Genomic DNA, 56,085 nt, shown 5'->3' on the forward strand with positions numbered 1-56,085 from the left:
ATGCAACCGAGTCTTGTTATCCAGGACGATCAAGAGCATCTTCCTTCACTTCTGGCAACAGATGCGCAGGAGCTGTCCTATCAGCTCCAACAGCATCAAGCGAAGATCTTTCCGCCTCTTTCCCAAAAGACGATGCGGGTCTTCTCTCCTGCCGAAGCCGCAGGCTTCATAGGCATTGGCGAAGGTTATCTCCGGCAGGTCGCTGCCGAAGGCCATGGCCCAAGTCCCCTCGCCAATGGGCGTCGCCTTTATGGCGCGGATGATATGGACCGGATCCGCCGGGTTCTTGATGAAAGAAACGGCACCCCGAAATATGTCCCGGCCCGCAAGGGCGCCGACAAGCTTCAAATCGTATCGGTCATGAACTTCAAGGGCGGTTCGGGGAAAACGACCACGGCTGCGCATCTGGCGCAATATCTGGCCCTGAGAGGCTACCGGGTGCTGGCCGTCGATCTCGATCCGCAGGCTTCTCTTTCCGCCTTGTTCGGCCATCAGCCGGAACTGGATGTCGGAGAAGCTGAGACGCTCTACGGTGCGATCCGTTATGAAGATCCGCGGCCGATCGCCGACATAGTGCGCGCCACTTATACGCCCAATCTACATCTGATCCCCGGAAATCTGGAACTCATGGAGTTCGAACATGAGACGCCCAAGGCAATGGCATCCGGCACGGCGGAGACGATGTTCTTTGCCCGGATAGGCGAGGCCCTGACCGAGATCGAAAGCCTCTACGATGTGGTGGTCGTCGATTGCCCGCCGCAGCTCGGGTTTCTGACGATGTCGGCGCTCTGCGCGGCGACATCCGTGTTGATCACCGTGCACCCGCAAATGCTCGACGTCATGTCGATGTCCCAGTTCCTGACCATGACGAGCGAGCTCATGTCCGTGGTCGAAAGGGCCGGAGGCCGGACGAGTTACGATTGGATGCGCTATCTCGTCACGAGATTCGAACCCAATGACGGTCCGCAAAGCCAGATGACCGGCTTTATGCGTGCGATTTTCGGAAACCGCATGCTTCAAAACGCGATGCTGAAATCGACTGCCATCGCCGATGCCGGGGTGACCAAGCAAACGCTGTACGAAGTGGAACGATCGCTATTCGTGCGAGGCACATACGATCGGGCCTGGGAGTCGCTCAATCTCGTCAATTCGGAGATCGAGGCTCATATCCGAGCCACATGGGGAAGGAAGTAACTAGATGGCCAGAAAGAACCTCATCGAAATTTCCTCTTCCAGCGCGACGCGCCCCGAACCGGTGGCTCCGAGGGACAACCGGCCTATTGCCGGTTTTGTGCCACAAGCCCGCAATTCCGCGCCTGTGGGCGGGATTACCAGGACGCTCGGCAATATCACCGAAAAGGTCGAACGGGCGAACGATCTTGAACGGCAGCTGGCCAAGGGTCAGATCGTCGTCGAGATCGATCCCGTCCTGATTGACGCTTCCTTCGTCGAGGATCGACTGGAGATCGACCCCGTTCGGCTGAACGAACTTGTGGAGCAGATCCGCGAACATGGCCAGCAGGTGCCCATCCTTGTGCGGCCGCATCCGCAGGCAAAAGGCCGTTATCAGGTCGCCTACGGCCATCGCAGGCTGGCCGCCACAAAGACACTCGGCCTCGGTGTGCGGGCAGTGGTCCGCGATCTCACGGATGACCAGCTGGTGGTCAGCCAGGGGCAGGAAAACAGCGCCCGGACGGATTTATCCTATATCGAGCGGGCTCTTTTCGCCCTGCGGCTCGAACAACGAGGTTTTACCCGCGATATTATCATGGCGGCGCTGGGGGTGGACAAGGCGGCGCTCTCCAAGATGCTGATCGTGACGCGGCAGGTGCCTATCACCCTGATTACAGCCATCGGAGCTGCGCCGGAGATCGGTCGCAGGCGCTGGCTGGAGTTGGGCGAACGCCTTGAGACTGTGGAGTCTGATGTCGTTCTGGCGCAGTTGTCCGCGGACAACTCCGGACAGCTGTCAAGCGACGAGCGCTTCCATCGGGCTCTAGCCCTTGCCTCGAAAAGGCCGGCACAGACAACAGCCCCTGCAGCCAAGGTGCAGATTTCCGGAGTTCCGGTCCAGTTCAAGAAGACCGCATCGAGCGCAACCTTCGTCTTCGACAACAAGGCGGCGCCTGGGTTCGATCAGTTCGTGCAGGAGAGGCTCGAAAGCCTCTTTGCAGAATTCCAACAAAACAAAGGAGCGTAAACCGCAAAAGAAAAAGGCCCCCAAGCGACAAAGTCGTGGAAGCCCTTCTCAGATCTTAGCAAATCAAGAATCGCATTTCCTCGAATCACTGTCAAGAGTTTAGGCGCCGTTTGGGCGAGTGGATTTCTTTTGCCTTAGCGAAAGTGAAGGCAGATGGAGAACAGGTATGTAACGACGCCCTTTGGGCGGCGGGCGATGTCGCTTGGCATGCTGGCAAGTCAGCAGCTCGCCGAGAAAATTGAACCCGGAACTAGCCGTAACAAATGGAAACTGTTCAGGGCGGTCTGCGAAGCAAGACCGCCGCTGGGCGTAACGGATCGTGCGTTGACGGTGCTCGACGCGCTGTTGACCTTCTACCCGGATGACGAGATTTCCGAGGCACGAGGCCTGGTAGTCTTTCCTTCAAACGCACAGCTTTCCCTCCGAGCCCGCGGCATGACCGCCGCAACCCTCAGGCGGCACCTTGCCGTCCTCATCGAGGCCGGCCTGATCCTGCGAAAGGATAGCCCCAACGGCAAACGTTATGCGCGGCGCAGCAGGGCCGGAGAGATCAATGAAGCGTTCGGCTTCAGCTTGGCTCCGCTTCTGGCGCGTGCTGTCGAGATCGAGAGCCTTGCCGCCCAGGTGATTGCCGAGCGTGAGTTGCTGCGGATTACCCGGGACCGGCTCACTGTCTGCCGCCGCGATGTCGCAAAACTGATCACGGCGGCCTCCCAAGACGGTGTCCCGGGTGACTGGGGGGCGATCCTGGATATCTTCCGAACGCTGGTGGCGCGGATTCCACGTGTCGCCACAGTCAAAAACCTTTCCCCCATCCTGGAAGACATGGCGACCTTGCGCTCGAAGATCATCAACCTTCTGGAAATGTGGATAAAAACAGAAAAAATCGACGCCAGTGAGTCTCAAATTGAGCGCCACAAACAGAATTCCAAACTTAAATACAATAATGAATCTGAACCTCGCCTCGAGATGAAACGTGCCGCGCCGTCGTCGGATGATCCCGAACCGCTGAGTGAACCGGTCGAAAGCAGGCAAAACAGGCAAATACCGACCCATACGGAGGCCTCAGCAGTCAAATCCATGCAATCCTTCCCGCTTGGGCTCGTGCTACAGTCCTGCCCGCAGATCGCCGACTACGGGCCAGGCGGCAGGATCGACAACTGGCGCGACCTGATGGCTGCCGCTGTCGTTGTTCGAACGATGCTGGGGATTACGTCCTCTGCCTACGAAGAGGCGTGCACGGCGATGGGACGAGAAAATGCGGCGACTGTCCTTGCCTGCATTCTCGAGAGGGGAGAGCAGATCAGTTCGGCGGGTGGCTATCTGCGCGATCTAACCCGACGAACCGAAAAAGGCGAGTTTGCTGTCGGTCCAATGTTGATGGCGCTTGCACGAGCGGGTGTTCGCCGTGGAAAACTGGCTGCTTAAGCGTAACATTGGTATCTGGAAGTCCACAGCCCCGGAAAAATCCTTCCCGACCTCACCGACAGGGTGTGCGCTTATGTCCGAAAAGCGGCTCGAAACCGCGCATGGGAGTTATAGGTGACTGGACAACGGCCGGTAAGTTCATGCAGGAATCGTTAGCCGGTCGACTGCGCATTCGCGCGCGCTCGATCCGAGGCGCCGTATCATCTTTGCACGACACGGCGCGGAGGGGTGACCTCGACTGGCCAGTTGTTTTGCAAGGAACGAACGTGCGATTGGGCGACCGTACCCTTGTTGCTCTCCAGCTGAAACTGATTGACCAGGTTTCGCAGACGGCTCGCCTCGGACGACAAGGAAGCGACAGCGGCCGTTGATTGTTCGACCATCGCCGCGTTCTGCTGCGTCGCCTGGTCCATGTGATTAACCGCGGTATTGATCTCAGCAAGCCCGGTCGACTGCTCGCGCGCCGACGTGGCAATCGCGTCCATGACTTGATTGATCTGGACCACGTATTCGCCAATCGACTTCAGCGAAATTCCGGTTTCGAGAACCAGTTTCACGCCGTTTTCCACTTCGGTCGATGATTTTTGGATAAGTCCTTTGATTTCCTTGGCCGCTTGAGCGGCGCGCTGGGCAAGCTCGCGGACTTCCTGTGCGACGACCGCGAAACCTTTGCCCGCTTCACCCGCGCGGGCGGCCTCAACGCCGGCGTTGAGTGCCAAAAGGTTCGTCTGGAAGGCAATCTCATCGATTACGCCAATGATGTTCGAAATCTGCTGCGAACTGTCTTCGATGCGCCGCATGGCTTTCTCGGCTTCCGATACGACCGCCGCTGATCGCTGGGCACTGACATTGGCTTCCGAAGCCACGTTGCGTGCCTCGTCGGTGCGTTTCGTCGACATCGCGACATTGGACGTGATCTCGTCCAATGCAGCAGCCGTCTCCTCGAGCGAAGCTGCCTGTTGTTCAGTGCGCTTGGAAAGGTCGTGGGCCGCGGATGCGATCTCACCCGTCCCATTGTCTATGCTGTGCACCGTCTGCAGCACCGCGCCTATCGTCGTCCCCAATTGCCGAAGGGAAGCGTTGAAGTCTTCGCGCAATGTCTCGTATTCGGCCGCAAATTGTTCCGAAAGCTGGAATGAAATATCACCCGCCGCAAGGCGCTGGAGACCTCCACCCAATGTCGTGGTCGCGAAGCGCAACTGTTCGGCCTCCCGGTCGGCGCGCTGCTGGGCTGCAGCGCGTGATGCTTCCATCTCGCTGCGCGATGCCTCCGCTTCGTTCTCGAGCCTGACAACATTGAGGGCATTCTGCCGGAAGATTTCAACGGCACCGGCCATTTCGCCAACTTCGTCAGCGCGACCGGCATAGGGAATATCGCTTTCGAGGTCTCCATCCGACAGTTGTTTCATGGCAGATGTGATCCTCCGGATCGGATTGGCGACGCCGGAGATTGCAAATACGATACCAGCCAGCACGATCAGCACTGCGAGCACGGCGATTGCCGCGGTCAATGCGAAAGCGGACTTCGCGGAGGCATCGCTGGCCGCCACGAAGCCTTCAGCCTGGCTGAGAATGAAGGTGGCCAGGTTTGTTATTCCCTTGTTCACCAGCTCGGCTTGCGATTCCATATCCTTCTTGAATAAAATGACCGCTTCAGGTGTTTTTCCGGCGTCATCAAGCGCGACCATTTGCTCCGCCAAGCGGCGATATTTGCTAAGCTCCGGCTTGATCTGATTGATCAGTTCCCGTCCGCGCTCCGTGCGAACACCCTTTTCATATTCGGCAACCACCTTTTCGACGGCGGCAACGGCAGCATCGATTTTCCGCTTCCCGATGCTCTGCTCCTCTGCCGTATCGTCGAGGATGTACTGGGCATAAACAAGTTTGAGATCAAGAAAATTGCCTTTGATCTCTCGGGCCGTCATCAACCGCTGAATCCAGAAGGTCCCGATCTGCTCCGCATTGGCGCTGAGCGTCGAGATCGTGCTGAGCGAGATATAGGATAAACCTATCATGAAGATACTGATGATCGACAGCTTTAGGACGAGGGCTTGCTTGATGCTCGGGCGTTTCATGCTGCGGCTCTCCGATCAGAGGCTCTTGGGGGTGACCTGATTGCGGTCATAACAAAATGTCGCACTAGATCGATAATTTAATATTAACTAAAATACGTCGGGATTTCGGTCTGGATATCTGGACGTAGAAGATCGCTTTCACGACCTCGCAACAGATCCTCCGAGCGGGTGCCTGTTATTTATAAGCGTCTATATGCGCTACTTGAACTTTAGCGATTTATTTCATCCTTCCCGCTAACCTCTCATCTGAAATTGTTCCGGTCGAATAGGCAGTGCTTGAGGAAGCTATGCTTGGTGCGGAAATGATGCTCTTGTTGGAATCTTGTCCACTTGCCGCGCTCATGGTGAACGCAGCGGGTTTTGTCATGTTTGCGAATGCCGAGGCCTGCACACTCTTTGACGAAGCAGACACGCTGAATGGCACGAACGTTGCCGATCTCTTGGCCGGATGGCCACTCGATAAGCCAGATGGTTCACCGGTTCTCTTGCGCAGCAGGGCGGGAGAAACTCGAAGCTGCAACATCAGAGTTTCGCCATGTTCCGGTTCGGGTGAACCGATCACCGTGGTCTGGATAGAAGTTGGCGGACCGGAAAAATCCGCCGGGCTTGCCGTTCGGGAAGCCAATCTTCGTCTGCGATATGTCATCGAGATGTTGCCGCAGGCCGTCTGTGTCTTCGACGCCAAGGACCGATACGTCCTTTGGAATCAGAAATACGCCGAACTCTACGCAGATATCGCCGAATACCTGACGCCCGGGATTCCGTTCGAGGAGATTTTGAAGATCAGCCTTGCGGGCGGCAGCATCCAGGAAGTCGTGCTGGACCAGAATGCCTGGCTTAGCGAACGCATGGCCAAGTTTCGTCAGGTCGCATCCCAGGAAGAGCGGCAAATGAAGGATGGGCGATGGTTGCGCTACGACGATCGCCGCACGCCGGATGGCGGCGCCATCGGAATGCGCATAGACATCACCAGTCTCAAGCAGCGCGAGGAATGGCTTCGGCAATTGTTCGAAGCAAACCCGATGCCGATGCTGCTCTGCGACGGCGACAGCCTTGCGATCCTTGAAGCTAACCACGCGGCGCTTCAATTCTACGGCTACGAGAGATCGGTCCTTCTGGCCAAAGCCGTTTGCGACATGCACGCCGAAGGCCAGGGTGAGGAGTTCGCCGCCAGGCTTCGCAATCTCGACGGGGACTGCGAAGCCCGCACGGTCTGGCGGCAGCGAACGGCGAAGGGTCGGGAACACCACGTCCTCATCTATGTCCGGCTGCTCCACGAGGGTGGCGACCGGCGGCTGTTGCTGACGATCGCCGACGTCAGCGACCGGGTGCTGGCAGAGGCCGAGGCCAACCGGTTGGCGCATCATGATGTTCTGACCGGCCTTCCGAACCGGATGCAATTCTACAAAGCTCTCGATGAGGCCCTCAAACCCCAGGCGGACGAGGGCCTTGTCGTCGTCTACTGCCTCGACCTCGACGGATTCAAGCCGGTCAACGACACGTTCGGCCATGCCGCCGGCGACGAGGTTTTAAAGATGGCCGGTGAGCGGCTGCTTTCGGCTGCAGCCGGACATCTGGTGGCCCGCCTCGGCGGCGACGAATTTGCCATTCTCGTGAAGACCACGGGCCAAGCAGATACCGACCTTGCGGAACGGTGCATATCGGCCTTCAGCGCACCTTTCCAGATCAAGGGTTTTTCGATCGGTATTGGCGTCAGCATCGGCATCGCTGCCGCAAGTGTCACCGACGGCGATCGTGAAACGCTTGTTCAGACCGCAGACCGTGCGCTTTACCGGGCAAAGTCGAGCGGGCGCAACACCTGGCGGATCGCCGGAGACGAGCTGATGCCAGCGCTGATGACTGCGGGTTGACGCCAAGGGAATGTTTTCGCCCCGGCGACGGCTGTCGCCGCCTTCGATCTCGCGGATGATGGAACTCGCCAAAACTCCACCTGCTTTGGAAAGCTACACTCTCTCGCACCGGCATTTTGGAACAAACGGGGTCGGCCTCGGCTTTGGAAGAGGATAGTATCCGGTCAGCACGATCGGAAATGCTGGGAGCTTCGAATGATCGATCTTTATTATTGGCCGACGCCCAACGGCAAGAAAGTCTCGATTTTCCTGGAGGAAACCGGCACGCCCTATAAGGTGATCCCGGTGCAGATTTCTCGCGGCGATCAGTTCAAGCCGGAGTTCCTGAAGATCAATCCCAATCATCGCATGCCAGCAATCGTCGACCACCAGCCGGCCGACGGCGGAGCGCCGATCAGCGTGTTCGAATCCGGTGCAATCCTCTTCTATCTCGCCGAAAAGACCGGCAAGCTCTGGCCGCAGGATTTGCGTACTAAATACGAAGTGGCCCAATGGGTCATCTGGCAGGTGGCCAACCAGGGACCGAAGCTCGGCGAAGCCGGGCATTTCCGCCGTTTGGGTGATCGCGAGGGCAACCAGTCCTACGCGGTGCGCCGCTTCACCGACGAGGCCAACCGTCTCTACGGCGTGCTGAATATGCGGCTGCGCGACCGTCCCTATCTCGCCGGCGACCAGTTTACGATCGCCGACATCATCAGCTATCCGTGGACCGTCGGCTGGCAGGCGCAGGGCCAGGACATCAACGAGTTCAAGCATTTCAAGCGCTGGTTCGACGACCTGAGCACACGGCCCGGCGTCCAGCGGGGGCTTGCTGTCGGCGCGGACCTCGCCGTCGACAATACCAAACTGCCGCCGGAGGAGCAGGAGCGAATCCGCAAGATCCTCTATAATCAACGGGCAATACCGGTCGCCGATTAGTCGGCCGGCTGCTAGAGTCCCGGCCATCCAAAAATGCGCAATCGATAGAAACAATTCAAGGGAGCCAAGACATGAGCCTTCGTATCAACGACATCGCGCCGGATTTCACCGCCGAAACCACCCAGGGCACGATCCATTTCCACGACTGGATCGGCAGCGGCTGGGCCGTGCTGTTTTCCCATCCGAAGAACTTTACGCCGGTCTGCACGACCGAACTCGGCGCCATGGCCGGCCTTGAGGGGGAATTTAGAAAGCGTGGGGTTAAGATCATCGGCATCTCCGTCGATCCGGTCGAAAGCCACGGCAAGTGGAAGGACGACATCAAGACGGCGACCGGTTTCGACGTCGAATATCCGCTGATCGGCGACCGCGATCTCAAGATCGCCAAGCTCTATGACATGCTGCCGGCCGGCGCGGGCGAAAGCTCGGAAGGCCGCACGCCTGCCGACAATGCGACGGTGCGTTCGGTTTACGTCATCGGCCCGGACAAGAAGATCAAGCTGATCCTCACCTATCCGATGACCACCGGCCGTAACTTCAACGAAATCCTGCGGGCGATCGACTCGATCCAGCTCACCGCCAAACACCAGGTGGCGACGCCGGCCAATTGGCAGCAGGGTGAGGACGTGATCATCACCGCCGCCGTTTCCAACGAGGATGCGATCACCCGCTTCGGTTCGTTCGATACGGTCCTGCCCTACCTGCGCAAGACCAAGCAGCCCACGGCCTGATATCGTTCCATCCAGACAAAAAGGCCGGCGGAGCAGATCGCTTCGCCGGCCTTTTGATGCGTTCCAGGAAACTGCCTCGCGCGGGACGAACCGTCTCAATAGACGGGATACATGCCCCAGAAAAAGCTTTCCGAATGTTCGCGATCGGGATCGCGGTTTTTGTCACCATCCTCGCGCACCTTTTCAAGCGGCGTGCGCTCGGTGCTTTCTGTGTCTGCCTTGCCCGGCGCCCGCCGGCTCAGTCCGAACAGATCAAACCCAAACAGGGATAAGCCACCAGCGATCATCGTCAGCCTCCGGTCGGTTGAACATCATGCCCGCTAACTTTCGGGCCAAACTCTGCTCGGGTCAATGTAGTCTATCAAAACCCTATACTAATTCGTCAACGGGATGGAAACTATTATGTCCGAAATGTGGCAGTTGGCGAAATGCCGATCTTTGCAAGAGCACACGCGTGTCTTCAGGCGAAGAAACGGTTGGCCGGCCGTGGCAGGCCGAGATGGTCGCGAAGCGTCGATCCTTCGTAGTCGGTGCGGAAGATGCTGCGGCGCTGGAGTTCCGGAATAAGCCGCTGCGTCACGTCGTCCAGGCCCTGCGGCAGGTAGGGGAAAACAACCGTAAAGCCGTCGCTTGCCTCTTCCGAAAGCCAGGTCTGCATCTCGTCGGCAATGGTTTGCGGCGTGCCGACAAAGGCGAGGCCGGAATAACCGCCGTAACGCTGGGCGAGCTGGCGCACCGTCAGCTTTTCCTGTTCGGCGAGCTTCAGGACCTGGGCGCGGCCGGACTTGCTGGCGTTGGTCTCCGGAATGTCCGGCAACGGACCGTCCGGATCGAAACCGGAAGCGTCGTAGCCAAGCGCGATCGACAGCGAGGCGATGGCGCTGTCGTAATGCACCAGGCTGTCGAGTTTCGCGCGCTTCGCCTTCGCTTCCTCGATGGTATCGCCGACGACGATGAACGCGGCCGGCAGGATCTTCAGATGGTCTGGATTGCGCGAGGCGGCGACCATGCGGCCCTTGATATCCCCATAAAGCGCCTTGGCAGCGGAAAGATCGCGTGGCGAACAGAAGACCAGTTCGGCGGTCTCGGCCGCAAGCTGGCGTCCCGGTTCCGATTGTCCGGCCTGGACGATCACCGGCCAGCCTTGCACCGGCCGGGCGATATTGAGCGGCCCGCGCACGCTGAGTTCCTCACCCTTGTGGTCCAGCACATGCATCTTCTCCGGATCGAAGAAGATGCCGCTTTGCTGATCGCGGATGAAGGCGTCGTCCGCAAAACTGTCCCACAATCCGGTGACGACGTCGTAGAACTCGCGCGCCCGCTTGTAGCGCTCGCCGTGCTCCACATGTTCGTCGAGACCGAAATTACGGGCCGAATCCGGGTTGGACGTGGTGACGATGTTCCATGCGGCGCGGCCGTTGCTGATATGGTCGAGCGAGGCGAACCGGCGGGCGACGTGATAGGGTTCGTCGAAAGTGGTCGAGGCGGTCGCCGCAAGGCCGATCTTCTCGGTGACGGCAGCCAGCGCCGAGAGCAGCGTGAACGGCTCAAACGACGTCACGGTATGGCTGCGCTTCAGCGCTTCGACCGGCATGTTCAGCACCGCGAGATGATCGGCCATGAAGAAGGCGTCGAACTTGGCAGCCTCCAGCTTCTGGATGAAGGACTTGATATGCCCGAAATTGAAATTGGCATCCGGATAGGCGCCGGGATATCGCCAGGCGCCGGTATGCAGGCTGACGGGACGCATGAAGGCGGTAAGGTGGAGTGGTCTTGCCATGGGACGACGCTCTTGTAGGGTGAGAAACGGCTGATCGGCTTAAAGTAGGCATTCCCGTTTCACATGCTAAGCAACGTTGTTGCGCCGATTGCATCGTCCCGGAGAAATTCTCTCTCCTTCCGCTCAACTTAGCGTGACAATCCGCAAATCTCTCTCTTCGGCCACCAAAAGAGAAAATTCACTTCGTTCGACGCGTGCAATTAAAGCTTTATTCCTTCTCCCCGCCTCCGTGGCGTGGCTCAATGACGGACTTGATCCGGGAGGCGCGCATGAGCAGGGTTTTCCATTTGGCAGGAAAGATCAGAGCAGTGGCTCCGTACCTCGCGACAGAGGACCAGGCGATCGACGTAGCCAAGGGGCTTTCGGCGCGGATTGCCGAAGGATCGAGCCACCGCGACCGGCAGCGACTGCTTCCGCATGACGAGATGGAATTGGTCGCCCAGTCAGGGCTGCTGGGGATAACCGTGCCCGCCGAATATGGTGGCGCCGACATTTCCAACGCCTTCCTGGCGGAGGTCATCGCCATTCTGTCGGAGGCCGATGCATCTGTCGGACAGATCCCGCAGAACCATTTTTCCATTCTCGAAGCTTTGCGTCTTTCCGGCAACGAGGAGCAGAAAAAATATTTCTTCGCCCGGGCGCTTGCCGGAGAGCATTTCGGCAATGCCCTTGCCGAGTCCGGAACGAAGGCTGCGGGCGATATCGAAACCCGGCTTGTGTCGGAAGGTGTCGGCTATCGTATCACCGGCCGCAAATATTATTCGACGGGCGCGCTGTTTGCCGACTGGGTGGCCATCTTCGGTCTCGATCCCGAAGGCAAAGCGGTCATGGCGATCGTGCCGCGCGATGCGGAAGGGCTGACGATCGTCGACGATTGGGACGGGTTCGGCCAGCGCACCACGGCCAGCGGCACCGTGCTGATCGACAATGTATACGTCTCGCCGGACTCGGTCATCAGCTACTACCGGAGTTTCGAACGGCATGCGCCGCTCGGCTCGCTTGGCCAGTTGCTGCATGCCGCCGTCGATCTGGGGATTGCGCGCGCCGCCTTTGCCGACATGGTCGGCTTCGTGCGCAGCAAATCCCGCGGCATCCGCAATGTCGGCATCGAGACGGCAAGTGCCGATCCGCTGACCATCGCGCGGACCGGCTCGATCGCCGTCAAACTGGAAGCCGCGAGCGCCGTTCTGGAACGAGCCGGTCGCAAGGTCGATGTCGCCCAGATCAACCCGTCCTCGGAGACTGCGATCGAGGCCTCGCTTTCCGTCGCTGCCGCAAAGATCCTGACGACGGAGGCAGCACTCGACGCGACCAACGGTCTGTTCGAACTCGCCGGAACGTCTGCGACCAAGGAGGACCTGAACCTCGACCGCCATTGGCGCAACGCCCGCACCCATACGGTGCACGATCCGGTGCGCTGGAAACATCACGCGATCGGTGATTTTCACCTGAACGGCAACGTCCCGCGGCCGAACGGACAGTTCTGAAGGACTGCTGCGCAAAAAGGCGCAGCGGTTTGCGGCGGCGTCAGGCGAACCGGTTGAATTCTATTTGCTGCCGGCCTGCGCGTCGTCGAGAACGCCGCTCGAGCGTTTGGCGACCATCTGTTCCAGCGTCATGTTATCGAGGACCGCAGCGATCGCGTCGCGCACTTCCGTCATCGAATGGCGGATCTGACAGTCTTCCGGGTGGTCGCAATCGTCGCAGGGCTCGAACGCCGTCTTGCTGGCGCAGCGGATCGGCGCCAGCGGACCGTCCAAGATGCGGACCGCCTGGCCGACATAGATCTGCGAAGCGGGCTTGGACAGCGCATAACCGCCGCCAGGCCCTTTTTTCGAGCGCAGCATGCCGCCCTTGCGCAGTTCGAGCAGGATCGCATCAAGAAATTTTTTGGAAATATTGTTCTGTTGGGCGATGTCGCTGACGAAGGCGGTCTTGCCGGGTTCAAGCTGCGCAAGGTGGACAAGCGCCTTCAGTCCGTATTTTCCCTTTTTCGTCAGCATCGAAGATCGAAATTCCGCCTCGCCCGTGTCCTTTCCCCGGCGTCCCCGCCGCGGTTGTGACATCCGATACAGGACCGGCGCCAAAGGTTCAATGTCGGTTTGCGTGTCTTGCTCTAATCTGCCGAAAGATCGCGCAACGTCCGCGGCAGCCTATTCATGCATTCGGCCCCCGTTTCGGCGATCAGGAACTGATCCTCGATCATCAGCGCGCCGATACCCTGTCCGTAGAACGGCGTCTCCAGCGCCACCACCATGCTCGGCTGGATGATTTCCCGATTGCCGGCGGAGAAGAACGGCCATTCCTCGATGCCGATGCTGCCGCCGACCGAATGGCCGAAATGGCCGCGATCATATTCTGCAAAGCCGTCCTTGCGCATCGAGGCGAGCATGGCCGCATGCACAGCGCCGAACGTATTGCCGGGACGAAGTTCATCGAGCCCGGTTGCGAAAGCGTTTTCCAGCGCCTTGAAGATTTCGCGCGACAATGGCGATGCACGGCCATGGGTGAAGGTGCGTGCGCCGTCCGAGGAATAGCCGTCGACCAGCGTTCCGACATCGGCCTTGATCAGCGCGCCCGGGGTCACGACCGCCGACATGTCCGAAAGATCGGCGCCGACCGAGATGAAATCCCAGTGGCCGCTCAGCCCGAAGCCGCCTTCCGCCGCGGCTGCCTGGGCGCCCGCCTTCCAGGCGCAAGAGAGTTCAGTAAGCTGTGCACCGGGTTTCACCGCCCCCGCCATGCGGACGAGCCCGGCTTCCGCAGCCTTGGCGGCACGACGCAGCCGTTCGATCTCGCGCGGCGACTTGATGGCCCGTAGGCGGCGCAGCGCGTCCGAGCCATCGGTCCAGGTCACCGTCGGCAAAGCCAGTTTCAGGGCCTCGAAATCGGCGGCCGGCATGAATTCCAGGTCGGCACCGATCCGTGCCCGATCAAGGCCACGCTCGTTCAGCAGATCGCCGAGCAGGCCGAAACATACGGACCGATCGAACGTTTCCGGCCGAGGTCCGAAAGACCCGAGCCGGCGATAGGCCTCGTTGATCTGCTCAACGCTCTCGGCTCCCGTCAGATCGAGCATGTCGATCCAGCCGCGATGGGTGCGCAGGTCCACGTCTGCCGCAGCCTTGCGGATCGAGCCGGCGGCGTGGTCGCTGGCGATCGCAGCCAGACCGGTCGCGGCATCGGCCGGCACAAGCGCGATTGCGGCACCCGCCCTGCCCCACATGGTTGCCACACCGGCCGGCGCACCCACCGCATACCGAAAGGCTTCGGGCTGGAAGATTACCAGGGCGTCGAGGCCGGCTTGCTCCATCAGACGCTCTGCATAGCGGCGGTCGATATCACTCATCGCGTTCTCCAAATCCGTCTTTTCTCGAGGCCTTAGCCGGCCTCCGGTCAAATCGCCAGCGGTTGGAACAAAATTCCTGAATGCTGTCGTGGCGGCGAAGAGCATTTCCCGCCGGTGCCCAAAATCACCCTCCGCCACCCTTCCGGCTGAGAGCGACTGAGATGTTCTCCGCGCCGGTATACAATGGCTGAAAATGGCCGGCATGATCAGGGAGTTTAAGATGACCGGTTTGACGATCCAATCGTCGAACTGCTCAGGCAGTTGTCGAAGACGGTGACGCTGGTGCTCGTCTCCCACGATATCGGGCTCGTCGCCTCGCTCTGCGAGGAAACCATCATCCTCGAAAGCGGCAAGATCGTCGAAAGCGGCAGGACCCGAGATACCCTCGCCGCTCCTCGTCATGCCTACACGCAAAAGCTCTTGTCCAGCATTCCCCGCATGCCGGCCTGATCCCTTTCCTCTCCAAAGGAGTTTTCGATGTCCATTTCCCGCTTCGCCTTCGCCGCTGAAACTGCCTCCACCCCGGTCGATCTTCTGCGCCAGCGTTATGGATCGGATCAGCCGGCCTCGACGGCGGAGTGGAACACGGCGCTCGAGGCGATCCTTTCGCACCGTTCCGTTCGCACCTATCTGCCGAAACCAGTGCCTGAAAGCGTGCTGCATCTGATCGTCGCGGCGGCCCAATCGGCGCCGACCTCCTCCGGCCTGCAGGCCTGGAGCGTCGTGGCGGTCGAGGCCCCGAACGGCGGAAAAAGCTTGCCGAACTAGCCTCCCCCAATCCGCAGATCATCTCGGCACCCGCTCTTCCTCGTCTGGATCGCCGATCTCTCGCGGTTGAGGAAAATCACCACCGAACAGGGCAAGACCGGAGAAGGCTTCGACTATCTCGAAAGCTTCCTGCTGGCGACGCTTGCCGCTCAGAATGCGCTGGTCGCGCTCGAATCGCTTGGTCTCGGCACCTGCTATATCGGTGGCATTCGCAACCATCCCGCCGAAGTGGGCGAACTGCTCGGCTTGCCGCCGGAGGCCTTGGCAGTGTTCGGAATGACGGTCGGATACCCAGACCCGGCGGTCGGGACCGAGGTCAAGGCGCGCCTGCCGCAATCCCTCGTGCTTCATCGCGAGCAATATCAGGCAGCACCGCCGGAAGCGGATCTCGCCACCTACGATGACACGATGCGGCCCTTTCAGACCGGCCAGGGCATGGCGGTGCCCGGCTGGACCAGTGTCGTCGTGAGCCGCATTGCCGACGCACCGGCCTTGAAAGGCCGGCACGTGCTGCTCGATGTGGTGCGACGGATGGGTTTCAAGGTGAAATAGCGGGGCAGGCAGGCCCTCAATCCACGATCGGGACGATCTGCGCGGGATCAATCTGCAGCCAGGCCGGCGCGCCGACCTCGAAGACGTCCGCTGGCGGCGCGGCGACACGGAATTGCAATCCGCTGTCCGTCGACTGGAAGACGTAGTCCCAGGTCTCGCCAAGGAACGAGGATTGCCGCACCGAGCCTTGCAGGTTGATGGCCTTTTCCCGGGGAGCCTCGATTGCGGAAAGCTTCATCGCCTGCGGCCGGATGGAGACGGTGATCGGGCCGCCGCCAGAAACCTCTTCGCCGATCATTGCCCGCGGCACACTGAAGCCCGCAAAGTCGATCATGTGGTTGCCGCAATTGCCGGAGAGGAAATTGGTGCGGCCGATGAAGCTCGCCACAAACCGGGTCTTCGGCCGGCTGTAGAGCGCGTAAGGGCTGTCGATCTGTTCGAGGCGGCCGTTGTTCATCACAGCGATACGGTCCGAAGTCACCATCGCCTCTCCCTGGTCGTGGGTGACATAGACCGAGGTGATCTTGAACTCGTCATGCATGCGCTTAATTTCGAAACGCATTTCTTCGCGAAGGTTGGCGTCGAGGTTCGAGAGCGGCTCGTCGAGCAGCAGTACGGCCGGACGGATAACCACGGCGCGGGCGAGCGCGACACGCTGCTGTTGGCCCCCGGAAAGCTCGGCCGGGTAACGGTCGGCGAGATGGCTCATCCGCACGGTTTCCAGCACCGCGCCGACGCGCTTCTTGACTTCATCGCTCGGCAGCTTGCGCAGGTTGAGGCCGAAGGCGACGTTCTGCGACACCGTCATGTTCGGCCAGATCGCGTAGGACTGGAAGATCATCGACATGCCGCGCTTTTCCGGCGGCACGGAGCCTGATGGTGCCGACAATATTTTACCGTCGAGCTCGATCGAGCCGGAGGTGGGGTCGATGAAGCCTGCGATCATCCGGAGCGTCGTCGTCTTGCCGCAGCCGGAAGGGCCGAGCAGCGAGACGAATTCGCCGGGCTTGATATGCAGGTCGAAATCCAGAACCGCATCGACGGCACCGAAACGGCGACCGAGTTTCCTGAGGACAAGTCCGTCCATTAGCTTCTCCTCAACATGAAGTCGCGGCCGAGATAACGCATCCCGATGGCGACGACTGCGACAATGATGATCAATAACAGGGAGCCCAGCGCCGCGAGCTTTTCGAGCTCGCCTTCTTCGCTGAGATCGAGCAGCACGACGGAAACGACGCGCGTGGTGGGACCGACCAGGAAGATGGCGGTCGAGAGTTCCTGGGCGGCCGGCACGAAGATCAGCAGCCAGCCGCCGGCGAGCGTCCGCTTCAACAGCGGCCCGACCACATGCCTGAGCGCCGTCACCCGTCCGCCGCCGAGAATGCGCACCGCCTCCTCCATTTCCGGATGGATGCTGCGCACGCCGGCCGAGCTGGTGGTGAAGGCGATCGGCAGGAAGCGGGTAACGAAGGCAAGCGCCATGATCGTATAGGTGCCGTAGAGCGCGATCGGCGGCAGGGCGTAAGCCGCATAAAAACCGATGGCGAGCACGATGCCGGGCACCACATAGGGCGAGACCGCCAGGAAGGCGAGCAGGCCCGAGAACGGGATCAGCTTGCGCTGGACGATATAGGCGATGAACAGCGCCAGCGTGATTGCCACCGTCGCTGCCACGATGCCGAGGCCGATGCTGCCGACCAGCGCCTTTTGCGAGCTCGAATGCTCGAAGAGCACGTAGTGGAAATTGGAAAGCGTCAGGTTGCTGAACGAGAAGCCGGCCGTCCAGGAATCGGAGAAGGCAGCGAGAAGCAGCACGAACATCGGCATTAGCACCGACAGCGCCACGACGCAGAAACAATAGGCAAACAGCACCCAGCGCCACCTGCCGAGCTTGACGATGCGGCGCTCGCCGCCCTTGCCGCTGACCGAGACGTAACCCTTGCGACGCAGGATCAGCTTCTGCAGCCCGAGCATCGCGGCGGTGATCAGCAGCAGCGGGATCGAATAGGCGGCGGCCACCTGGATCCGCAGCGGGAACGAGAAGAACTCGGTGAGTTGGATCACCACGACCGGGTAGCGCGCCGGGATCGAGATCAGCGCTGGCACGCCGTAGAGCGCAATCGCACCGAGGAAGGACAGAAGAGCCGAGCCGATGATCGCCGGCATGACCAGCGGGAACGTCACCTTCATGGCCGTCTTGAACGGGCCGGCGCCGAGGATGTTGGCAGCGTCCTCCATCTCCGAATTGATCATCTCGAAGGCCGAACTCACCAGCACGAAGACGAGGAAAAAGCCGCCGATCGCGGTGACCAGCACCAGTCCGCCGAAGGAGAAGATGTTGACCAGCGGCTCGGTGGAACCGGAAAGGCTGTGCCAGACGCGGTTGATCCAGCCGGTATTGGGGCCAGCGAGCAGGATCCAGCCGACGCCGGCGAGATAGGGCGGCATGATGAAGGCGCCGAACACGCTGTAGCGCACGAAATTGCGGCCCGGCATATCGGTGCGGGTGCAGGCCCAGGCGAGCGGCACGCCGAAGGCCAGTTTCAGCACGACGACGACGGCCCCCATCTTCAGCGTATTGGTGAGCGCCGTGATGTGGCGTTCCTTGCCATAGGCCTCGACATAGTTGTGAAGCGTCCAGCCGCCCGTTTTGGCATCGGTGAAACTGGAGACGACGAGCGTCCACATCGGCGCGACGATCAACACGACCAGGATGCCGGCCAGGAACACCCAGAGCAGATTGGCCGGCTGTAGCCGCTGGCGCCAGGGCACGCGCACCTTCACCGGCTGGTCGTCTGACCAGGTGGTGGCTACGGGATGGGAAACACTCGTCATGATCGGCGCTCGCTTTGTCACTGGAGGCGTCGGAAACAGGTCACGCCGCCAGGCGTGATGGACGGAGGCCAGATGTTGCCGGCCTCCGATACGGTTCAGATCCCGAACGTGTCGCGGAACTTCTCCTGCACCTCAGGCAGCTTCTTGATGCCGTCGGCCGTCGCGATCGACTTCGTCTTATAGCTGTTGAGCGGACGCATGCCTTCGGCAAGCGGCACGCCGGCCCGAAGCGGGTAGCGGTAGTCCTTGGCGAAGTATTCTGCGATTTCCGGTCCGAGCAGGAAGTTCTCGAACAAACGTGCGGCATTCGGATGCGGCGCATCCTTCATGATCGCTGTTGCCGAGGGCGGCAGCAGTGCGCCGTCGGTCGGGTAGATGACGCCGATCGGCACCTTCTTGAGGATCGAGTCCGACAGGATCAGCGGCAGCGGCGCCAGTGCCACCTTGCGCTCGCCCGAGGCGACAAGGTTATGCCCATCGGCCACCGAGCGGCCGATCTGTGGCTTGTTCTTCTCGATCTTGGTGAAGAAATCCCAGCCGTAGAGGTCGTTCATCAGGATGGTCCATAGCCCAACACTGCCGGAGAAGCTCGGATGGCCGATGGCCACCTGGCCCTTCCATTTCGGATCGGCAAGATCGGTCCAGTTCTTCGGGGCTTCCGCCTCGGTCACCAGCTTGGTGTTGTAGGCGATGACGAGAGGCGAGACGCCGGATGTAATCCAGTAGTTCTCCTTGTCGGCGAGCGCCCGAAGCTCCGGCACCATGTCCTTGAGGTTTTCCGGGGCGAACTGGGCAAGCGCGCCTTGTTCTTTCAGCTGCAGCATCTGGCCGTCGTCATTGGTCGACATCAGGTCGCCCTGCACCGCTTTTGCCTGCAGTTCCTGCACGAGGCGCTGGAAGATGACCTGGCCGGAGGCACGCACGACGTTGCAGCCGACGCCGGCATATTTCGCCTTGAACAGGCCGCACATGCCGTCGGCGAACTCGGTGGTCGTCTGCGAGACGTACCAAGTGACCGAACCTTCCTTTTTGGCGGCGTCGTAAAGCTGCTTTTCGCCGGCCGTCATTTCAGCCGCGCCGGCAAGACCGGCTGCCAGCAAGAATGCCGGAACCAGGCCGGCCACATAGGTAATGGCATGCTTCATGATCTCTCCTCCCTTTGATCCGGCCCATTGCCGGCGACAAGCTCGACCCTCCCGAGCTTAGAAATTCACGTTTTCCTTCCGCCGCAATCGATCCCGGTGGCGATGTTCCTCATCATTCGCCGGGGATCAGCTGGCGTTCCACCGGGCGCATCAGCGCCAGGAAGTCGCTGAAATATTCGCCCTGGATGACGACATGGTTGCGCATTGCATCGCGGGCGCGGGCGTCGTCTCGGTCCCGGATCGCTGCAAGCACCTCGTCGTGCTCGGACAACGAACTGTTGACGCGTCCGGGCACCCGCAGCTGCAGGCGCCGATAGGGCTTCAGCCGTCGCTGCAGCGCATGGGCATTTTCCGCCAGAAAGCCGTTGCCGCTCGCCTCGTAGATCACCCGGTGGAATTCCGCGTTGGCGTAATAATAATCGTCCGAATTGCCGGCCTGTTGGGCGGTGGCGCAGGCGGCTTGCGCCTCCTCGAGCAATTTCAGCTGTTCCGGGCGGATGCGGCGAGCGGCAAGCCGGGCGCACATCGCCTCCAGTTCGCCCATCACCTCGAACATTTCGACAAGCTCGGTGATCGTCAGCTGGGTGACGAAGGCGCCGCGATTGGGCACCATTCTGATGAGGCCCATGGTGCTCAGCTGGATCAACGCCTCGCGCACCGGCGTGCGGGACACCTGATGGCGGGCCGCAAGCCCCGCTTCGTCGAGCCTGTCGCCGGGGGAATAGAAACCGGTGACGATATCCTGCTCGATCGCGTCGCGAACGCTCGGTTTGCCCTGTTTGCCTTTGAGCAGCACGTTCATGGGCCTATCCTGCCGATGCGGCCGCGATATCACGCGGTCCTGCCTGTTGGGTATTACCCTGACGCTGTGCCAGATGGCGCACCGCGGAAATTGCTGCCGTCACGCCGTCGCCTGCCGAGGCCGCCAGATGCGCGACCGAGCGGGCTCGGATGTCGCCGGCCGCGAAAATGCCCGGCACAGATGTCTGCATGTCGAGATCGACAACGATCCGGCCATCGGCCGCGAGCGTTACCGTGTCGTTGAGGAAAGACGTATTGGGCTCAAGTCCGACATAAACGAAGACGCCATGGCAGGGGAGATCGCTCTCTGCGCCCGTCGAAAGATCGCGGACGGTTATGGCGCTGACGCCGCCTTCGCCGCGGATCGCGGTCGCCACCGTGTTCAGTCTGACTTCGATGTTGGAGGCTTCCCGTGCTTTCGCCTGCAATGCGGCGCTGGCACGGAGGCGCAAACCGCGGTGGATGACCGTGATGCGGGCAGCATGAGGGACCAGCGCCAGCGCTTCGTCGAGTGCGGAATCCCCGCCGCCGAGGATGCACACGTCCTTGCCGCGCATCAATGGTCCGTCGCAGGAAGCGCAATGGGAAACGCCGCGCCCTTCGAATTCCGCCTCGCCCGGAATGCCGAGCGTGCGCTTGGCCGAGCCGGCCGCTATGATCACTGCGCCTGCCGTCAGATCGAGATCGCTACCCGCGATGCGGAAGCCGGTATCCGTCTTCGAGATGGTCTCGATCGTATCGAGCGCGAATTCGACGCCGGCCTCGTCCGCCTGCATCTGCAGCATCGGGCCGAGTTCGAAACCGGACATGCCCTCGGCTGGCCCCGGGAAATTGTCGATGCGGTCGACATTGATCACCTGGCCGCCGGCACCGAGCATGTCGATGATCATCGTGCGGGCACCGTGGCGGGCAGCAGCGATGGCTGCATTGAGCCCCGCCACGCCGGCGCCGATCACGGCGATATCGTGGTCGTTCGCGCTCATCGTCAGCGCCAATCGTCGACGGAAACGGTCGTGCGGTAATGCGCGCCGTAGATCTGCCAGTAGCCGTTGGACTCGCCGCCGACGACCACGACATTGATATCCTGCGGGCGGAAGATATGGATAAGTTCGTCCTTGCCGGGCTTCAGCTTGCCCGCCATCGGTTCCTCGCCGAAGGTTGCGCGCGGATAGATGTAGTTCTGGACGAGCTGCAGATCCCAGTAACGGCCGGCCGGCATCTGCGCCGTCTCATAGATGAAGTCGAGCAGATCCTGCTTGTTCACGAACCCGCCGCGATCGATGAACTGCCTGGCGCAGATCGGGTCGAGCACCAACGTCGGCGCGGTGATCGCATCGGTGCCGAGCAGCATGTCGCGCACGTGCTCGCGCCAATATTCCTTGCGCAGGCCAAGGCTGAAGGTCGTGGAACGGCAGCCGTGAAAAATGCTGACGGTGCTCGTCCCGGCGTCGAAACCCTTCTGCACATGCAGCGGCTCCCACGGACTGCGCTCCTCGTTTTCCGCGAAGGTGAGGTTGTTGTAGGTATAATTGTTGCCGAGCGAGCCCATGAAGGTTTCGCCGACAACCGAGCCGCCCTGCAGGTTCTGCGACAGGAGCCCGAAGGCGCGACCGATCGTGGCATTGGCATGGCTGTAGGGGCCGAGCGCGCCAACGCCGCAGTTCATGCCGATCTCGTTGCGAACAGGTCCGTTGACGACGGCCATAGCCGCTGCCGAAGAAGAGGTCGATCCACGCGCGGAGACCTGAGCCGCCGCCAATGCCAGGATGACCGGAAAATACTCGGGCGACGCGCCGGCCATGACGGCGTTCACGGCGACCTTCTCGACCGTGTATTCCCACAGGCCGCGATTGGTGGTCGGCTGCATATGGCCGACGACCTCGTCCGGCTTGCGGGAGGTCGCCGCCAGCATGTCGGCGACGCGGGCGTCGGTCGGCAGGATGATCGGCAGCTTGTCGGTCCAGCTGTTGCGCAGGAACGTGGCGTGGAGATTGTCTTCCGTGTCCGGTTCAATGAGGCGCGGCGTGCTGCGCTCGAACTGCGCATCCTCGGCGCTCGCCGAAAGGCCAACGGTCAAAGCCGCGATGATTTCCTTCATCACCGGTTTTCCGCTGAGCGGATCCGTGCCTTCCACATAGGCGCGCAGCTCTTCCGGCGTCTTGCCCATTACCGGCTGCGGCACGAAGACCAGCGGCTGCTGCGAAAGCCCGCCCATCTTGGCGACGGAGCGGACGACCTTGTCGAATTTTTCGGTATGAATGGCTGCGGTCGGTACGCCGTATTTGGTTTCCAGCGTGATCGCATGGGTGGTGACGGCCGGTGCGCAGGTGCTGCAATGGCCGACGCCGATAATCGCGGCATGGCCGTTCGCCTTGATCTCTTCCCAGAGCTGCGGGTCGTCCTTGGAATAGGTGTTCGCCATCTGGCGAATCCGCACGTCCACGGAGGGCATGTTGCGTGCAAACCAGGCCTCGACCTCCTTCAGGAGCTCGACGGAATCGTCAAAGCGGCTGTCGACCAGATAGACGACCTTGCCGTCGAGGCTTGTCGGGCGGTCGGCCGGCTGCTTGCGGCTGACCTTGGGCGGATAGCCCATCGGATTGTGGACGGTGACGAGCGGCTGAGCGCTGTCCGGTTTTCCCTGTTGCAACATCCCACTTCCTCCCGAAATGTTCCGTGCTCGTATGCAATCATAGTCCACGCGTATACATGAACCGTCAAGTCCCAAAATCGCGATCGCCTATTTTGCGGCCGCTGCTGTGGGCTCGAAAGTTCCGGAGAACTGATTGCGGAGTATATTCTTCTGCACCTTGCCCATCGTGTTGCGTGGCAATTCGGTCATAAATGCCACCTTTTTCGGGCGTTTATAGCCCGCCAGACGGCCGTCGAGCGCCTTGATGACCTCCTGTTCGGTCAGTTGGGCCTCCGATTTCAGGACGATCGCGGCAATGATGCCCTCGCCGAAATCCGGATGCTTGACACCGAACACGGCACTTTCGATGACGCCGGGCATGGCGTCGATCTCCATCTCCACCTCTTTCGGGTATACATTATAGCCGCCGGTGATGATGAGGTCCTTGCCGCGGCCGACGATATGGACATAACCGTCCTTGTCGATCTTTCCGAGGTCGCCGGTGATGAAGAAGCCGTCCTTGCGGAATTCCGCCGCGGTCTTTTCCGGCATGCGCCAGTAACCCGAAAACACGTTGGGGCCGCGCACCTCGATCATGCCGATTTCCTCGGTGCCGAGGGAGGCGCCTGTTTCGGCGTCAGTGACCCGAACCTGGACCCCCGGCAACGGGAACCCGACCGTGCCGGCGACACGCCGACCGTCATAGGGGTTCGAGGTGTTCATGTTGGTTTCGGTCATGCCGTAGCGCTCGAGGATGGCGTGACCGGTGCGTGCCTGCCATTCCTCGTGGGTTTCGGCCAGAAGCGGCGCCGAGCCGGAGACGAAGAGGCGCATATGGGCGGTGCTGTCCCTGTCGAGCCCCGAATGTTGTAGCAGCCGGGTGTAGAAGGTCGGCACCCCCATCAGCACGGTCGCCTTCGGCATCGCCTCCATGATCTTGTTCGGATCGAATTTCGCCTGGAAAATCATCGAGGCGCGCGAGGCGAGCACGACGTTGGTGGCGACGAAAAGCCCGTGGGTGTGGAAGATCGGCAGCGCGTGGATCAGCACGTCCTTGTCCGTGAAACGCCAGCTTTCCACCAGCGACACCGCGTTCGACAGGAGGTTGTCGTGGCTGAGCATGGCGCCCTTGGAACGCCCGGTCGTGCCGGACGTATAGAGGATCGCGGCGATATCCGCCCCGCCCCGCGCCGAGGTTTCGGTTATCGGCGTGGCTATGGCGGCGGCATCGGTCAACGTCCCCTTGCCTGCCAGGTCGAGCGTCAGGATCTTCGCGCCTGCCGCCTTGGCGATCGGCTGCAGCGCTTCGAATCTCGAGGGATCGCAGACGAAGATCGAGGGCTCGGCGTCGGTGAGGAAATATTCGATTTCCGCCGGCGTATAGGCGATGTTGAGCGGCAGGTAGATGCCGCCTGCCCTGACCGTCGCAAGATAAAGCGCCAATGCTGCGACCGACTTTTCCGCCTGGACGGCCACCCGGTCGCCCGGCTGCAGGCCGGCTTCGAGAAGCGCTCCGGCGAGCCGCGCGCATTGATCGGCGAAAGCGCGGTAGCTCATGGTACCGACCGTTTCGTCCGTCAGGAGCAGCCGGTCCTCCCGGTCGAGCCCGCCGAGCAGCGCGTCGTAGAGATTACCAGCCATCAAAACACCTCCTGGGAAACCGGTTGGGCCAGTTTGCGCAGCGCCGGCGTCGCCGCGATATGGCCGTTTTCGGCATAAGCCTCGTGATTTTTCTCGATCTCGCCGAGCCGGTAGCGATAGTTGATCATCAGGCCGTAGGACTGGCGCATGCCCTTCGGCGAACGATCGCCGAGGAAGTTGAGGCGCTCGGCCTGGGCGCCGTTGCCGAGGTGGAACCGCGCGACCGGATCGACCGGCCGACCGTTGCCGCGCCGGACGTTCAGCAGGTAATGCGCGCCGAGCGGCAGCATGGCGCGCTGAATCTGGTCGAGTTCGCGCTCGCCGGCCGATGCCCAATCCCCTTCGAGCTGGGCCAAAAGCCGCTGCTTTTCTCGGGCGATCTCCGCGCTGTCGGTGACACGGCTCTCGCCACGCAGCCAGGCGCCGAAGCCCGGTATGGGAGAGAGCGTCACGAAATTCTCCAGCCGCGGCAGGTCGCGCTTCAGGTCGTTCACCACCTGCTTGATCAGGAAGTTGCCGAGCGAAATGCCGGCAAGGCCGCGCTGGCAATTGGAAATCGAATAGAACACGGCGGTCGTCGCCTGCTGCACTTCCAGCGGCTGGCGATCACGGGCGAGGAGCGCGTCGACCGAAGCCGGCAGGTGGTCGGTCAGCGCCACCTCGACGAAGATCAGCGGTTCGTCCTCCAATTGCGGGTGGAAGAAGCCGAAGCAACGGCGGTCGGCCGGCGCCAGCCGTCGGCGCAGATCGTCCCAGCCGTCGATATCGTGCACGGCCTCATAGCGGATCAGCGCCTCCAGGATATTGGCGGGCGTGGTCCAGTCGATCGATCGCAACATCAGGAAACCCCGGTTGAACCATGAGGAGAAGAGATGGCAGAAATCGAGGTCGACCGGCTGCAGCGCCGGTTCCTTGGCCAACATGTCCATCAGGTGCTCGCGCATCTCGACCAGCGTTGCGGTGCCGCGCTTGGCGAAATTGATGCGGCGGAAAAGCTCCTGCCGGCGCGGCTCGGCCGCCTCGTGCAGCCTAGCAATATTCTCTGCGCTCGGCTCGGTGTTATAGGCGGCCGCCGCGGCATCCAGGACCGTGCGATCGGGGCCGAAACGGTCCAGCAGCGCGCGCATGAAGGCGTCACGCTCCGGGGCACTTGCCTGGCGGTAGGCTTCGAGGAAGGCTTCGGCAAGAATGGCGCCGGAGACCTCGCCGCGGCGCGACAGGATCATTTCGGCAAGGCCGGTGAGATCGCGGTTCTGCACCGGCGGCGATGAAAGGCCGAACAAGGCCCGACCTCGGCCGGACAAAGACTGGATCAGCTCGCCGATAAACGGAGGAGCATCCCACCAGCCGAAAACCGGATCCCTACTGCTCATCTTTTTTCTCCTACCCCTTCATTGCATACAACAGATGGGTGATCGTATGCAAGCGAAGGTGCAAGGCTGGCGCCTGTCGCGCTATTCCATGGCGAGGATCATGTTGCGGACGACGGGATAGATTTCCTTCTCCCAGCGGCGGCCGCTGAAGACGCCATAGTGTCCGACATTGGCCTGCAAATGATGGCGGCGCAGGTGCGGGCGTAGCGAATGACAGAGGTCATGGGCTGCAGACGTCTGGCCAAGCCCGCAGATATCGTCGCGCCCGCCTTCGACGGTCAGCAGCGCCGTGGCGCGGATATGGTTCGGGTCCACCTTGCGGCCATGGTGGGTGTAGTTGCCGCTCGCCAGCTCCGCCCTCTGGAACACCCGATCGATGGTCTCGATATAAAATTCTTCGGTCATGTCGAGCACGGCGAAATATTCGTCGTAGAAATGCTTGATCTTGTCCGCCTCGGCGGTCTCGCCATTGGCGAGGTGGCGGTAGAGCTTGCGATGCGCCTCGACATGCCGCTCCATGTTCATGCTCATGAAGGCGACGAGCTGCAGGAAACCGGGATAAACGCGCCGCCCGCTGCCGGGAAAGCCCATCGGAACACCGGTGATCAGCTCGCTCTTGAACCAGGACAGCGGCTTTGAGACCGCAAGTTCGTTGACCTTGGTCGGGCTCTCGCGGGTGTCGACCGGTCCGGCCATCAGCGTCATGGTGCGCGGAGTTGCCGGGTTCTTTGCCTCCGACATCACCGCAACGGCGACGAGCGCCTGTACGCAGGGCTGGCAGACGGCGAGGATATGTCCGCGCGGACCAATCTCTTCCAGGAAGCGGATAATGTAGTCGACATAATCGTCCATGCCGAAGCGGCCGGCGGACGTGGATACGTCCCGCGCATTGGCCCAGTCGGTGACGTAGACGTCATGATCCTTCAGCAGCGTCTGGACGGTGCCGCGCAGCAGCGTCGCGAAATGGCCGGAGAGCGGTGCGACCACCAGCACCCGCGGACGGGGCGTATCGACATCGGCCACAAAATGCAGGAGCCGGCCGAAGGGCAGGTCGAGCGCCGTCTCGACTGATATCGGCACGTCGCGATTGCCGATCGTCACCGAGGTGATCTCGAATTCCGGCCGCTCGTGAGAAATCTTGAAGCGGGACATCAATTCCAGTGCTGCGGCAGCATGCCGACCCATTTCGGAGCCGGCGCCGAAGAACAATGTCGAAGACATCAGTTGCAGGCGTCGGGCCATATCCCGTATCGGGGCGAGGAGGTCGTCCTGGAATTGATAGGCCTGATAGAGCATGAACATGTCCCCGCTCACCGCAAAAATGCGGCAGTGCAAAAATGCTAGTGCAATATGTCTCGCGATGCGAGAAGATTGTCTTCGGACTGCATGATTGTCCGGCAAGGATTGAAACTGATGACGCAGGCGGCACTGACGATCTCCTCGAAAAATTATTCCTCCTGGTCGCTGCGCGGTTGGCTTCTGTGCCGCATGGCGGGGCTGGATTTCGAGGAAGTGCTGGTGGAGATGAACGACGACGCGCGCCAGGAGCTGCTGCTCCTGTCGCCCTCCGTGCTGGTGCCGCGGTTGACCCATGATGGCGTCAACGTCTGGGATACGCTGGCGATTGCCGAATATCTGAACGAAATCACGCCGGATGCCGGTCTCTGGCCGGCCGACATTGCCGACCGCGCCCGTTGTCGTGCGGTCTCCGGGGAAATGCATTCGGGCTTCCACAACCTTCGCTCGGCCCTGCCGATGAACCTCAAGGCCCGGCACGAACGCTTCAAGATCTTTTCCGGCGCACGGCCGGATGTCGAGCGGGTCAAGGCGATCTGGACCGAATGCCTGGAGGCAAGCGGCGGACCTTGGCTGTTCGGCGCTAATCCGACGGTGGCGGATGCCATGTATGCGCCGGTCTGCAGCCGCTTCCGTACCTATGCGGTCGAGCTTGAACCGAAGCTTGCGGCTTACGCCGACGCTGTCCTCGCCTGGCCTCTGATGCTCGAATGGACCGAAGGGGCGCTTGCGGAACCGGACGAAATCGTCGAGTTGGAAGTGGAATTCTAGACCGCGAAAGACATATCGGACATTATGAGCTCGAAACCTTACGATCCCGGCGAAGACGGCGCGGAAATGTCTTTTCGCGAGAAGATGTCCTATTCCGACTACCTGCATCTCGAAAAGGTGCTCGACGCGCAGGAGCCGATCTCGGCGGCGCATGACGAACTGCTGTTCATCATCCAGCACCAGACGTCCGAATTGTGGATGAAGCTTGCGATCCACGAGATCACCTCGGCGATCGAAGCCATCCGCAACGATGATCCGCAACCGGCCTTCAAGATGCTCACCCGCGTCGCCCGGATTTTCGAGCAACTCAACAATGCCTGGGACGTGTTGCGCACCATGACGCCCAGCGAATATACGGAATTCCGCGCCTCGCTCGGCCAGTCTTCCGGCTTCCAGTCCTATCAGTATCGGGCGATCGAGTTCCTTGCCGGCAATCGCAACGTGGCGATGCTCGGGCCGCATGCGCATCGGCCCGATATCATCGAGAAGCTGGAGGGCATCCTTGCCCACCCGAGCCTTTACGACGAGGCGCTGATGCTGCTTTCTCGGCGCGGCTTCGATATCGGCGAGGACGCAGCAAGAACCGACTGGCGCACAAAACGACCTGAGAACGAGCAGGTGCTGGAGGCCTGGAAACAGGTCTACAGTGCGCCCGGCACCTATTGGGAGCTTTACGAACTCGCCGAAAAGCTGGTCGACTTCGAGGACTATTTCCGCCGCTGGCGATTCAACCATGTTACCACGGTGGAACGGGTGATCGGCTTCAAGCGTGGCACGGGCGGCACGTCGGGAACGTCGTATCTGAAGAAGATGCTGGAGGTCGAACTGTTTCCCGAACTCTGGCGGGTGCGTACCGTTCTGTAAGCCGAGTGAAGCTGGAAGCTGCCGGTTGGTGATCTTCTCGAGCCGGGCTATGTTGGCTCAAACGCGAGGAGCCGATGCGCGCGAAGGGACGAAACGGATTTCGGATGTTTCGATGCGGCATGGCCGGCGTGCAGGCGGTCGTGGCCCGCTCCGACCACCATTTTGCCCGTCACACCCATGACCAGTACGGCATCGGCGTGATCGAGAGCGGCGCCCAGAAGTCCGCAAGCGGACGCGGTCCGGTGGAAGCCGGACCGGGCGACGTCATCACCGTCAACCCCGGCGAAGTGCACGACGGCGCGCCGATCGGCGATGAAGGGCGTTTGTGGCAGATGCTCTATTTCGATCCGGATGTGATCGCCCGTGCCGTCGCCGATATCCGCCAGGGCAGGCCCGGCGATTTCGAATTTGCCGATCCGGTGCTGCGGCAGCCGCCGCAGGCCGCGACGATGCGGCAGCTGTTCACGGCGATGACCGTCGAGCAAGCCGGCGCCGAACTCCGCCGCCAGGAATTGCTGCTGACGCTGCTGGCCGAGGTGATGCGGGACGCACCGGAGCCGAAACCGGTACCGCAAGCGATCCGGGCAGCGCGCGAGCGGATTGATGACGATCCGGCCAAAGCGGTCACCCTTGCCGATCTGGCGGGCCTTGCCGGCCTTAGCCAGTTCCAGCTCCTGCGCGCTTTCGACAGGGCAATGAGGCTTACCCCGCATGCCTACCTGATCCAGCGACGTGTCCAGCTGGCGCGAAAACTGATCGCCGGCGGGGCGGGACTTGCGGAGGCGGCGCTGGCCAGCGGCTTTGCCGACCAGAGTCACATGACACGCGTCTTCACCCGCAGTTTCGGGATTTCCCCACGCCTCTACGCGGTTGCGGTGCGTTGATCGCAGACGTACAGCAGCTTTCGCGGAGGACAAGCGGATGACGCTTGCTCTCCATTGCGGGAATGTTAGGCTTTGCCTTCGGATATCCATCTGACACCGGGAGGGCTCAGACAATGGCCGCATGCTTCAGATACATCGTCAACGATGTAAAGTCGGCGATTGACTTCTACTCAGCACACCTTGGCTTCAAGCTCGAGATGCACCCCGCCCCGCCTTTCGCGGAAATCTCACGTGGCGACATGCATCTCTATCTCTCCCAGCCGAACCCGCGGGGTGGCGGCGGTGCGCCGATGCCGTCCGGAGAGCAGCAGGCACCCGGCGGGTGGAATCGCATCCATCTGACCGTCGACGACCTGGATGGGATGGTTGAGCGGCTGAAACTGGCCGGCTGCGGCTTCCGCAACGAGATCATCCAGGGGACGGGCGGCAAGCAGATTTTACTGGAGGATCCGTCCGGAAACCTGATCGAACTGTTCGAGCCGAACACGCCCGCTTATCGCGCCCCCGGCTCAGGCACGAAGACCGCCGGCGGTTGACCGGCGGTCGACGAACTCAGGACAGCGCCAGATCGAAGACGTGGTGATGGATGTGGCCGTCGAACATGTCCAGTAGCCCCTTGGTCATGTCCCGGCTCTCGTAGCGCACGGGCGATTCCAGCGCCGCGGCCAGCGCCTCGCGGCTTTCGTACATGGTCGACAGCACCATCGGATAGGACGGTGCACCTTCATCGCGCGCGATATTGTAGAGCACGCGCACTTCCTTGATGCCCGGAAAAGCCAACCACATAGGCATCAGCTTCTCGGCCACATAGGTCTTGAACGCCTCTTCCTGGCCGGCATGGATCCTGCCTTCGAAAAAGGCCTGACGGATGATCATCTTGTTTCTCCGGCTCACTTTTGCGCTGCGCAATTCCGAACGGAAAACCGCTTCACACTTTTCCTGGAATTGCTCAATTGACGGTGGTCGGCGGCTTTTCGCCGGCGAAATGCGCGGCGATATTGGCAAGCACCAGCTCCCCCATGGCGACGCGGGTCTCGACCGTGGCGCTGCCCTGGTGCGGCATCAGCACCGTGTTCGGCGCGGTGAAGAAATCTTCGCGAATGCGTGGTTCGTCGAGATAGACGTCGAGACCGGCTGCGCCGATCGTGCCGTCGTTGAGGGCGGCGAGCAGCGCGTTTTCGTCGACGACGCTGCCGCGGGCGATATTGATCAGGATACCCTTCGGTCCCAGCGCCTTGAGAACCTCACCATTGACGATGTCTTTCGTCTGCGCATTCGCGGCAACGATGACGCACAGCACGTCGCTGTCTTGCGCCAGTGCCACCGGCGAGGCGCAGGACTTCCAGGTCGTGTCCTTGACCGGCGAGCGGTTCCAGAAGTGCACGTCCATGCCGAAGGCTTCGGCGCGGCGGCCAAAGGCCTTGCCGATCTGGCCGAGGCCGAGAATACCGAGACGCTTGCCCTTGGGGCTATGCCCAAGCGGAAAGCCTTCCTTGCCCCATTTGCCGGCGCGTACGAAGGCGTCGCCCTTGGCGACATGGCGTAACACGCCGAGCATCAGCGCAATGCCCATGTCGGCGACGTCATCGGTCAGCACGCCGGGCGTGGTGGTGACGTCGATATTGCGGCTGCGGGTGAATTTGAGATCGACCTTGTCGGTGCCGACGCCGTTGATGGCGATGACGCCGAGCGACGGCAGCTTCTCGATCCATTCGTTGGAAAGGCCAGTGCCGCCGCCGGTCGCGACCGCGCGGATGTTCGGCAACGCCGCTTCCAGCGTTTCCTTCTGCGCCGGGTCATACAGTCTATGCACGGTATAGGCGGCATCGAGCTGGTCTTCGATGAACTGCATCATCGGTTCCACAAGCAGGATATCTGGTTTCATGTCCGGAACTCCTTAATTTCAATGAGTGGCAGCAGCGTTCAAGAGATCTGTCCGAGGAAGATCTTCAGGCGCTCGTTCTTGGGATTGCCGAAGAATTCTTCCGGCGCGGCGGTTTCGAGGATCTCGCCGCGGTCCATGAAGATCACCCGGTCGGCGACCTGGCGGGCAAAGCCCATTTCATGAGTGACGCAGAGCATGGTCATGCCCTCCTTGGCGAGATCGATCATGGTGTCGAGCACTTCCTTGACCATTTCCGGATCAAGCGCCGAGGTCGGCTCGTCGAACAGCATGATCTTCGGGTTCATGCACAGCGCCCGCGCGATCGCGACACGCTGCTGCTGGCCGCCGGAAAGCTGGGCGGGATATTTTTCCGCCTGTTCGGGAATGCGCACCCGTTCCAGGTATTTGCGAGCGGTCTTCTCCGCCTCGACCTTGGAAATGCCGCGCACCTTCATCGGCGCCAGCGTACAGTTTTCCAGGACCGTCATATGCGGGAAGAGGTTGAACTGCTGGAAGACCATGCCGGTCTCCTGGCGGACGATATCGACGTTCTTGCCGCCGGCGGTCAGGTCATGGCCGTCGACGACGATTTTGCCCTTCTGGATCGTCTCCAGCTGGTTGATGCAGCGGATCAGCGTCGACTTGCCGGAGCCGGAAGGGCCGCAGATGACGATCCGCTCCCCCCGGTTGACCGACAGTTCGACGTCCTTCAGCGCGTGAAAGCCGCCATACCACTTGTTGACGCCTTCCATCCTGACGGCGAGTTCGGAAGTTCCTCGCGTGGCCGCGGCCGATGCGTTTGCGTTCACCTCAGTCATTGCGAGGAACTCCCTTTCGATCTCAGTTCTGGGCGTGGTTCTGGTCTTACTTGGCGTTGGCGACGAAGTCCGGCAGCGGAGCGCCGAGCCACTTTTCATGGATCTTGCCGAGTTCGCCATTGGCCTTCACCTTGGCGATGAAGGCGTTGACAGCCGTCAACAGCTCGCTCGAGCCCTTGCGCACGGCGATCCCCTGAACCTGCTGGCTAAGTTGAAGCTTCTGGGTGAACCGGCCGGGAGCGGCCTTTTCGATCTGGGCGGCGACAACGTTCGAGACGCCGATCAGCTGTACCTGGCCGGACAACAGGGCCTGTACTGCGCTGGCATCGTCGTCGAAACGCTGGATCTTGGCATCCTTAGGGGCGATCTTGGTGACGCCGGTATCCTGCGTCGAGGCGCGGGCGACGCCGATCGTCTTGCCGGAGAGGTCTTCCGGCTTGGAGACCTCGGTCGCCTTGGCGCCGAACACGCCGATCGAGATGCCGGCATAGGGCTGCGAGAAGTCGACGCTCTTGGCGCGTTCTTCGGTGATGCCGAGCGAGGCGACAAGCAGGTCGACCTGGTTGCTCTGCAGGTAGGGAATGCGGTTCGGGCCGGTGACCGGAACGATCTGCACCTTCACGCCGAATTCCTTGGCGAGCAGCTTTGCCACGTCGGCGTCATAACCGTCCGGCTCGTTCGAGGTGTTCATGATCCCGAACGGCGGGAAGTCGACCAGCATGCCGATCTTGACGGTGCCTGCGGATTTGATGCTCTCGACGGTCTGCGCCGATGCGGTGGAGGCGCCTGCGCCGATCATCAGGCCTGCGCCGATGACGGCCATAACCATGCGTCTAGAAATGTTCATTTTCCTACCCTTTTCTGTTGCACCGGTTTCCTCCCTCCGGCTCGGGTCCCGTCAACGTGCCGTTGCGCGGGAAAATCTGAGTTCCATGCGTCGCGCCAGCACCGAAAGCGGCCAGCAGAGGACGAAATAGACCGCGGCTACCGTGCCAAACACCATGAACGGGCTGAACGTGGCGTTGTTGATGATCTGGCCCTGGCGGGTGAGTTCGGTAAAGCCGATGATCGCTGCCAGCGAGGTGCCCTTGATCAGCTGCACCAGGAAGCCGACCGTCGGCGCCACCGCGATCTTCGAGGCCTGCGGCAGGACGATGTAGCGCATCCGGTTATAGTAGCGCAGGCCAAGCGCGGTCGCGGCCTCCCGCTGACCCGGCGGCACCGCCTCGATGCAGCCGCGCCAGATTTCGCCCAGAAATGCGCTGGCATGCAGGGTAAGCGCGACGGTTGCGGCAAGCCATGGGTTGATGGCGAAACCGAGGATGTTCATGCCGAAAAACACCAGGAAGAGCTGCATCAAGAGCGGCGTTCCCTGGAAGACGCGGATGAAGCCGGTGGCGATCCGCCGCGGCCATTTCGCATCCGAGACGCGCATGAGCGCGATCAGCAGCCCGCCGATGCCGCCGCCGGCAAAGGCGATCGCCGACAGCGCAATGGTCCACTGCGCGGCAAGCACGATGATCCAGAATTCGTTGATGCCGAAAGGTCTGATCAATGGCATGGCCAGGCTCCTATCGGCTCAACGGATATTTGAAGGCGGCCTTCTCGATCATCGAGAAGATCGTCGAGAAACCGACCGACATGACGAGGTACATGATCGTGATGACGATATAGACCTCGAAGCTCGCGAAGGTCTGCGACTGCAGATTGTTGCCGGCGGCGGCGAGGTCGTCGGCCGAGATCGCCGAGACGACGCTGGAGGTCAGCATCAAATAGATGAACTGGCTAGTCAGCGACGGATAGACGGTGCGCAGCGCCGGTTTCATGATGATGTAGCGGAAGATCTGCAGCTTCGAGAGGCCGAGCGCGGTGCCGGCCTCGATCTGCCCCTTCTGGATCGACTCGATGCCGGCGCGGATGATTTCCGTGCCGTAGGCGCCGAAATTGACGACCAGCGCCACGAGCGCCGCGCTGTTCGGCGTTAAAAAGATCCCGAGCGACGGCAGGCCGAAGAAGATGAAGAAGATCTGCACCAGGAACGGCGTGTTGCGGATGATCTCGATATAGGCGTCGATGACCCAGCGAAGCGGCGCAATGCCCGAGGTCTTGCCGGCGGCGCACGCGATCGAGACGATCAGGCCGATGATCATCGCCGCCACCGAAAGCTGGATCGTCAGCCAGGCGCCGAGCAGAAGCTGGTCGAAACCCGCAAATACGGGCTCGAAATTGAAATTGTACAACTTGGGACCTCCCCAATGATGTCGAAAGAGCGCCACTCCTCTGCGGCGTCAGTTCATTTAGATCGATCTAAAAGCTTTCCGTCCGGACGTCAACCGAAAGCTATCGGGATTGTTGCAAGGCCGAGACGGCGACCGGCCCGCAGGATTGGCGGATATGCAAAACCGTTTCATTCACAACCCTGTGAGACGGGCGGATGGGATCGGCCAACCGGTCGAGGAGAAGCCGGGCCGCATTCCCGCCGATCGCCACCGGCCCGGTGGAAACGGACGTAAGCCTCGGCCGCATCGCCTCCGCGTCGGTCACGTCGTCAAAACCGATCAGCGAAAAATTCTCGCCGACCTTCAGGCCCCGGTCGTAGAGGCCGGCGGAAAGGCCAAGCGCGATCACGTCGTTGAAACAGATCACCGCCGTCGGCTGTTCCCCCTCACCGAAGAGGAGATGCGCCGCATCGGCAATTTCGCCGATCTGGATCGGCAGACCCACGATCAAGTTCGGATCGAGCCCGCGTGATTGCATGGCATCGCAAAATCCCTCGACGCGCTCGCGATAGGCGGAATGGATCGGCCCGTGGACGGCGAAAGCGATCGTCCGGTGGCCGAGCGAGGCCAGATAATCCACTGCCTGACGCATGCCAGCCGCATAATCGGAACCGGCATAATCGACTTCCTCGGAGATCTGGCGGAGCACCTGCACCAGGGGTAGATCCCAGTCGGCGAGCTGGTGAAGGAACGCGGGTTCGGTGCCGGCCGCCGGGCAGATGATGACGCCATCGACGCCGTGCTCGCGCATCCGCCGCATCACCATGTCCTGGCGTTCGACGAGATCGCCGCTGTTGGCAAGGATCACCACCATGCCGGCCGAATCGATCACCGCCTCGATGCCGGAGAGCAGTTCGGCGAAGAACGGGTTCGTCAGATTGGGTACGATGACGCCGACGGTGTGGCTGCGCTCGGCCCTGAGCCGGGCGGCCCCCATGTTGTAGACATAGCCGAGCTCGCGCATCGCCTGCTCGACGCGCGCCCGCGTATCGGCACCGACCAGCGGGCTCTTGCGGATGACGAGCGAGGCGGTTGCGCGGGACACATTGGCGCGCCGCGCTACGTCGAGAAGCGTCACACGGCTTTTCTTTTTGTCTTCGAATGGCATGGATGTCATTTAGCAGAGGTGAAATCCGAATGCCAGTGAGCCGCATAGACAAGAAAAACAGTAGGTTAGTCCTGGCGGATCACTCCGATAGCGACCAATTGGCAAGGATATGAAAACGAGGATATTATAATATCCGCTCAAGGATATGCTTAGATGCCTCTCTACATCAAGGACCCCGAAGTCGACAAGCTCACGGCGGAACTTGTGAGCCTCATCAAGACGTCCAAAGTAGACGCAGTGAAGACGGCGTTGAAGCACGAGATCGCCAGCCGCAAAGGCAGCTTGCCCATTCGCGACCGGTTGGCAAAATCTCTGGCGATGGCCCGCGCTGCGGGACCATTCGCACCCGGCGACCACAAGCGCGCGACCGATGAAATGTGGGACGAAGACTGATGCTGTTCATCGACGCATCCATGATCGTGGCTATCCTTGCGGAAGAGTAAGACCGTGATGAGTTGCTGGACCGTATCGGCCAAGATCCTGGTCCGTTCTATGTGTCATCTGTGGTGCGGATGGAGGCCTCGCTTTCGCTGACACGCCGCAAGGCTGGGGTAAGTGGCCGAGACAAGCCCGCCACCCCCGAAATGCTGGCGGAGTCTCGCCGTCTGGTGGACCAGTTCATTGCCGATCTGGAGGCCCGGGACATCATGATCAGCGGAGACGTGGGGACAAAGGCCTTGGACGCCGCCCAGGACTTCGGCAAGATCGTCAACCACCCCGCAAAGCTCAATATGGGAGATTGCTTCTCCTATGCCTGCGCAAAGGCTTATAGGACCAAGGTTGCCTATAAGGGCAACGACTTCGCCTTGACGGATATAGGCTGGTGAAGCCAAGCGGTTGAGCGCTCATCGGCGGGAGCGGCCCGGCCTAATGCTACGATCCAATGCCAAGCTTCAGCCGCCACACCGACAGTTCCGACAGAATGTAGAGTCCCGTTTGGATTGGCGAAGGGGAGCCGGTTGTCGCTGCGGATCTTCCATGTCGCGCGATGCGTCCGCTATCTGCCTGCTTCACTGCCCGGCAGCCAGGCCTTCCATTTCCATTAGGAAGGCGAATTCGCCGGCAAGCCCCGGCGAACAGGCGACCACCGGCCCACCCCGAGAAAGCAGATCCTCGAGCGGCGGCACGGCGATCGTCGCACCCGCTTCCGATGCGATCAGCACGCCGGCGAGCATGTCCCAGGAGGAAAGGTGCCGTTCGTAATAGAGGTCGGAAACACCTTCGGCGACGCGAACCAGGCCGATCGCTGCGGCTCCCATGCGGCGGTAGTCGATGCCGCGCTCGTAGAGTTTTCGGGAGATGGCGAGGTAGTCCTCGAAATCAGTGCGTCGGGAATGGCCAAGAATGGCGATCGCGTGGTTGGGATCGCTCGTCTTGGCCGCTGTGATCGGCTTGCCTTCCTTGAAGGCCCCCTCGCCGCGGATCGCATGGAAAACCCGGTCCTGCGCGGCGTCATAAATCACGCCCACCAGGATCTTGCCGCCGGAGATGAAGGCGATCGAGACGCCCCAATGGCGGAAGCCACGGATGAAATTGGTTGTGCCGTCGATCGGATCGACGACCCAGGTGCCGCGTTCTCCGGACTGCCCGCCGCCCTCTTCGCCCAGGAAGGAATCGTCGGGAAATTCGCCGAGCAGGGATGCGCGGATCGCTTTTTCAGCCCGTTTGTCGGCGACGGTGACGAAATCCTGCAGGCCCTTGTTCTCGACGCCGAGCGTTTCGGGAAGCGCCTCGGCGCGGAAGGCGGCTGCCTCCATGCCGACCCGGCGAGCGACCTCGATTGCGGTCCTGGCGCGGGATTGCAGGGAGGAGAGATCGAATGCAGATGCCATTATGCACTTCTTCTTTTGATCAGCGTCACCGGTGTGAACTCCACTCTTGCGACGGCGTCCGGTTCGGACATGCGGCTGGTCAGGAGATCGATCACCTGTTCCGCCTGTACGTCGCAGGGCTGTACGAAGGTGGTGAGGTCATAGGCCGACCAGCTTGCCTGAGGGATGTCGTCATGGCCGATCACCTTGACAGAACCGTAGCTCCGGCCGGCCTCGGCGAGCCCGTCGAGGACGCCGCAGGCCATGTAGTCATTGACCGAAAACACCCCGTCGATGCCAAGGTCGATCAGAGCCTGCGCCACCTCGTGCCCATGGGCGTAGTCGTTGATGGCGACCGGGATCAGCGGCGCATCGAGCCCGAGCATCTGGCAGCGGCTCTGAAAAGCCTCGGCGCGACGGCGCGAGGAATAGGAGACGGCGGTGCCGGCGATGACAGCAAGCTTTTTGGCACCCGCTTCGACGAGATGGTCGACGGCCGTGTAACCCGACATCCGGTCATCGGAGACAACCCGGTCGACGAAGGGAAAATCCTCGCCCTTGTTGACCAGCACGATCGGCACGCCCTCGACCGCGCATTCCTCGAAAATATGCGAGGGCGGTGCATCCGAGGTGATGATGACCCCGGAAACGGCGTAATGCAGCAATTGGCCGATGACCGTGGCGCTGTCCGCTTCCTTGGAGGTAGGCAAAAGGATCGGTCGGTAATTGCGGGCGATTAGCGCGCGGGCCAAATTTTCGAGCTGCTGGGTGCGAAACGGATTGTCGAGGCCGGCGGCGACCAGGCCGACGAAATCGGAACGCTTGTTGGTGAGGCTGCGGGCGAGATAATTGACCCGGTAGCCGAGTTCCTTGGCAGCCTGATACACTTTCTGCCGGGTTTTTTCCGAAACGCTGGCATCCGGCGTGAAGGCGCGCGACACGGCGGCGCGGGAGACGCCGGCTGCACGGGCGACGTCGAAGGAGGTCACGCGGCGTGGCTCGCGGGACATGCCGCTCATTTCCCTCGGCCGCATCAGGTCCGGCAGGTCGGTGCAGATGCCGAGCACCGGCAGGACCATGATGTCTTTCAGGACATCCGGCCGCTCCTCGTGCCAGAGCACGATTTCCTTGCCCTCGGCAAAAGCCCTGTCGATCAGTTCCTCGGTAACGAATTCCTGCGGCGTGTCGCTCGCTTTTTCCCAGCACAGATGCAGGATGTCGGCGCCGGCCATCTCGCCTGCCGCATGCGGATCATGACCGACGCGGATCAGCACCGAAAGCGGAAAATCGCAGCCCATCTCCCGCAGCTCGCGCACCTGCGCGACATCGAAGGAACCGAGACAGGCGAAACGCTGGCCCATGTCCTTCAGGTGCTGCCAGCAGAGCGGCCCGGTGCCCGGCCGTTTCAGTTCGACATAGAGGCCGCAACCGGTCTCCCGCCCGAGCGCGGCGACTTCCGCGAAACTCGGCACATCCGGCACCGCCTCGCGCAGCTCCGTAAAAGTCATCTGCGAGATAAACAGGTCCTGCTGGAAGACCCGTTGCAGATGATCGTCATGGGAAACGACGACCACGCCGTCAGAGGTCATCTGGGTGTCGAGTTCCCACATTTCGGCACCGAGTTCCGCTGCGCGGCGGAAAGCAGTGAGCGTGTTTTCCCGTTCATGGCCGCTCGCGCCGCGATGGCCGATGCAGAATGGCAGCCGGCCCTTCCCTTCCGGCCAGCCGAATTTTCCGAAGAAGGCGGAGAAGTCGTGCATCAGAGCCTCCATCACAATCTCTGTCCGTCTTCTGCAAAGACAAAGGTCGAGGCGCTGTCCAGGTTCCAGCGCACGCTATCACCCGGCTTCACATCGTCGCGCACCGGCTGGATCGAGCGCAGCACGGAACCGTCCGGCAGAATGACATCGTATAGATTTTCGCGGCCTTGAGTTTCCGCAAACACGACTTTGCCTTCTACGGGCACACCGCCCGCCGTGCCGAAATGTTCCGGGCGGACGCCAAGGCTGAGCGCGGTTCCATCCGGAATGCCCGAAACTGTGGCAAGCGGCAGGCGCAAACCGTTTTCACCGAGCACGAATGCTCCCTGCTGGGCCTTGCCCTTGAGGAAGGAGATCGGCGGATTGCCGAGGAAGCTGGCGACGAAGGACGTGCGCGGATCGCTATACATCTGCGACGGCGTGGCGATCTGGACGATCTCGCCCGATTTCATGATGGCGATGCGATCGCACATCGACATCGCCTCGACCTGATCATGGGTGACGAGGATGGCGGTGATGCCGGTTTCCTTCTGCAGCCTTCGGATTTCCGAGCGCATTTCGAGCCGCAGTTTCGCGTCGAGATTGGCGAGCGGTTCGTCGAGGAGCAGCACGTCCGGGCGGCGGATCAGGGCGCGGGCGAGCGCCACGCGCTGCTGCTGGCCGCCCGAAAGCTGCGCCGGGCGCCGGGCGAGGAGATCTTCGATATGGACAAGCCCCGCGATGTCCGCGACCTGCTTTTTGATATCGGCGGAGGCAACCCGCTTCACCATCAGCGGGAAGCCGATATTCTCCTCGACCGTCATATGCGGATAAAGCGCATAGGATTGGAAAACGACGCCGACATTGCGTTCCTGGCTCGGCAGGTTGGTGACGTCCCGATCGCCGAACAGGATGCGGCCTGCAGTCGGCCGGTGGATGCCGCAGACAGCAAACAGCGTCGTCGACTTGCCGCAGCCGGAAGGCCCGAGCAGCGCCAGCATCTCGCCGGAGCCTACTTCGAGATCCATATCCTCGATGACCTTGGTGGAGCCGAAACTCTTGGAAAACTTGTCGAGCAGTATACGCATCAGCCCTTGGTGCCTCCGCCATAGATGTTCATGAGATGCTTCTGGAAGAAGACATAGAGGATCAGCACCGGCACGACGTAGAAGACGCCGACGGCCTTGAAGGTGCCGAAATCGAAATTGTTGTCGTCGATGATCAGGCCCGCCAGATAGACCGACAGGACCTGCACCTTTGCGCCTGGCGCCAGCACCTGCGGCAGGATGAATTCGCTCCAGCCGGTGAGGAAGGAAAACAGCCCGAGCGCCATCACCGCCGGTTTGATCTGCGGCAGCACCAGCCGGCGCCAGACCGTGAAGCGCGAGGCGCCGTCGACGGTGCCGGCCATCTCGATCTCCCAGGGCACGGTGTCGTAGAAACCCTTCATCAGCCAGATGCCGAGCGGCAGGTCGATCGCCGCCTTCACCAGGATCACCCCGATCAGCGAATTGTAGAGGCCGATCCACTGCAGCACGATGAAGATGGCGATGATCAGCGTCACCGACGGAAAGGCGTGCAGCACCATCACGCCGGCGAGGAAAAAGCCGCGCGCCGGCACGTTGAGGCGCGACAGCACGTAACCCGCCATCGACGAGACCGTGAGGATGACGCCGGTGATGCAGCTTGCGAAGATGAAGGTGTTGAGCGTGACGAGCCAGATGTTCGGCTTGCCGGTCTTGGTCTCCCAGAGGAAGCTCCAGTGGCGCAGCGTGAACTCGTTCGGGATCAGCGAGCCGACTTCCGTGTCGCTGATCGTGTCGATGAAGAGATAGGCATACATCACCAGCAGCGGCAGGCTGAAAAGGCCGAGCAGCAGGATCACGGGCAGGCTCGAAAAATTCGCCGAGGTCGCGTTTGACGAAATTTGCGGTTTTTCGGCCATGCTCAATCCTCGATCAGCGGTTTGGAGATCAGCGTGTCGTAGCGGAAGATGCGCAGGTAGATGAGCGACAGCACGATCCCGACAACCACCAGCACCAGCGCCATGGCGGCGCCCAGCCCGTATTCCAGGTTGCCGGTATAGTTGTTGAGCGCGGTGTGGTAGGCGGCGAGCGACCAGACTTCGGTCGCGCGCCCCGGCCCACCGCGGGTCGAGAGGAGGATTTCGTTGAAGGAGGCGAGCAGCGACAGGGTCTGGTAGCAGGTGACGAACAGGATCGGCCAGCGAAGCTGCGGCAGGATGACGTGGCGGACCTGCTGCCAACGGCTGGCGCCATCGACCTCGCTTGCATGGAACTGCGTCTGCGGGATCGCCTTGATCGCGGAAGAGAAGACCAGCATGCCCATCGAGGCGCCGATGAAGCCGTTGATCAGGATCACGAAGAACCAGGCGTTATAGGCGCTGTCGAGCAGGTAGTTCTTTGGCGGATAACCGAACTGGCCCATGAACATCGAGATGAAGCCGCTGTCCCAGGTCAGCCATTTCCACATCAACACGTAGATGACCACCGGCGTGATGCGCGGCAGCAGCCAGATGGCGCGGAAGATGGATGCGGTCGAAGCCGGCATGTAGTGGGTGGTGATGGCGAGGAAGAGTGCATAGCTGACATTGAAGACGAGCAGCGTCGTGGCGACGTAGAAGGCGGTGTTGAGGAAGATCGACGCCATGTCCGGCGAATTGCCGATGATCCGGAAGTTTTCCGTCGTCCACACCCAGCCGGTATAGGTAGCCTTGGCGACCGTCTGCTGTTCGGCTGGCGTCAGCGTGAAGCCGAGCTTCTTGAGGTTCGCCATCAGCTCGTCGCGGGTCTCGAAACGGGTATTGAGAACCGAGCGGTTGAAGAGGTCGGAGATCTGCTTGACCTCGCGGGTCGAGGGCCGGTCCTTCAGCGCCTTGATCACCCGTTCCGCCTCACGCCGGGACGGGAAGACCTCGCCCATGTGGCTGGATCGCAGTTCCGCGGTGAATCCGGCCTTGAGCTTCAGGGCATCGAGGGCGACAAGGCCCTCCTCGTCGATCACAAAGCGCGGCTCGGCAATGCCACCCGCAAGGTCCGGCATCTCGGCCTTTAGACGGTTGACGGCACCTTGCGTGACCTGCCAGGCCCCGCCGGAAATGCCGGTCGCGGTCGTCATGTTGGTCATGGCGAAGATGGCGGTCAACACGACCGGCACCAGGAAAAACAGGAGGATCATGACCGCGGCGGGCGCGATCATCACCAGTCCGAGCGTTCGTGACGTTCGCATGGGTGAAGCCTTGGGAAACGGATGGGATGCGGGCGGCGGAGCGAGCGCCGCCCGCAGTTCGGGGCAAGGAGTTTCGCCCGGATCGGTCGGCGCCCTGCGTCAACCGGTGGAGACACAGGGCGCTTGCTTCAGCGGATGATGATCGCTGCGCCGAGCGTCGACTTCAGCTCGGTTTCGGCATCGTTGACCGCGGCATCGGCGGTCTTGGCGCCGGTCCAGGATGCTTCGAGGTTCTTCCACATGATCGTCCAGTACTTGCCGAAATCAGCATTGTTCGGCATGGCGTTGGCATGCGGCAGCAGGCGCTCGGTGGCTTCCGAAGCCCAACGGTTGGCGGTGTAGAGGTCGACCTTGGTTTCGGAAGGCGAGATGCCGAGATGGGCGGACTTGATCGCATGCAGCGCGTTGATGCGCGGCTCGGAGGCGATCTTGATCAGGTCGGCCGCGATCTGCGTCTCTTCTTCGGTATGGCCGGCCATCAGCAGGTAGGCGAGCGGGTGGGTCAGCGTGTTGGCCTTGCCACCGTCGCCGGCCGGCGTCAGGGTGAACTGAACGTTGCCGAAAAAGTCCTTCAGGCCTTCCTGGTTGACGAGGCGGGCATAATGCCAGGTGCCGCCGTGCCAGATGCCGGCCTTGCCGGTGGCGACTTCCTTCCACCACTGGTCGCCCGGCATGCCGATATGGTTCTTCTTGGTGACGCCGGCCTTCACGAGATCGGCGAAATACTGGTAGGTGCGCTTCATCGCGGCCTTGTCGAAGACGAGCTTGCCTTGCTCTTCCATCACGCCGCCGAAGGACGTGTAGAACTGCCAGTAGTCCGGGCCGTTATTGGTGCGTGGATAAAAGCCGTAGCCCGCCTGGACGAGGCCCTTGTCCTGCATCTTCTTGGCGTCTTCGAGGACGTTCTTGAGGGTATATTCGCCCTTTTCGACCTTGGCCGGCAGAGCCTCGATATCGGCATCCGAATAGCCGATCGCCTTCATGTAAGGCTTCCAGAAGAAGAACGGGCGGGATTCGGCGTCCTGCGGAATGCCGTAGACGGTGCCGTTGAAGGAGGTGATCTCCATCAGGTTCGGATAGATGTCGCTGATCGGCCAGCTATCGAGGTCGATGAACTTCTCGACCGGAACGATGAGGCCGGCCTGGGCCCAGGGGCCGATGTCTTCATGGCCGGTGGCGACGATGTTCGGAGCCTTTTTGGCTTCGGCAGCCAGCGTCAGGGCCTGCTTGAAGTCTTCCCAGCCGGAATAGGGCGTCTTCTGGACGATGATGTTGAGCTGTTCGCCGCGGATGGCAGCTTCGCGCTCGAGAATATCGGCGGCGATGTCGAACGCATCGGTGCGGTAGTTGTCGTTCGGCCCGGAACCGCCGGACCAGACGGAGATGGTGACATCCTTGGCGGACGCGAAGACCGCCGTCGAGGCGAAGAGAACGGCCGCGAGCGTGGCGGATTTGAGTATCGGAAGAACAGTCATGGTTTACTCCCCGAAGAGCGAAATGGCTTCTTCCGAACCCTGAAAGACCTGTCGGCCGGGGCTTGCGGAAGCGCTGAAGATCATCAACAGGAAGTGGTCTAGCGGCGCTCCTTAACACCCGGATGACAAAATGTACGCGTGTGCAAAATTTCTTCGGAGGGGTAATTTACAGGGTCGGCGCTGACACGAGCCAGAGCACCGCAAGACGAACACGCCACCAAGCGGCTGCTCGGCACCCCTCGGAATTCGGGTTCGATTATATTCCCGCAGCCTTCCGCAGATCGTCGTTCATGCGGGATTGCCAGCCCTTGCCCGTCGCCTTGTAATGCTCAACAAGGTCGGGATCGAGACGGATGGTTACTGGTTGCTTCGTCTTCTCCAGCGGCGGCCGGCCGCGCCTTGCGATCTCCCGGTCGATGCTGGCGGCGAGATCGGGAAAAACTTCGCGAAACGGTCTCGCGTTCTTGAAATCGTCTTCCGTCCATTCGGGATTTTCCGGATCGGAGGCAATCATTCGCTGGATCTCGGCCTCTTCCTCGTCTGTGAGTGGTCTTTTCGAAGAGAACTTGGTGCTCATGGGAGCTTCCTTTCCTTGCGGCTTGCCGGACGCATGGAGATCACCGACAGCGCTTGCGAACCGAGCGGTCGAAAGACGACCGCAATGATGATCAGGCCGTTCAGTTCTCCGATCGCCTTGAAGCGGTCTTGCTTGGCCGGTCCGATCTTAGAGGACTGAAAGAACTCGAGTGCGAGATCGGCAAAGTCCAATCCGTGCTTGGCCAATTGTTCTGGCGCTTGGACTCGTCCCAGGTGATCTTCATTAAATGTATGTACAATAATGCGGGCGACTAAGCAAGAATTATTCGTACGTACAATATTTGACAAGAACGAGTTTATCGCTCCAGCGCAACCGTCTTGATCACCGCAAATACCGGCTTTTCGAGCTTCAGGTCGAGGCGTTCGACGGAAAGCGCGGTGATACGGGCGAGCACCATGTCGTCGCCGCAGCGGATGCGGATGCGGACCATGCCGTCGCCGTCCGGCTCGATCGCGGCGATTATGCCCTCAAGGATATTGAGCGCGCTCAGGCCCTCCGGTCGCTGGGTGGCGACCATCACGTCGCGTTCGGGGATATGCACGCGCACGCTTCTCCCCTCTTCGACCCGCGCATTCGGCACGACGATCTGCGCCTGCGAAAGCCGGATCGTCGCCAGCCAGTGCGGGATATCGATCGTTTCGACCGTACCGGTCAGCACCGCGCCGGCATCGCGTCGATCGGTCGAGGGCAGCGACAGGACCTCGGATGGCGTGCCGACCGCCTCGACCCGGCCGTCCTTCATCATCACCACCCTGTCGGCAAGCCGCGCAACCTCAGATACCGAGTGGCTGACATAGACGATCGGCGTCGAGGTTTCGTCGCGCAGTCGCTCGAGATAAGGCAGGATTTCCGCCTTGCGCTGGTCGTCGAGCGCGGCAAGCGGCTCGTCCATCAGAAGGAGACGCGGGGCGCACAGCAGCGCCCGACCAATCGCGACACGCTGTTTTTCGCCGCCTGAGAGTTTTCCGGGCCGCCGGACGAGCAGCGCGCCGATGCCGAGAAGTTCAACGATGCGGTCGAAATTCTCGGTCTGCATTGTCTTCGGCGCGAACCAGCGGCCGTAATTCAGGTTCTGGCGGACGGAGAGGTGCGGGAAAAGCCGCCCCTCCTGGAATACGTAGCCGAAACGGCGCCGATGCTTTGGCACGAAGATCCGGTTTTCAGTGTCGAGCAGCACCTCGCCATCGACCATCAGCCGCCCGTGATCCGGCTTGGAGAGCCCGGCAATCAGCCGAACGAGCGACGTCTTGCCGGAGCCCGAAGGCCCGAACAGCGCGGTCACGCCGCCATCAGAGGTAAAACCCGCATCGAGGACGAACTCCCCCAGCGCCTGCCGCGCCTGAACGATCAGGGTCATTCGATATGGACCCTCTTGCCGACCAGATAGGCCATGAATTCCGAGGCGAGGAGTGCCGCAAACGAGATGGCGATCGCGACCAATGTCAGCCTCATCGCGCCCGCATCGCCGCCTGGTACCTGGGTAAATGTGTAGATCGCCGCCGAAAGCGTCTGGGTTTCGCCCGGTATGTTGGAGACGAAGGTGATCGTTGCGCCGAACTCGCCCATCGCCTTGGCGAAGGCGAGGATCATGCCGGCGATCACGCCCGGCAGGATGAGCGGCAGTGTCACGGTCATGAAAACCCAGGCGGGGCCGGCACCGAGCGTACCCGCTGCCTCTTCGAGCTTGCGGTCGACCGCCTCGATCGACAGCCGGATGGAGCGCACCATCAGCGGGAAGCCCATGACGCCGCAGGCGAGTGCGGCCCCCGTCCAGCGGAAGGAGAGAACGATGCCGAGATATTCGTTGAGAAAGGCGCCGATCACACCGCGCCGTCCGAACAGGATCAGCAGCAGGAAACCGATGACGACCGGCGGCAGGATAAGCGGCAGGTGGACGACGCCGTTCAGGATCGACTTGCCCCAGAATTTTCCGCGGGCAAGCAGGTAGGCGACGAGAAGGCCGAACGGCAGGCTGACGATCATCGCGACGGAGGAAACCTTCAGGCTGAGCCTGATTGCGGTCCATTCCTCGTCACTCAGCACCAGCCAGTCCAAACGCCTATCCCACCCGCAGCCGCAATGCAATATATCACCTTGGATATATCGAGACGGATCGGATGGCTAGGTCTTCGCGGGAAAGTTATCGGAAGCGTACTGAAAAGGCGGTGGGAGAGCGCCGGATTGACCGCTGCTCTCCCTGCACCATCGCATTCACAAGATGGATTGCCTCGGACGAAGGCCGTTAAGCCTTTGTCTCTTTGCGCGGCTGGTTAGCGGTTGTCGCGGCTCGTATCGCCGAAGATCGACGGGTTTTCCTGGCGATCGTTGTCGCGGATCTGAATGCTGCCGGTGCGCACGCCGTCTAAATTACCGCCGTTGATCTGGGCGGAAGCATGTGCCTTCGAGGTGCCTTCATAATAGTCGCCTTCGGCGAGAGCCGAGCCTGCGAAGGAAGCTGCGGCGATCATGGCGGCGATAGCGGAGATGGAAGTCTTCATTGTCCTAGTCCTTTTCAGAGTTCGTCCGGGGCTGAAGTTTGCGACCTGCCTGACGGACGATATTCGGTATCTTGAATGAGCTGCGGTTAGCGATTGTCGCGGCTTTCATGCTTGAAGATCGGCTGGTCGCCGCGATCGTCGTAGGTGCGGACCCGATCGATGCTGCCGGTCCTGACATTGTCGACCTTATCGTTGGTCTGGACGGCGGCCTGTCCCTTGGAGGCACCCTGATAATAGTCGCCTTCTGCGAGAGCGACGCCGGCGAAAGAAGCCGAAGCGATCATGGCTGCGGCAAGCGTGGAAAGTACTGTCTTCATTATCGTATTCCTTGACTGAAACGGAGCCGCTTGGGAGCCGGCTTCCGTCGAACGGTATAGGGAAGCGCGTTGTTTGCTTCCGGTCTAGAAATGGGGGAGCGGGTCCAAGGTCGCTAGGGCATGATTTCCAAACGGAATGTTCGGGATTCGAGAACAAACAACTGCGTGAAGTCTGTTGAAATCGGAATCCGAGCCTGGCTGAGCCGCATCGGCTCGCTCCTCAGAATGGCTTCGTCCGAAACGGAAAAGGGCCCTGAAATGGGCCGTTTCGATGAGTTCGCTGGAGTGCTTGCGGGTTACTTCAGAACGATGAAACCTTCCTTTTCGAAGAACGGCGCCGCCCTGGCCGATTTCAGATAGTCGAGATAGGCAGGCGCATCCTTGGACTTCGATTCCGACAGAATGGCGATTGGATAAACGATCGGCGGATGGGTGTCGGCCGGGAAGACGCCGACGATGGTAACGCCCGGATCGGCCGCCGCGTCCGTCCGATAAACGATGCCGTAAGGCGCTTCGCCGCGCGAGACGAGCGCGAGCGCCGCGCGAACGCTTTCGGCACTTGCGACGCTCTTTTCGACCGACGACCAGATGCCGAGCTTTTCGAGCGCGGCCTTGCCGTATTTGCCGGCTGGAACCGCATTCGGCTCACCAATCGCGAGCCGCCCGCCTTTAAGCAATCCCGCGAGATCGAATCCCGGCCGGATGTCCACCGGATTGGCGGTATCCTTAGCGGCGACCAACACGATGCGGTTGCCCAGCCAGTTGAACCTGGTGTCTTCCTTGACAAGTTTCTTGTCGGAGAGGTATTTCATCCAGTCGAGATCGGCCGAAATGAGGATATCGGCCGGTGCGCCGTTTTCGATCTGCTTGGCGAGCGCCGAGCTTGCCGCGTAGGAAACCGTGACTTGCCTGCCCTCTTGGGCGCTCCACGCCTTGTTGGCGTTGTCGAGCGCGTTCTTCATGCTGGCTGCCGCAAAGACGGTGACTTTTTCCTGCGCGGCGGCGGGAGCGGCAAAGGAAGCGAGTGTTACGAAGGCGGCTGCCACCGACGTCACCGCGAGCCTGATCCAGGGATGACGCTCAATGTTCATGATTTCCTCTCCAATCCTCAAACGAGATATTCCTTTGGATACCTCGAAGGAGAGGTTTTGACTATCGTTATATTCCGCAGGATATCTTGATCGGGTGGGTGGGCAGCTCAAATGCCGAGAGCCATGCCGTCCTTGCGGGGGTCGGAGCCACCCCTTAATACCCCGGTTTCCCAGTCGATCCAGATCGCCTGGGCGCCGCCCATCGGCGATTCCGGCTTTTTCACCTCGAAACCGCGCTTGATGAATTCCGGGCCAACCGCGTCGCGCAGCCGTGCCTCCATCTGGACCTGGTTGGTGCCAGGCAGCGGGAAGAGGCGCGGCAGGTCGATGGCGCTTTGAAGGTCCATGCCGTAATCGAAGACCTTCGAGAGGAAATGGGCGTGGCCCATGGCCTGGTACTGGCCGCCCATGACGCCGAACGGCATCACGGCACGGCCGTCCTTCGTCACCATGCCGGGAATGATCGTGTGCATCGGCCGCTTGCCCGGCGCGATTGCGTTCGGGTGGTCCGGATCGAGCGAGAAGCTGAAACCCCGGTTGTGGAACATCACCCCGCTCTTGGGATCCATGTGGCCGCTGCCGTAAACGAAGAAGATCGAGTTGATGAAGCTGATGGCATTGCGATCGCTGTCGACGACGGAGAGATAGATAGTGTCCTTGTGCGGCACCTCGTCGAAGGGCGGCAGGTCCGTGATCGCCTTGTCGGGATCGATCATGCCGGCCAACTGCCTGGCAAGTTCGTCCGAGAGCAGGTAATCGATCGGCACGTCGGCCTTGGCCGGATCGGCGAGGAACCGATCTCGCGCCGCGTAAGCCAGCCGCGTCGCCTCGACCTCGATATGCAGGCGCTCAGGCGCCAGCGGATCGCCTTTGCCCGGAAAATGCGACAGGATGTTGAGGATCATCAGCGCGATGATGCCCTGGCCGTTGGGCGGGCATTCGTGGATTTCGTGGCCACGGAATGTCGTCTTGATCGGCGTCACATATTCGCCCTTGGCATTGGCGAAATCTTCGAGCGAATGCAGGGCGCCGATGCCATTCAGGTAGCTCACCATGCCTTCCGCGATCGGGCCTCGATAAAAAGCGTCCCTGCCTTCCCGGCCGATAGCTTCCAGCGTATCGGCAAGTTGCCTCTGATACTGGATCGAACCTGCCGGCGGCGCCTTGCCGTCGACGAGGAAGACGCGGCTTGCAGCCGGGTCGTCCTTCAGGATTTCTGCCTGTGCGGCAAGATCGTGCGCGGTGCGCGGTGGCAGAACGTAACCGTCGCGCGCCAGCTTGATGGCCGGCGCAAGAATATCGGCCATTTTCATCCGGCCATGATCGGCAACGAGGCGCGTCCAGGCATCCACCGCACCCGGCACGGTGATCGTATGGGGCGAGGTGCGGGTGAGACTGGTGACGCCGAGCGAACGGAGATGTTCGACGGTTGCGGCAGCCGGTGCCCGGCCTGACCCGTTATAGGCCAGCACCTCGTCCGTGCCACCAAGCGAGAGGAGAGCGAAGCAATCGCCGCCGATGCCGGTCGACCCGGCTTCGACGACGCACTGCACGGCGCAGGCGGCAACCGCCGCATCCACGGCATTGCCGCCATTGCGCAGGATGTCGATGGCGGTGAGCGTCGCCAGCGGCTGTGAGGTGGCGGCCATCGCAGTGCGGCCGACGGCGAGCGAACGGCCGGGTAATTCGAAGTCTCTCATGTCACTCTCATCACTGGAAAATGGGCTCAAGACCCTGTGGCGGCTCAATATTCATCCTCAACAGACCATGCCGGGCAAGCGGCATCAAGCCGTCATGTGTTGATTTCCGAAAGCCGGCCGCTTGCCGGGCTTAAGCTGCGATCTGCGAAATTCCCATCTTGCAGCCGGAGGCTTCAAGCGCCGCGCCGGCGACCTCCACGAAGAGGGTGCGAAACCATGAGGCACGGCTGTCCGCGTGGTCGACGCGTCGGTAGAGCATGCTCACGGGCTCAGCCGGCAGGTCGATCGGCGGCAGGTCGATCATCAGATTGTGGAGTTGGGCCATGCAGCGGGCGATCGATTCCGGAATGGTGGCGATGGCCGGCATGGCCCGAAGCGCCGTCGGCAGCGCCGAGAACCGCGGCACCGTCGCCACGACATTGCGGGTTTTCCCGTGACCGGCGAGCGCTACGTCGATGCTGGTCGAGGAATTGCCCTCGAAGGAGACGGCGACATGCGGGGCATCGGCATAGGCGTCAAGGCCGAGCGGCGCCTTGAGCTTGATCTGTGCGGGGTCGTAGATGCAGACGGACGACTGGGTGAAGAGCGGCGCGCGGACGTGCCAGGAGGGCGGCTCGCCGTGCACCGCGACGCTGAAATCGAAGGCGCCGTCATCCAGCATGCGCGAAACGTCACGACGTTCCGAGGCGACGCCGATCAGCCGCGATCCGGGCGAGAGCTGCCGCAGACGGGCGGCGAGCGGGCCGAAGAAAGCCGATTCGAGATTGTCGCACATACCGATGCGGAACTCGCCTTCCCAGCTTTTCGGGTCGAACGCGGCCGGCGGACGGATCGCCCGTTCGATGTTCGAAAGCGCGTCCTCGATCACAGGCGCAATCGCCAGCGCCCGGGGCGTCGGCTGCAGGCCACGTCCGACACGTACGAACAGGTCGTCGTCCAGCGCCTCGCGCAACCGCTTCAAGGCCGCCGACAGGCCCGGTTGTCCAAGCAGCAGCCGCTCGGCGGCGCGACTGACGTTGCGTTCCTGCATCAGCACCGCGAAGGCCAGAAGCAGGTTGAGGTCGATCTTTCGAAGGATAGCGTCATTCATCATCGCCAGTAATACGTGCCATGGCAATTATCAATTTGCAATAGGTCACGAAGACGGACAATTTCTCGTTCCTCTGCCGGCCCGGTTCGACCTCCCCGCTCCGGGGGCAGCATGAACAAGGATCAGAATCCCATGAGCAATCCTCAATTCCGAGGGGCTGCGGGGCTCGCATTGCTGCTGCTCTGCACCGCCAATTTTCTCGACGCGATGGATGTCTCCACAATCGGCGTCGCACTTCCCGCCATTCAGGCCGAACTCGGCATGCGGGCCACTTCCCTGCAATGGGCGGTCAGTGCCTATGTGCTCGGTTACGGCGGTTTTCTGCTGCTCGGCGGCCGCGTCGCCGACATTTTCGGTCATCGCCGCGTCTTCCTCTGGTCGCTGGCGATCTTTGCGGCGGCCAGCATCGCCGGTGGGTTCGTCGACAGCGGCCCGACGCTGATCGCGGCCCGGCTCATCAAGGGCATCGCCGCAGCCTTCACGGCACCGGCCGCGCTGGCACTTCTGCTGGCGGTCTTCGGCGAAGGGCCGCAGCGCGCCAAGGCGCTTGGCCTCTTCGCCTCCACCGGGGCCGCCGGCTTTGTGCTCGGCATGGTGCTCGGCGGCGCTGCGACGCTGATCAGCTGGCGGGCAACGCTGGTGATGGGCGCGCCGGTCGCAATCCTGACCCTGCTTCTCGCGCCGATAGCCTTGCCGCTCGACGCGCGCCGCACCGGGCCGCGTCCCGGCTTCGACTGGGCCGGCGCAATCACCATCACCCCCGGTCTGCTGCTTTTCGTGTTCGGCATCACCAATGCGGCCTCGGCGGGTTGGGCCGATATCTTCACCTGGGGCTCGCTCGTGGCCGCAATCGTGCTGATCCTCGGCTTCCTCGCCATCGAAGCCCGCCATAAAGACCCGATGGTGCCGCTGGCGATGTTCCGCCGCGCCAGACTCACCCATGCCAATATCGTCGGCTTTCTCTATCAGGGGGCTTATATCGGCTTCCAGTTCACCGCGACGCTCTATTATCAGGACGTCTATGGCTGGTCGGCCTTTGCGACGGGCTTCTGCTTTGCCGGCGCCGGTGCCTTCGTGATGTTCCTGGCACCTCGCTTCGCGACACTTGCCCAGAACCGCGGCACAACCGGCTTCATGACGGCGGGCGTCGGACTGCAGGCGATCAGCTACATCTTCTGGGTCCTGTCGGTCGGCCATATCGACCCGATCCTGCTCGTCATACTGTCGCAGATACCGCTCGGCCTCGGTTATGCCATGACCTTCCCGTCCATTCAGGTCGCGGCGCTGGCCGATATCGAGGAGGACAAGTCGGGGCTTGCCTCCGGCATGTTCTTCGCCGCGTTCCAGATCGGTGGCGGGGTGGTGCTGGCGGCAACGTCTGCCGTGTTCAGCGGCGCTCCGGCCTTCGGCTGGGAGCCCTATTCCGCAGCTGTCGCCTTCGTCGCGACGCTCGCCGTGCTGATCACCCTGATCGCGGCGCTCGGCCCGAAACCGTCTTCGGCCGCCGATCGATACCAGGCAGCCGAGTAGATCTGCTCTCCACCCGCGCCGTCATCCGGCGCGGGTTTTTGCTTAGCCTCGACCCAGCCGCAGATCGTCCAGCGACAGGCGTTGTCCATCGCTTCGCTTGCAGTCCGTCAGGCTTTGGCGGACAATCGGTCAAAGCAAGGTAATTTGACGTCAAACTACCTTGCCGCATTCCCGCATTCCTACTAGTTTCCAGAGTGGGAGGAATGCAAAAATGGCGGTAGAGGCATCGACGCGGCAGGACACGCATACGGAATCCGCGGACGGCGAGATGCTGGTCCCGGCCATGTTCCGGAACCTGATCGGCTATCATCTGAGGGTGGCGCAGGAGACGTCCTTCCAGGCATTTGCCAAGGCGGCCGGCAAGGCTGACCTGAAGCCTGGGTGGTATGCGCTTCTGACGGTGCTTGCCGAACGGGAGAGCATGACGCCGTCAGAGCTCAGCCGCATCTGCGGTCGCGACCGTTCGACGCTCACCTCCAGCCTCAAGGCATTGTCCCACCGGGGACTGATCGAACGACAGTCGAATCCCGACGACCAACGCAGCTATAGCGTCAGGCTCACCGAAAATGGCCGCCGGATGCAGGAGCAGCTGCACGCGATCGCGGTCGTCTACAATCGGCGTCTTGACGAGATCGCCGGTAAGGACAAGGCGGTGCTGATCGCAGTGCTCGGCCGGATCGCTGCGACCTTCGGCACACCCCAGCATTCTTGAAGATGCCGTCTCGCGGGAGTGTGGACTGCCGCGATGGTCTTTGGCCGGCGAGTCGCTCCGCCGGCCATTTCAATATCGATATATCTGTTCTCAGAGGATATGCGTGCCGCCGAGGTTCTGCACCGCGCGGCGGGTCATCACCGCCACGAGGTGGGCGCGGTAGTCGGTCGGCGCGTGCATGTCGCCCATCATCCGCGACGGGTCGATGGTGAGGCCTTCCAGCGCTTCGGCCGAAAAGTTCTCGGTCAGCAACTCCTCGGCCTCGGTCCAGCGGAACACGCCCTCGTTGCCCGCACCGGTGATCGCGACGCGGATATGGCCGTCGCGATGTTTACTGACGAAGGCGGCGGCCATCGAATAACGCGAGGCCGGGTTGCGGAATTTTGCGTAGCCGGCGATGTCCGGGGTCTTGAACTCGACGCGGACGAGAATTTCACCGGGTTCCAATGCGGTCGTGTAGAGGCCCTGGAAATATTCCTCGGCAGGGATTTCGCGGCGGTCCGTATGGACGATCGCATCAAGCGAAAGCACGGCGGCCGGATAGTCGGCTGCCGGGTCGTTATTGGCGGTCGAGCCACCGATCGTGCCCATGTGGCGCACCTGAACGTCGCCGATCGAACCCGCAAGGCCTGCAAGCGCCGGGATGGCAGCCTTGATTTCCTTCGATGCGGCGACGACGGCGTGCTTGGTGGCCGAGCCAATGATCACCTTGTCAGCGGTGACTTCAATCCCCGACAGCTCCGGAATGTTGCGCACGTCGATCAGATGCGCCGGCGCGGCAAGCCGGCTCTTCAGCGTCGGGATCAGCGTGTGGCCGCCGGAGAGATAGGAGGGCTCGTCCGAATTCCCGTAGAGTTCGACGGCTTCGGCAAGGGTCTTCGGCTTGTGGTAGGTCGTTGCGTACATGGCGTCATTCTCCCCGCTTATTCGGCCGCGACGGCATGTGCCGCGCGATGCTTTTCGGCGGCATCCAGCACTGCCTTGACGATGTTGTGGTAGCCGGTGCAGCGACAGATATTGCCTTCGAGCTCGTGGCGTACGGTATGTTCGTCGAGCATGCCGTCATGGCGACGGATCATGTCGACCGAGGCCATGATCATGCCCGGCGTGCAATAACCGCATTGCAGGCCGTGATGTTCGCGGAAAGCCTGCTGCACGTCGTGCAGCTTGCCGCCTTCGGCCAGCCCCTCGATCGTCGTCACCTTCGAACCGTCGGCGGCGACGGCGAGCACGGTACAGCTCTTCACTGCCACGCCGTCGAGATGGATTGTACAGGCACCACACTGGGTGGTGTCGCAGCCGACATGGGTACCGGTGAGGCCGAGATGTTCGCGAATGAACTGCACGAGCAGCGTCCGGTCTTCGACCTCGCGCGTCTGGGGCGTGCCGTTGACGGTGATAGTAATGCGGGACATGCGCCCCTCCTGTTAAAAATCGGGCGGCGAGAGCCGCGATGGCAATAACGACGACGATGCCGCCGCGATATGGGGCATACGGCTGAAAGGCCGCGCGGCCGTTGCCGCAGGCGCGACAGACGGTCCGGCAGCTTCGGGAGCCGCAGGGGAAATAGGTGCCGATGGTGCAGCTGACATGACTGGCGCGGCAACAGCCGCCGTCGCAATAGCCTCTGCTAATCCGGCATCGGCGGTATGATCAACCATCACGGGCCGCATCGCAAGCTTTTCGAAGAACTCGTCGGCGAGTTTTTTCGCAGCGGAATCAAGAAGCCACGAGCCCGCGTTTCCGATCAGGCATCGGCCGATCCGCTGGCCCACGGGCCGGCGCCCATGCGGAACAAGATCATAAGCCTCCCTGCGGCTACGATCGAAAACCGGCGCGCTGAAGCCCGGCACCCGCCCGGTGGAAAAGGCTGTGGCCGAACACATGCGAGCAATCGACGATCGCCGCATTGCGCCCATCGGAAAGTGGCGTTAAGGCGTCGCAATAGATTGTTCAGGGAAAACTCCCATGCGCCGCATCATCATCGCCATCACCGGAGCTTCCGGTGTCGTTTATGGCGTTCGCGCCCTGCAGCTTTTGAGGGAGGTCGAGGATATCGAGACCCATGCGGTGATCTCGCCTTCCGCTTTCCGCACGGCGATCGACGAGATCGACATGAGTGCCGAAGAGATCAAGAGCCTGGCCGACGTGCTCTATAATCACAAGGATATCGGCGCGGCGCTTTCCTCCGGCTCGTTCCGCACTGCCGGCATGCTCGTCGCACCCTGTTCGGTGAAGACGCTGAGCGGCATCGCCAATTGCTACAATGAC

General features: G+C 61.5%; 57 protein-coding genes and 2 pseudogenes (1 of these 59 only partly in view). 19 read left to right on the plus strand and 40 right to left on the minus strand.

Annotated features, from left to right (window positions below; all coding sequences use genetic code 11):
* The 3 genes from repA (at position 1) to repC (ending at position 3,628) form a co-directional block, all read left to right on the plus strand.
* A complete protein-coding gene (repA, locus tag RG540_RS22470) occupies positions 1 to 1,194 on the plus strand; it encodes a plasmid partitioning protein RepA (protein WP_041363724.1) in 1,194 nt (397 codons plus the stop codon).
* Positions 1,195 to 1,198: 4 nt separating this feature from the next.
* Positions 1,199 to 2,200 carry a plasmid partitioning protein RepB gene (gene repB / locus RG540_RS22475; protein WP_041363725.1) on the plus strand — a complete coding sequence of 334 codons (1,002 nt, stop codon included), beginning with the start codon at positions 1,199 to 1,201 and terminating at the stop codon, positions 2,198 to 2,200.
* A 153-nt stretch (positions 2,201 to 2,353) separates the two neighbouring features.
* Positions 2,354 to 3,628: a plasmid replication protein RepC gene (gene repC / locus RG540_RS22480; RefSeq protein WP_041363727.1), complete on the plus strand. Its 1,275-nt coding sequence runs from the start codon at positions 2,354 to 2,356 to the stop codon at positions 3,626 to 3,628.
* A 200-nt stretch (positions 3,629 to 3,828) separates the two neighbouring features.
* On the opposite strand, the gene RG540_RS22485 is transcribed toward repC, so the two are convergent.
* A complete protein-coding gene (locus RG540_RS22485; RefSeq protein ID WP_041363729.1) occupies positions 3,829 to 5,703 on the minus strand; it encodes a HAMP domain-containing methyl-accepting chemotaxis protein in 1,875 nt (624 codons plus the stop codon).
* Between the two features lie 563 nt (positions 5,704 to 6,266).
* On the opposite strand from RG540_RS22485, the gene RG540_RS22490 reads away from it, so the two are divergent.
* From RG540_RS22490 to RG540_RS22500, 3 genes are all read left to right on the plus strand, one after another.
* Positions 6,267 to 7,574, plus strand: coding sequence for a diguanylate cyclase domain-containing protein (locus RG540_RS22490; RefSeq protein ID WP_244446739.1), 1,308 nt, complete (start codon positions 6,267 to 6,269; stop codon positions 7,572 to 7,574).
* Between the two features lie 195 nt (positions 7,575 to 7,769).
* Positions 7,770 to 8,492 (plus strand): glutathione binding-like protein, encoded by a 723-nt coding sequence (locus tag RG540_RS22495; RefSeq protein WP_041363732.1) that lies wholly within the window; start codon positions 7,770 to 7,772, stop codon positions 8,490 to 8,492.
* 71 nt (positions 8,493 to 8,563) lie between these two features.
* Positions 8,564 to 9,223, plus strand: coding sequence for a peroxiredoxin (locus tag RG540_RS22500; RefSeq protein ID WP_041363734.1), 660 nt, complete (start codon positions 8,564 to 8,566; stop codon positions 9,221 to 9,223).
* A gap of 95 nt (positions 9,224 to 9,318) precedes the next feature.
* Here the strand turns inward: RG540_RS22500 and RG540_RS22505 are convergent, their stop codons facing one another.
* Together RG540_RS22505 and RG540_RS22510 are read right to left on the minus strand one after the other, a co-directional pair.
* The gene (locus RG540_RS22505; protein ID WP_041363736.1) at positions 9,319 to 9,510 is read right to left on the minus strand and encodes a hypothetical protein; all 192 of its coding nucleotides are present in this window, start codon (positions 9,508 to 9,510) and stop codon (positions 9,319 to 9,321) included.
* Positions 9,511 to 9,683: 173 nt separating this feature from the next.
* Entirely contained in the window at positions 9,684 to 11,003 is a 1,320-nt protein-coding gene (locus RG540_RS22510; protein ID WP_041363738.1) for an LLM class flavin-dependent oxidoreductase, read from the minus strand.
* Between the two features lie 269 nt (positions 11,004 to 11,272).
* On the opposite strand from RG540_RS22510, the gene RG540_RS22515 reads away from it, so the two are divergent.
* Positions 11,273 to 12,490 carry an SfnB family sulfur acquisition oxidoreductase gene (locus tag RG540_RS22515; protein WP_041363739.1) on the plus strand — a complete coding sequence of 406 codons (1,218 nt, stop codon included), beginning with the start codon at positions 11,273 to 11,275 and terminating at the stop codon, positions 12,488 to 12,490.
* Between the two features lie 60 nt (positions 12,491 to 12,550).
* Here the strand turns inward: RG540_RS22515 and RG540_RS22520 are convergent, their stop codons facing one another.
* Both RG540_RS22520 and RG540_RS22525 read right to left on the minus strand, forming a co-directional pair.
* A complete protein-coding gene (locus tag RG540_RS22520) occupies positions 12,551 to 13,006 on the minus strand; it encodes an RrF2 family transcriptional regulator (protein WP_041363741.1) in 456 nt (151 codons plus the stop codon).
* Between the two features lie 113 nt (positions 13,007 to 13,119).
* Positions 13,120 to 14,352 carry a M24 family metallopeptidase gene (locus RG540_RS22525; RefSeq protein WP_041363743.1) on the minus strand — a complete coding sequence of 411 codons (1,233 nt, stop codon included), beginning with the start codon at positions 14,350 to 14,352 and terminating at the stop codon, positions 13,120 to 13,122.
* Between the two features lie 261 nt (positions 14,353 to 14,613).
* Between RG540_RS22525 and RG540_RS22530 the strand changes: the two genes are divergently transcribed.
* The 3 genes from RG540_RS22530 (at position 14,614) to RG540_RS33200 (ending at position 15,672) form a co-directional block, all read left to right on the plus strand.
* The gene (locus RG540_RS22530; protein ID WP_041363744.1) at positions 14,614 to 14,802 is read left to right on the plus strand and encodes an ABC transporter ATP-binding protein; all 189 of its coding nucleotides are present in this window, start codon (positions 14,614 to 14,616) and stop codon (positions 14,800 to 14,802) included.
* A 27-nt stretch (positions 14,803 to 14,829) separates the two neighbouring features.
* Positions 14,830 to 15,120, plus strand: coding sequence for a nitroreductase family protein (locus RG540_RS33195; protein WP_244446740.1), 291 nt, complete (start codon positions 14,830 to 14,832; stop codon positions 15,118 to 15,120).
* 66 nt (positions 15,121 to 15,186) lie between these two features.
* Positions 15,187 to 15,672, plus strand: a complete 486-nt coding sequence (locus RG540_RS33200; RefSeq protein ID WP_244446741.1) for a nitroreductase family protein — start codon at positions 15,187 to 15,189, stop codon at positions 15,670 to 15,672.
* Between the two features lie 16 nt (positions 15,673 to 15,688).
* On the opposite strand, the gene RG540_RS22540 is transcribed toward RG540_RS33200, so the two are convergent.
* The 9 genes from RG540_RS22540 to RG540_RS22580 all read right to left on the minus strand — a co-directional run bounded on the left by RG540_RS22540 (position 15,689) and on the right by RG540_RS22580 (position 27,395).
* Positions 15,689 to 16,759 (minus strand): ABC transporter ATP-binding protein, encoded by a 1,071-nt coding sequence (locus RG540_RS22540; protein ID WP_041363746.1) that lies wholly within the window; start codon positions 16,757 to 16,759, stop codon positions 15,689 to 15,691.
* On the minus strand, positions 16,759 to 18,507 hold the full coding sequence (locus RG540_RS22545; RefSeq protein WP_051909685.1) for an ABC transporter permease: 1,749 nt from the start codon (positions 18,505 to 18,507) through the stop codon (positions 16,759 to 16,761). The genes RG540_RS22540 and RG540_RS22545 overlap by 1 nt, the downstream gene beginning before the upstream one ends.
* A 95-nt stretch (positions 18,508 to 18,602) precedes the next feature.
* A complete protein-coding gene (locus RG540_RS22550) occupies positions 18,603 to 19,652 on the minus strand; it encodes an ABC transporter substrate-binding protein (protein WP_051900239.1) in 1,050 nt (349 codons plus the stop codon).
* Between the two features lie 112 nt (positions 19,653 to 19,764).
* On the minus strand, positions 19,765 to 20,454 hold the full coding sequence (locus tag RG540_RS22555) for a GntR family transcriptional regulator (protein WP_041363747.1): 690 nt from the start codon (positions 20,452 to 20,454) through the stop codon (positions 19,765 to 19,767).
* Positions 20,455 to 20,458: 4 nt separating this feature from the next.
* Positions 20,459 to 21,436: an NAD(P)/FAD-dependent oxidoreductase gene (locus tag RG540_RS22560; RefSeq protein WP_046599264.1), complete on the minus strand. Its 978-nt coding sequence runs from the start codon at positions 21,434 to 21,436 to the stop codon at positions 20,459 to 20,461.
* A 2-nt stretch (positions 21,437 to 21,438) separates the two neighbouring features.
* A complete protein-coding gene (locus RG540_RS31210) occupies positions 21,439 to 23,106 on the minus strand; it encodes a UGSC family (seleno)protein (protein WP_051909687.1) in 1,668 nt (555 codons plus the stop codon).
* A gap of 87 nt (positions 23,107 to 23,193) precedes the next feature.
* The gene (locus RG540_RS22570; protein WP_041363749.1) at positions 23,194 to 24,726 is read right to left on the minus strand and encodes a malonate--CoA ligase; all 1,533 of its coding nucleotides are present in this window, start codon (positions 24,724 to 24,726) and stop codon (positions 23,194 to 23,196) included.
* Positions 24,726 to 26,099: a malonyl-CoA decarboxylase gene (locus RG540_RS22575; protein WP_046599266.1), complete on the minus strand. Its 1,374-nt coding sequence runs from the start codon at positions 26,097 to 26,099 to the stop codon at positions 24,726 to 24,728. Before RG540_RS22575 ends, RG540_RS22570 begins: the two co-directional genes overlap by 1 nt.
* Positions 26,100 to 26,180: 81 nt before the next feature.
* Complete coding sequence (locus RG540_RS22580; protein ID WP_041366210.1) at positions 26,181 to 27,395, minus strand: polyhydroxyalkanoate depolymerase; 1,215 nt, start codon at positions 27,393 to 27,395, stop codon at positions 26,181 to 26,183.
* 117 nt (positions 27,396 to 27,512) lie between these two features.
* Here RG540_RS22580 and RG540_RS22585 point away from each other — a divergent pair, with 117 nt between their 5' ends.
* From RG540_RS22585 to RG540_RS22600, 4 genes are all read left to right on the plus strand, one after another.
* Positions 27,513 to 28,166 carry a glutathione S-transferase gene (locus RG540_RS22585; protein ID WP_041366211.1) on the plus strand — a complete coding sequence of 218 codons (654 nt, stop codon included), beginning with the start codon at positions 27,513 to 27,515 and terminating at the stop codon, positions 28,164 to 28,166.
* 24 nt (positions 28,167 to 28,190) lie between these two features.
* Positions 28,191 to 29,030, plus strand: a complete 840-nt coding sequence (gene kynA, locus RG540_RS22590) for a tryptophan 2,3-dioxygenase (protein WP_041363751.1) — start codon at positions 28,191 to 28,193, stop codon at positions 29,028 to 29,030.
* A 74-nt stretch (positions 29,031 to 29,104) separates the two neighbouring features.
* On the plus strand, positions 29,105 to 29,914 hold the full coding sequence (locus RG540_RS22595; protein WP_041363753.1) for an AraC family transcriptional regulator: 810 nt from the start codon (positions 29,105 to 29,107) through the stop codon (positions 29,912 to 29,914).
* A gap of 113 nt (positions 29,915 to 30,027) precedes the next feature.
* On the plus strand, positions 30,028 to 30,450 hold the full coding sequence (locus RG540_RS22600; RefSeq protein WP_041363754.1) for a VOC family protein: 423 nt from the start codon (positions 30,028 to 30,030) through the stop codon (positions 30,448 to 30,450).
* Between the two features lie 16 nt (positions 30,451 to 30,466).
* Here the strand turns inward: RG540_RS22600 and RG540_RS22605 are convergent, their stop codons facing one another.
* The 7 genes from RG540_RS22605 to RG540_RS22635 all read right to left on the minus strand — a co-directional run bounded on the left by RG540_RS22605 (position 30,467) and on the right by RG540_RS22635 (position 36,004).
* Positions 30,467 to 30,790, minus strand: a complete 324-nt coding sequence (locus tag RG540_RS22605; RefSeq protein WP_041363756.1) for a hypothetical protein — start codon at positions 30,788 to 30,790, stop codon at positions 30,467 to 30,469.
* Positions 30,791 to 30,863: 73 nt separating this feature from the next.
* Complete coding sequence (locus RG540_RS22610) at positions 30,864 to 31,799, minus strand: 2-hydroxyacid dehydrogenase (protein WP_041363758.1); 936 nt, start codon at positions 31,797 to 31,799, stop codon at positions 30,864 to 30,866.
* A 38-nt stretch (positions 31,800 to 31,837) separates the two neighbouring features.
* Positions 31,838 to 32,617, minus strand: a complete 780-nt coding sequence (locus RG540_RS22615; RefSeq protein ID WP_046599270.1) for an amino acid ABC transporter ATP-binding protein — start codon at positions 32,615 to 32,617, stop codon at positions 31,838 to 31,840.
* Between the two features lie 46 nt (positions 32,618 to 32,663).
* Entirely contained in the window at positions 32,664 to 33,464 is an 801-nt protein-coding gene (locus RG540_RS22620) for a transporter substrate-binding domain-containing protein (RefSeq protein ID WP_041363760.1), read from the minus strand.
* Between the two features lie 51 nt (positions 33,465 to 33,515).
* Positions 33,516 to 34,172 (minus strand): amino acid ABC transporter permease, encoded by a 657-nt coding sequence (locus RG540_RS22625; RefSeq protein WP_080725151.1) that lies wholly within the window; start codon positions 34,170 to 34,172, stop codon positions 33,516 to 33,518.
* A gap of 16 nt (positions 34,173 to 34,188) precedes the next feature.
* Positions 34,189 to 34,857 (minus strand): amino acid ABC transporter permease, encoded by a 669-nt coding sequence (locus RG540_RS22630; RefSeq protein WP_041363762.1) that lies wholly within the window; start codon positions 34,855 to 34,857, stop codon positions 34,189 to 34,191.
* Positions 34,858 to 34,957: 100 nt separating this feature from the next.
* Positions 34,958 to 36,004, minus strand: coding sequence for a LacI family DNA-binding transcriptional regulator (locus tag RG540_RS22635; protein WP_041363763.1), 1,047 nt, complete (start codon positions 36,002 to 36,004; stop codon positions 34,958 to 34,960).
* A gap of 153 nt (positions 36,005 to 36,157) precedes the next feature.
* On the opposite strand from RG540_RS22635, the gene RG540_RS22640 reads away from it, so the two are divergent.
* Positions 36,158 to 36,397 (plus strand): type II toxin-antitoxin system VapB family antitoxin, encoded by a 240-nt coding sequence (locus RG540_RS22640; protein WP_041363765.1) that lies wholly within the window; start codon positions 36,158 to 36,160, stop codon positions 36,395 to 36,397.
* A gap of 62 nt (positions 36,398 to 36,459) precedes the next feature.
* Positions 36,460 to 36,831 (plus strand): type II toxin-antitoxin system VapC family toxin, encoded by a 372-nt coding sequence (locus RG540_RS22645; RefSeq protein WP_244446742.1) that lies wholly within the window; start codon positions 36,460 to 36,462, stop codon positions 36,829 to 36,831.
* A 183-nt stretch (positions 36,832 to 37,014) separates the two neighbouring features.
* Here RG540_RS22645 and RG540_RS22650 read toward each other — a convergent pair whose 3' ends face one another.
* From RG540_RS22650 to RG540_RS22725, 16 genes and pseudogenes are all read right to left on the minus strand, one after another.
* Entirely contained in the window at positions 37,015 to 37,836 is an 822-nt protein-coding gene (locus RG540_RS22650; RefSeq protein WP_041363766.1) for an inositol monophosphatase family protein, read from the minus strand.
* Positions 37,836 to 38,834, minus strand: coding sequence for a LacI family DNA-binding transcriptional regulator (locus RG540_RS32445; protein ID WP_041366214.1), 999 nt, complete (start codon positions 38,832 to 38,834; stop codon positions 37,836 to 37,838). Before RG540_RS32445 ends, RG540_RS22650 begins: the two co-directional genes overlap by 1 nt.
* Before the next feature lie 6 nt (positions 38,835 to 38,840).
* Positions 38,841 to 39,578, minus strand: a pseudogene (locus tag RG540_RS32450) (glycerophosphodiester phosphodiesterase); the annotation flags it as partial.
* Positions 39,579 to 39,586: 8 nt separating this feature from the next.
* A complete protein-coding gene (locus RG540_RS22665) occupies positions 39,587 to 40,642 on the minus strand; it encodes an ABC transporter ATP-binding protein (RefSeq protein WP_041363768.1) in 1,056 nt (351 codons plus the stop codon).
* A complete protein-coding gene (locus RG540_RS22670) occupies positions 40,642 to 41,499 on the minus strand; it encodes a carbohydrate ABC transporter permease (RefSeq protein ID WP_041363769.1) in 858 nt (285 codons plus the stop codon). Before RG540_RS22670 ends, RG540_RS22665 begins: the two co-directional genes overlap by 1 nt.
* Before the next feature lie 2 nt (positions 41,500 to 41,501).
* Positions 41,502 to 42,803 carry a carbohydrate ABC transporter permease gene (locus RG540_RS22675; protein WP_041363771.1) on the minus strand — a complete coding sequence of 434 codons (1,302 nt, stop codon included), beginning with the start codon at positions 42,801 to 42,803 and terminating at the stop codon, positions 41,502 to 41,504.
* A gap of 128 nt (positions 42,804 to 42,931) precedes the next feature.
* Positions 42,932 to 44,278: an extracellular solute-binding protein gene (locus tag RG540_RS22680; protein ID WP_041363773.1), complete on the minus strand. Its 1,347-nt coding sequence runs from the start codon at positions 44,276 to 44,278 to the stop codon at positions 42,932 to 42,934.
* Between the two features lie 256 nt (positions 44,279 to 44,534).
* Complete coding sequence (locus RG540_RS22685) at positions 44,535 to 44,855, minus strand: BrnA antitoxin family protein (RefSeq protein ID WP_041363775.1); 321 nt, start codon at positions 44,853 to 44,855, stop codon at positions 44,535 to 44,537.
* Positions 44,852 to 45,099 (minus strand): annotated as a pseudogene (locus tag RG540_RS22690) (BrnT family toxin). The gene RG540_RS22685 and the pseudogene RG540_RS22690 overlap by 4 nt, the downstream one beginning before the upstream one ends.
* Positions 45,100 to 45,171: 72 nt before the next feature.
* Complete coding sequence (modC, locus tag RG540_RS22695; protein ID WP_041363776.1) at positions 45,172 to 46,233, minus strand: molybdenum ABC transporter ATP-binding protein; 1,062 nt, start codon at positions 46,231 to 46,233, stop codon at positions 45,172 to 45,174.
* The gene (modB, locus tag RG540_RS22700) at positions 46,230 to 46,931 is read right to left on the minus strand and encodes a molybdate ABC transporter permease subunit (protein WP_041363778.1); all 702 of its coding nucleotides are present in this window, start codon (positions 46,929 to 46,931) and stop codon (positions 46,230 to 46,232) included. The genes modC and modB overlap by 4 nt, the downstream gene beginning before the upstream one ends.
* A 215-nt stretch (positions 46,932 to 47,146) precedes the next feature.
* Complete coding sequence (locus tag RG540_RS22705; RefSeq protein WP_041363779.1) at positions 47,147 to 47,374, minus strand: hypothetical protein; 228 nt, start codon at positions 47,372 to 47,374, stop codon at positions 47,147 to 47,149.
* Between the two features lie 86 nt (positions 47,375 to 47,460).
* Entirely contained in the window at positions 47,461 to 47,691 is a 231-nt protein-coding gene (locus tag RG540_RS22710) for a hypothetical protein (protein ID WP_041363782.1), read from the minus strand.
* 296 nt (positions 47,692 to 47,987) lie between these two features.
* Positions 47,988 to 48,782 (minus strand): molybdate ABC transporter substrate-binding protein, encoded by a 795-nt coding sequence (gene modA / locus RG540_RS22715; protein WP_041363783.1) that lies wholly within the window; start codon positions 48,780 to 48,782, stop codon positions 47,988 to 47,990.
* A gap of 107 nt (positions 48,783 to 48,889) precedes the next feature.
* Positions 48,890 to 50,482 (minus strand): gamma-glutamyltransferase, encoded by a 1,593-nt coding sequence (ggt, locus tag RG540_RS22720; RefSeq protein WP_041363785.1) that lies wholly within the window; start codon positions 50,480 to 50,482, stop codon positions 48,890 to 48,892.
* Positions 50,483 to 50,612: 130 nt separating this feature from the next.
* Complete coding sequence (locus RG540_RS22725) at positions 50,613 to 51,575, minus strand: LysR family transcriptional regulator (RefSeq protein ID WP_041363787.1); 963 nt, start codon at positions 51,573 to 51,575, stop codon at positions 50,613 to 50,615.
* A 129-nt stretch (positions 51,576 to 51,704) separates the two neighbouring features.
* On the opposite strand from RG540_RS22725, the gene RG540_RS22730 reads away from it, so the two are divergent.
* Together RG540_RS22730 and RG540_RS22735 are read left to right on the plus strand one after the other, a co-directional pair.
* On the plus strand, positions 51,705 to 53,102 hold the full coding sequence (locus RG540_RS22730) for an MFS transporter (protein WP_041366216.1): 1,398 nt from the start codon (positions 51,705 to 51,707) through the stop codon (positions 53,100 to 53,102).
* A 211-nt stretch (positions 53,103 to 53,313) separates the two neighbouring features.
* Positions 53,314 to 53,814, plus strand: coding sequence for a MarR family winged helix-turn-helix transcriptional regulator (locus RG540_RS22735; RefSeq protein WP_051909689.1), 501 nt, complete (start codon positions 53,314 to 53,316; stop codon positions 53,812 to 53,814).
* Positions 53,815 to 53,904: 90 nt separating this feature from the next.
* Here RG540_RS22735 and RG540_RS22740 read toward each other — a convergent pair whose 3' ends face one another.
* From RG540_RS22740 to RG540_RS32455, 3 genes are read right to left on the minus strand one after another with little or no spacing between them, the layout of a single operon-like run.
* Positions 53,905 to 54,720, minus strand: coding sequence for an FAD binding domain-containing protein (locus tag RG540_RS22740; protein WP_041363789.1), 816 nt, complete (start codon positions 54,718 to 54,720; stop codon positions 53,905 to 53,907).
* A 17-nt stretch (positions 54,721 to 54,737) separates the two neighbouring features.
* On the minus strand, positions 54,738 to 55,229 hold the full coding sequence (locus RG540_RS22745) for a (2Fe-2S)-binding protein (protein ID WP_041363791.1): 492 nt from the start codon (positions 55,227 to 55,229) through the stop codon (positions 54,738 to 54,740).
* Between the two features lie 12 nt (positions 55,230 to 55,241).
* Positions 55,242 to 55,589: a hypothetical protein gene (locus RG540_RS32455; protein WP_155414589.1), complete on the minus strand. Its 348-nt coding sequence runs from the start codon at positions 55,587 to 55,589 to the stop codon at positions 55,242 to 55,244.
* 193 nt (positions 55,590 to 55,782) lie between these two features.
* Between RG540_RS32455 and RG540_RS22750 the strand changes: the two genes are divergently transcribed.
* Positions 55,783 to 56,085, plus strand: partial view of a UbiX family flavin prenyltransferase gene (locus tag RG540_RS22750; protein WP_041363793.1) — the 5' portion only. The gene runs 282 nt beyond the window's last position; only the first 303 of its 585 coding nucleotides appear in the window; the start codon lies at positions 55,783 to 55,785; the stop codon falls past the right edge of the window.

This window comes from Neorhizobium galegae bv. orientalis str. HAMBI 540 (assembly GCF_000731315.1).
Lineage (GTDB): Bacteria > Pseudomonadota > Alphaproteobacteria > Rhizobiales > Rhizobiaceae > Neorhizobium > Neorhizobium galegae.

Coding starts and splice junctions, on each gene's coding strand:
- repA (WP_041363724.1), top strand. CDS start 1: ATGCAACCGAGTCTTGTTATCCAGGACGATCAAGAGCATCTTCCTTCA.
- repB (WP_041363725.1), top strand. CDS start 1,199: ATGGCCAGAAAGAACCTCATCGAAATTTCCTCTTCCAGCGCGACGCGC.
- repC (WP_041363727.1), top strand. CDS start 2,354: ATGGAGAACAGGTATGTAACGACGCCCTTTGGGCGGCGGGCGATGTCG.
- RG540_RS22485 (WP_041363729.1), bottom strand. CDS start 5,703: ATGAAACGCCCGAGCATCAAGCAAGCCCTCGTCCTAAAGCTGTCGATC.
- RG540_RS22495 (WP_041363732.1), top strand. CDS start 7,770: ATGATCGATCTTTATTATTGGCCGACGCCCAACGGCAAGAAAGTCTCG.
- RG540_RS22500 (WP_041363734.1), top strand. CDS start 8,564: ATGAGCCTTCGTATCAACGACATCGCGCCGGATTTCACCGCCGAAACC.
- RG540_RS22505 (WP_041363736.1), bottom strand. CDS start 9,510: ATGATCGCTGGTGGCTTATCCCTGTTTGGGTTTGATCTGTTCGGACTG.
- RG540_RS22510 (WP_041363738.1), bottom strand. CDS start 11,003: ATGGCAAGACCACTCCACCTTACCGCCTTCATGCGTCCCGTCAGCCTG.
- RG540_RS22515 (WP_041363739.1), top strand. CDS start 11,273: ATGAGCAGGGTTTTCCATTTGGCAGGAAAGATCAGAGCAGTGGCTCCG.
- RG540_RS22520 (WP_041363741.1), bottom strand. CDS start 13,006: ATGCTGACGAAAAAGGGAAAATACGGACTGAAGGCGCTTGTCCACCTT.
- RG540_RS22525 (WP_041363743.1), bottom strand. CDS start 14,352: ATGAGTGATATCGACCGCCGCTATGCAGAGCGTCTGATGGAGCAAGCC.
- RG540_RS33195 (WP_244446740.1), top strand. CDS start 14,830: ATGTCCATTTCCCGCTTCGCCTTCGCCGCTGAAACTGCCTCCACCCCG.
- RG540_RS22540 (WP_041363746.1), bottom strand. CDS start 16,759: ATGGACGGACTTGTCCTCAGGAAACTCGGTCGCCGTTTCGGTGCCGTC.
- RG540_RS22545 (WP_051909685.1), bottom strand. CDS start 18,507: ATGACGAGTGTTTCCCATCCCGTAGCCACCACCTGGTCAGACGACCAG.
- RG540_RS22550 (WP_051900239.1), bottom strand. CDS start 19,652: ATGAAGCATGCCATTACCTATGTGGCCGGCCTGGTTCCGGCATTCTTG.
- RG540_RS22555 (WP_041363747.1), bottom strand. CDS start 20,454: ATGAACGTGCTGCTCAAAGGCAAACAGGGCAAACCGAGCGTTCGCGAC.
- RG540_RS22560 (WP_046599264.1), bottom strand. CDS start 21,436: ATGAGCGCGAACGACCACGATATCGCCGTGATCGGCGCCGGCGTGGCG.
- RG540_RS31210 (WP_051909687.1), bottom strand. CDS start 23,106: ATGTTGCAACAGGGAAAACCGGACAGCGCTCAGCCGCTCGTCACCGTC.
- RG540_RS22570 (WP_041363749.1), bottom strand. CDS start 24,726: ATGGCTGGTAATCTCTACGACGCGCTGCTCGGCGGGCTCGACCGGGAG.
- RG540_RS22575 (WP_046599266.1), bottom strand. CDS start 26,099: ATGAGCAGTAGGGATCCGGTTTTCGGCTGGTGGGATGCTCCTCCGTTT.
- RG540_RS22580 (WP_041366210.1), bottom strand. CDS start 27,395: ATGCTCTATCAGGCCTATCAATTCCAGGACGACCTCCTCGCCCCGATA.
- RG540_RS22585 (WP_041366211.1), top strand. CDS start 27,513: ATGACGCAGGCGGCACTGACGATCTCCTCGAAAAATTATTCCTCCTGG.
- kynA (WP_041363751.1), top strand. CDS start 28,191: ATGAGCTCGAAACCTTACGATCCCGGCGAAGACGGCGCGGAAATGTCT.
- RG540_RS22595 (WP_041363753.1), top strand. CDS start 29,105: ATGCGCGCGAAGGGACGAAACGGATTTCGGATGTTTCGATGCGGCATG.
- RG540_RS22600 (WP_041363754.1), top strand. CDS start 30,028: ATGGCCGCATGCTTCAGATACATCGTCAACGATGTAAAGTCGGCGATT.
- RG540_RS22605 (WP_041363756.1), bottom strand. CDS start 30,790: ATGATCATCCGTCAGGCCTTTTTCGAAGGCAGGATCCATGCCGGCCAG.
- RG540_RS22610 (WP_041363758.1), bottom strand. CDS start 31,799: ATGAAACCAGATATCCTGCTTGTGGAACCGATGATGCAGTTCATCGAA.
- RG540_RS22615 (WP_046599270.1), bottom strand. CDS start 32,617: ATGACTGAGGTGAACGCAAACGCATCGGCCGCGGCCACGCGAGGAACT.
- RG540_RS22620 (WP_041363760.1), bottom strand. CDS start 33,464: ATGAACATTTCTAGACGCATGGTTATGGCCGTCATCGGCGCAGGCCTG.
- RG540_RS22635 (WP_041363763.1), bottom strand. CDS start 36,004: ATGCCATTCGAAGACAAAAAGAAAAGCCGTGTGACGCTTCTCGACGTA.
- RG540_RS22640 (WP_041363765.1), top strand. CDS start 36,158: ATGCCTCTCTACATCAAGGACCCCGAAGTCGACAAGCTCACGGCGGAA.
- RG540_RS22650 (WP_041363766.1), bottom strand. CDS start 37,836: ATGGCATCTGCATTCGATCTCTCCTCCCTGCAATCCCGCGCCAGGACC.
- RG540_RS32445 (WP_041366214.1), bottom strand. CDS start 38,834: ATGAGCGGCATGTCCCGCGAGCCACGCCGCGTGACCTCCTTCGACGTC.
- RG540_RS22665 (WP_041363768.1), bottom strand. CDS start 40,642: ATGCGTATACTGCTCGACAAGTTTTCCAAGAGTTTCGGCTCCACCAAG.
- RG540_RS22670 (WP_041363769.1), bottom strand. CDS start 41,499: ATGGCCGAAAAACCGCAAATTTCGTCAAACGCGACCTCGGCGAATTTT.
- RG540_RS22675 (WP_041363771.1), bottom strand. CDS start 42,803: ATGCGAACGTCACGAACGCTCGGACTGGTGATGATCGCGCCCGCCGCG.
- RG540_RS22680 (WP_041363773.1), bottom strand. CDS start 44,278: ATGACTGTTCTTCCGATACTCAAATCCGCCACGCTCGCGGCCGTTCTC.
- RG540_RS22685 (WP_041363775.1), bottom strand. CDS start 44,855: ATGAGCACCAAGTTCTCTTCGAAAAGACCACTCACAGACGAGGAAGAG.
- modC (WP_041363776.1), bottom strand. CDS start 46,233: ATGACCCTGATCGTTCAGGCGCGGCAGGCGCTGGGGGAGTTCGTCCTC.
- RG540_RS22705 (WP_041363779.1), bottom strand. CDS start 47,374: ATGAAGACTTCCATCTCCGCTATCGCCGCCATGATCGCCGCAGCTTCC.
- RG540_RS22710 (WP_041363782.1), bottom strand. CDS start 47,691: ATGAAGACAGTACTTTCCACGCTTGCCGCAGCCATGATCGCTTCGGCT.
- modA (WP_041363783.1), bottom strand. CDS start 48,782: ATGAACATTGAGCGTCATCCCTGGATCAGGCTCGCGGTGACGTCGGTG.
- ggt (WP_041363785.1), bottom strand. CDS start 50,482: ATGAGAGACTTCGAATTACCCGGCCGTTCGCTCGCCGTCGGCCGCACT.
- RG540_RS22725 (WP_041363787.1), bottom strand. CDS start 51,575: ATGATGAATGACGCTATCCTTCGAAAGATCGACCTCAACCTGCTTCTG.
- RG540_RS22730 (WP_041366216.1), top strand. CDS start 51,705: ATGAGCAATCCTCAATTCCGAGGGGCTGCGGGGCTCGCATTGCTGCTG.
- RG540_RS22735 (WP_051909689.1), top strand. CDS start 53,314: ATGGCGGTAGAGGCATCGACGCGGCAGGACACGCATACGGAATCCGCG.
- RG540_RS22740 (WP_041363789.1), bottom strand. CDS start 54,720: ATGTACGCAACGACCTACCACAAGCCGAAGACCCTTGCCGAAGCCGTC.
- RG540_RS22745 (WP_041363791.1), bottom strand. CDS start 55,229: ATGTCCCGCATTACTATCACCGTCAACGGCACGCCCCAGACGCGCGAG.